The following is a 56,888-nucleotide window of genomic DNA, read 5'->3' as shown; positions in this document are numbered from 1 at the left end:
GGTGCGCATGGTGTCCCGCGGGCACGCCGGCCCCGTTGCCTGCGGCAACAGCAATCCATCGACATGCCAGGGGACCAGGAATAGCCTTAAGTCGTCCCAACACCCGACAAAGATGACGGAGAGGTGCCCGAGATGGGAACTGCAGAGAATGTTGAACTGGTCCGGCGGGGGTACGAGGCCTTCAATGCGGGCGATATGGCGACCCTCAGCGAGTTGTTCGCGGAGGACGCAGTCTGGCACGTTGCCGGCAACGGCGTGCTGTCCGGGACCAAGCTGGGGCGGGACGCTGTCCTGGCGTACTTCGGTGAGCTGGGGTCGCGCTCGCAGGGGTCCTTGAGTGTCACAGTCACAGACATCATCGGGGGCGAGAAACACACGGTGGCGCTGCAGCACAACCATGCCGAGGGCGACGGAAAGATCCTGGACATGGACGGGGCCCTCAGTTTCGAAGTCCGGGACGGACGGATTGTCTCGGGCAGTGAGTTCTTCGAGGACACGGCCCGGAGCGACGCGTATTGGGCCTAGTCTTCGCGCTCACCGCCGACCGGCCGCGGGCGAGAGAGTTCAGTCCGGCCGGTCGGGTGCCGGCTGACCGGGGACGAACGCTGGACCTCTAGGCCATGGCGGTGTGGGCGGCGCTGTGCGAGTCGATGGCCTTCGCGTAACAGTAGGAGTGCTCTACCCCGATGTACGGCCCGAAGCTCGGCACCGGGGCAAAGCCGGAGTTCTGGTAGAACTGCCGGCCGTCAGTCTGCACCGAGCCGGCCTCCGCGGTGATGGAGGTGATGCCGAGGCCGTGCGCGTGCGCTTCCAGGGCCGCGAGGATGGAGCTGGCCACCCCTGAACCGCGGGTGTACGGGAGCACGTAGAGCCGCTTGATCTCGGCGGTGTGCGCGTCGAGGATGCGCAGGCCGCCGCACCCCACGGGCTGGCCGGAGGCCTTGTCATGGGCGACGAGGAACACGGCCGTGTCAGCCTCCGACGGCGGCGGGCCGGGTTCGTGGTCGCTCGTGCCGAAACGGGCGTCGAGTTCGGCCTGCTGGGCCGCGCGGAGATCCGCGCCCACCGGGTTGGCCCAGGTGACCTGCCGGATGTTGAGCCGCGGGTTCGTCTGCATGGCTGCCTCGCTTCGCCGAAGGGTTATGCAGCTCAACGTTAGGCACCGCCGGTTTCGGCCGTGTTTCCAGCGCGTAAGGGTTCGGAGAATTTAGCTACAGCCTGCCGCCGGCGGGGTCCTCCGCCGCAGGGTCCACCAGTGCCAGGCCGCCGACCGGACTGCCGTCCCAGTGGATGAGCCGCCAGCCGGCGTCGGGATCCCCTTCCAGGGCCACAATCCCGGTGTTGGCGAGGGCATGGCGGGCGGCGAAGCCCGCCTCCACATTGCTGGCCCGCCGGCCCGCCCAGACGCGGATCGCGGCGCCGTGGCTGACCACGGCCACCGTCGCAGCGTCCCCGGCTTCAGCGGCAGCGGCGGCGATCCGTGTGATCGAGGCGTCGTAGCGTTCAAAGAAGTCGTGCCCGCTGGGCCCGGCCGGCATCCTACGGTGCAGTTCCCCGGCCGCCCAGCCCAACACAGTTCCGAGGTAGCGCAGATGCGATTCCTTGTCGGTGAGCTTCTCCAGGGACCCCGCTTCGATCTCCCGCAGGCCCTCCAGCACCTCAATCTCCAGGCCGCGGACGGTCGAAAGCGGCGCGGCCGTGATCTGGGTGCGGATCAGCGTGGAGGCGAAGAGAAGGTCGATCTGCTCATTCGCCAGGGACCGCGCCAGCGCGGCGGCCTGCAGGTCGCCGAGCTCGGTCAGCCCGGGCCCCGGGTGGGCGGTGTCCAGCTGGCCCAGGACGTTGCCGGGCGTCTGGCCATGGCGGATGAGCAGGAGCCTCATGCGAGGTGGTCCACCAGCTTGTCGGCGATGCCGGTGTACTTCCCGGGGGTCAGGGCCAGCAGCCGGGCTTCGGCGTCCGCGGACAGGCCCAGGCTCTGGACGAATTCCTGCATCCTGGCCGCGTCGACGCGCTGCCCGCGGGTCAGGTCCTTGAGCCGCTCGTAGGGGTTCTCCATGCCTTCGACGCCGGCGATGGCCTCGGCGCGCATAACCATCTGGATGGCTTCGCCAAGGACTTCCCAGTTGGTGTCGAGGTCCGCAGCCAGCACGTCCCCGGCCACCTTCAGGCGGTCCAGGCCCTTGGCAACATTGGAGATGGCAAGCAGGGAGTGGCCGAAGGCCACACCGATGTTGCGCTGCGAGGAGGAATCGGTGAGGTCCCGCTGCCAGCGCGAGGTGACCAGGGTGGAGCCCAGGACATCCAGCAGCCCGGAGGAGATCTCCAGGTTGGCCTCGGCGTTCTCGAAGCGGATCGGGTTGACCTTGTGCGGCATGGTGGAGGAACCGGTGGCGCCCGCGACCGGGATCTGCACGAAGTAGCCTATCGAGATGTAGCTCCAGATGTCGGTGCAGACGTTGTGCAGGATCCGGTTAAACCGCGCGACGTCGGCGTACAGCTCCGCCTGCCAGTCGTGGCTTTCGATCTGTGTGGTCAGCGGGTTCCAGCTCAGGCCCAGGCCTTCAACGAAGCTCTGGGCGACGTGCTCCCAGTCGGCGCCGGGGACGGAGGCCACGTGGGCGGCGTAGGTGCCGGTGGCGCCGTTGATCTTGCCGAGGTATTCGGTCCGGGCGATGCGGTCCAGCTGGCGGGTCAGGCGGTGCGCGAAGACGGCCAGTTCCTTGCCGAGCGTGGTGGGGGTGGCCGGCTGCCCGTGCGTGCGGGAGAGCATCGGCACGGCCCGGTTGTCCCCGGCCATGGCGCTGATCTGCGCGACGAGCTTCCGGGCGGCGGGCAGCCAGACGTCCTCCACGGCGCCCTTGATGCCGAGGGCGTAGGAGAGGTTGTTGATGTCCTCGGACGTGCAGCCGAAGTGCACCATGGCGGTCAGTCGTTCGATGCCGATCCCGGGCAGGCGGCGGCCGATGTAGTACTCCACGGCCTTGACGTCGTGCACGGTGACGGCTTCGATGTCCGCCAGCTCGGCAACCGAGCCGGCGTCGAATTCGGTGACGACGGCGCGCAGTTTCTCCTGCTGGTCCGCGGTCAGCGGTCCGGCGCCGGGAAGCACGTTGTTGCCGGTCAGGTGGATGAGCCATTCAACCTCGACGGCGACCCGGTCGCGGTTGAGGGCGGCTTCGGAGAGATAGTCGACCAGCGGCGCGACGGCGGACTGGTACCGGCCGTCCAGCGGGCCGAGCGCGATCTGTTGTGAGGATGCGGCAAGGGCCAGGCGTCCGGACGGCGTGCGGGTATCGGCTGTGGCGGCAGTTTCAGGCATGCCCCGATTCTTTCACGAAGTCCAGCCGGGCCTGAAGCGCGCTGATCCATGTGACTGACGGCAGGGTTTCCCGGTGATCCCTTCGGTTCCGCCGGCAGTTGTCCACATGGCCGGGCGGGGAGCTTCAGCCCGGGCTCCGGTGCCCCTAACGTCGGTGCTATGACCAGCGGGAGCGCCCACACCAGCGCGCACACCAGCAACCACACCGGGGCTGGCGGGGCGCCCGCGGGGGGTGTCCTGGCCGCTGATGCCGCCGCATGCGCCTCACGCAGCCACGAGGTCCAGCAGCTCGCTGCCCGGGTGGCGGCCTGCGCAGATCACACCGACGCTGCGCTGGCTGACCTGGTCCGGGTGGAACTGCGAGGCTGGCAGTCCCCGGCGGGCCGGGCCTACCGGACGGCGGTGTCCCTGCAGGCTGCGTCCCTGCGTCGCAGCCGGGCAGCCCTGCAGGAGGCCGCTGCCGCCGTACTCCGGCACGCCCAGAACGTGGCATTTTCCCCGGGACGGCCGGGGCCCTGATGGCGGAGGTTTCGCCTGCCGGCTCCGGGGGAGTGCCCATCCCCGCCGCTCCGGTGGATGGGATGTTGCAGATCCGGGGCGGAGTGGGCGGCCTCAGTTTCTCGTTCGAGGAGCTGCTGGCAGGGGCCTCGGCCCTGGACGGGATCGTCCGGGAACTGGCGGAGGCGGAGGCGGAGGTGGAGGGCGTGCGGCGCGCCCTGTTCCCGTACCAGCACGACTCTTACCCGAGTGGCAGCCATGCAATCATCGCCGTCGGGGAGGCAGCGCGGGACCTCGGCCGCGTCCGGACGGAGCTCGAGCGTCTTTGCCGTGACGTCCGGGCGAGCCACCGGGAGTACGAGTCCGCCGACGCCAGGAACACCCTGCTGCTGCGGATCGGCCGGACCGGTCCGGGGTATGTGCCTCTGTGGGGGCTGGTTGGCCTGCCTCCAATCACCGTGCGCGACACGGTGGAGGACGGCATTTCGCTGGTGCCGTCTACTCTGGCGCTGTTGCTTGGCCTGCCTGCCTGCCTGGCCCCGGCAGGGGGGAACGCCGGCGCGGCCGGTGTCCGCTCCACAATCCGCGGCCTGACGGCCGGGCCGGGTCAGGAGTTCCTACGCCCCCGGCCCGTCCGGATCGCCGGCCGGGACACCCGGACGGAGGAGGTGGACGTCTCACCCGCAGGGCTGTTGCTGCGGGCCGAAGCCGTCGGTCGGAACAGCGGGGACATCGAGGTGCTCATGGTGGGAGAGCCCGGCGGCCGCGCCTGGGTGGTGGTCATCCCCGGGACGCAGCTGGACGGACTGCCGCAGGGCACCAACCCCTTCGACGCCGCCGGTATCGCAGAGGGCCTCGGCTACGACTCGGCCGAGACCGCCGCGGCCATCCGTCAGGCCTTGGCGGAGGCCGGCGCCGAGGCGGGCGACCAGGTGGCCGCCGTCGGCTACAGCCAGGGCGGCATCCACGCCATGAACCTCGGCCGTGACAAGGCGTTTTTGGCCGACTACGAGCTGAAATTCGTGCTCACGGCGGGTTCCCCGGTGGGCGGGATCGAGCCCGGGCCCGGGACCGGCAGCCTGCACCTGGAGCACGAGCAAGACTGGGTGCCCGGGGCGGACGGGATGCCCAACCCGGACCTGTTGGACCGGGTGACGGTCACTTTGACCACTCCGATCCCCGAACACGAATGGCTGGAGCCGGGGATGGGGCCCGGCCACGCCATGGACCGCTATGCAGACGGCGCCCGTGAGGTGGCGGCCAGCCAGGATCCATCACTCCAGGCTTCGACCGCCGCGCTCGCGGCCGTGGTCGGCGCCGGCGGAACCGCCACGGTGACGCGCTTCTCGCTCCGGCGCGACGCCATGCCGTCCCAGCGGGGAACGCCGGTCGCCCCGGGGTTCCGGGCAACGTCCCCTAACGGTCGAGCGCGGGGAGGAAGCTCGCTACAAGGGACACCGCACTGATAATGAGCGCAGCGAACACCGCCGTCCACCAGAAGCTGTCGATGGTGAAGTGCACGGTGGTGTAGCTGCTGATCCAGGACGTCAGGTAGAGCATCCCCGCGTTGATGACAACAGTAAAAAGGCCCAGGGTAAGGATGGTGATCGGCAGCGACAGGAGGCTGATGATCGGCTTGACGAAGGCGTTGACCAAGCCGAAGATCAAGCCGATGAACAGGTAGCCCAGGATGATGCTGATGGTGCCGTTGCCCGCGGTGGAGATATCCAGGCCGGTGAGGATCCAACATGCGATAGCCAGGGCCAGTCCGTTGACGATGACTCGAACGATAAATGAGCGCATGGGCACATGCTGTCACACGCCCGGCGGCCGCGGCAGGGACCATATCCCCCTCTTGTGGCACAGACCCGATTGAGGCATGGACCCGAAGTAGGCTAGTTGGCATGACTTCATCAGAGAACACGGCCGGGGGCATCAGGCCCCGTCCGGTGGTAGACCTCCTTCCCCGCTACGCGGCCGGCAAACCGCCGGTCCCCGTCGAGGGACTGGTCAGCTACAAGCTTTCCTCCAACGAAAACCCGTTGCCCCCGATCCCTGCAGTGCAGCAGGCCATCGCGGCGCAGACCGATTTCAACCGCTATCCGGATCCGCTGAGCAGCAAGCTGCGCGGCGCGCTCTCCCAGTTCCTGGCGGTTCCCGCCGAGGACATCGTCACCGGCGCAGGAAGCCTCGGGGCGCTGAACCAGCTGCTGGCCACCTTCGCCGGGCAAAACGACGACGGCAAGCCCGACGAGGTCATCTACGCCTGGCGCTCCTTCGAGGCGTACCCGATCTGCGTCGGCCTGGCCGGCGCCGAGAGCGTCCGGATCCCGCTGACCGGCGAGGGCCGCCACGATCTCGACGCCATGGCCGCCGCGGTAACGGCGCGCACCCGGTTGATCCTGCTGTGCACGCCCAACAACCCCACCGGACCCATTCTGACCACCGAGGAAACCGAGCGCTTCATTAAACGGGTTCCCTCCGACGTCGTCGTCGTCATCGATGAGGCCTACCAGGAATTCGTCCGCGACGAGCAGGCCGTCGACGGGATCGAAATGTACCGGAAGTACCCCAACGTCGCAGTCCTGCGAACCTTCTCCAAAGCCCATGGCCTGGCCGGGCTGCGGGTCGGCTACAGCATGTCCCAACCGGAGCTCACGCAGCATCTGCGCGTCTCGGCCACCCCCTTCGCGGTGTCCCAGATCGCCGAAATCGCGGCGGTGACCTCGCTGGAGCACTTCGGCGAGGTTGTAGAAAGGGTACAAAGCCTCGTGGACGAACGGGACCGCGTCACCGCCGGCCTGCGGGACCTCGGCTGGTTCGTGCCTGAGGCCCAGGGCAACTTCGTCTGGCTCAATCTGGGTGCAGACAGCGCGGAATTCGCAGCCCTGGCGGGGGAGCGGGCCCTGTCCGTCCGCGCCTTCGCCAACGAGGGCGTGCGGGTCAGCATCGGCGAGACCGAGGCCAACACCCGCTTCCTGGAACTCTGTACGATCTATACAAAACCCCCACGGCGTTCCTAGCGCTTAACATGACGGCCGCCGCCCGCCGGCTGCGGATAAAGTAGGGACGAGTAAGCCAATATATATGCCGGACCGGGAATGTATTCCCGGTCCGGCATATATCCCAGCTATTGCGGCGCATTCGGATGCGGCAAGCAAGGAGACGGTATGGGCGCCACACATCTGCCCTCTACCGAGTTCGATGGAACCGACATTGAGGACCGACTCGAGGCGGAGGCGGAAGCCCGCCTGGGCGGTCCGGCGGAGCCGATGGTGCAGCTCCTCGCACCCGATGGCACCCTCGGCTCCGATCCCGTGTTCTCGGACTACGCCGAGCGGCTTGACCCGGAGAAACTGCGCGGATTCTATGCCGACATGGCGAAAATCCGGCGCTTCGACGTGGAGGCCACCGCGCTGCAGCGGCAGGGCCAGCTGGCCCTCTGGGTACCGCTCACCGGCCAGGAGGCCGCCCAGATCGGCTCCGGCCGGGCCAGCCAGCCGCAGGACTACATTTTTCCCACCTACCGCGAACACGGCGTCGCCCTCACCCGCAACGTGGACCTGGCCGAGCTGCTGCGCCAGTTCCGCGGCGTCTCCAACGGCGGCTGGAACCCCAAGGACACCAACTTCCACCTCTACACCCTGGTCCTCGCGGCGCAGACCCCGCATGCGGTCGGCTACGCGATGGGGATCCAGCGCGACCAGAAGTTCGCGGCGTCGTCCGCACTCGCGGGCGGAACTGGCCAGGCCGCGGAGCCCAAGGCCGCCGTCATGGTCTACTTCGGCGACGGCGCCAGCTCCGAAGGCGACGTTCATGAGTCCATGGTCTTCGCGGCGTCCTACAGGGCCCCCGTGGTGTTCTTCTGCCAGAACAACCACTGGGCGATCTCCGTCCCCAGCTCCGTGCAGACCCGCATCCCGCTCGCCGACCGGGCCAAGGGCTACGGATTCCCGGGCATCCGGGTGGACGGAAACGACGTGATCGCCGTGCATGCCGTCACCGACTGGGCGCTGGAACGTGCCCGCCAGGGCGAGGGCCCGGTGTTGATCGAGGCGTTCACCTACCGCGTGGGTGCCCACACCACGGCCGACGATCCCACGAAATACCGGGAATCCGCCGAGGAAAGCCGGTGGCGGGCGAAGGATCCGCTGGAGCGCCTGGAGAACTACCTCCGCGCCGAGGGAATGGCCGATGACGCCTTCTTCGAGCAGGTCAGGGCCGACGGCGACGAACTCGCCGCCTACGTCCGCAAGACCACTTACGATCTCGAAACTCCGGACATCCGGACTTCCTTCGCCAACACCTACGTGGAGGCCCACCCGCTGGTGGCCGAGGAGCTTGCCTGGTTCGAGGCGTACAGCGCGGGCTTCGCCGACGAGGCAGAACCCGCGGAGACCGCCCGGGCAGAGCGGGCGGCCCACTGATGACCACCATGACCATTGCCAAGGCCATCAATGAAGGCCTCCGCGCGACGCTGAACAACAACCCCCGCGCCCTGCTCATGGGCGAGGACATCGGACCCCTGGGCGGCGTGTACCGCGTCACCGACGGCCTGATCGCGGAGTTCGGCGCCGACCGCGTGGTGGATACCCCGTTGGCGGAGTCCGGCATCATCGGCACCGCGATCGGCCTGTCGCTCCGCGGCTACCTGCCCGTCTGCGAAATCCAGTTCGACGGCTTCGTGTTCCCGGGCTTCAACCAGATCACCACCCAGCTGGCAAAGATGCACTCCCGCAGCAACGGCAACCTGACCGTGCCGGTCGTCATCCGGATCCCCTACGGCGGCGGCATCGGCTCGATCGAACACCATTCGGAGTCCCCGGAGGCGCTGTTCGCCCACACCGCCGGGTTGCGGATCATCACCCCGTCCAACCCCCACGACGCCTACTGGATGATCCAGCAGGCCGTGGACTGCCAAGACCCCGTCATCGTATTCGAACCGAAGCGACGCTACTGGCTCAAGGGGGAGGTCGACACGGAATCGCCCGGAACCTCCGCTGACCCGTTCAAGGCCCACGTGCTGCGCGAGGGGACGGACGCCACTGTCGTGGTTTACGGACCGCTGGTCCCGGTCGCGCTGGCCGCCGCCAATGCCGCCGCCGAGGACGGCCGCAGCGTCGAAGTGATCGACCTGCGGTCCATCTCGCCGATCGACTTCGACACCGTCACGGACTCCGTCAGGAAGACGGGCCGGCTGATCGTGGCCCACGAGGCCCCGACGTTTGGCGGGATCGGCGGCGAAATCGCGGCCCGAATCAGCGAGCGTGCCTTCCACTCACTCGAGGCGCCCGTCATCCGCGTCGGCGGCTTCCACATGCCCTACCCGGTGGCCAAGGTGGAGGAAGACTACCTCCCGGACATCGACCGCATCCTTGAGGCACTGGACCGCGCCCTTTCCTACTGACCGCTTCCTGCCGAGGCGCCTTCTCCGAACAAGGACAATATGACACTCCACAAGTTCAACCTCCCCGACGTGGGCGAAGGGCTGACCGAGGCCGAGATCGTCGCCTGGAAGGTCAAACCCGGCGACACTGTGGCCATCAACGATGTCCTGTGCGAAATCGAGACCGCAAAATCCCTCGTTGAGCTGCCCTCGCCATTCGCCGGCACCGTCACCGAACTGCTCGTCCCCGAGGGCCTGAGCGTCGACGTCGGGACCCCGATCATCAGCGTGAGCGACGCGGCACCCTCCGACGCGGCACCCTCCGGCTCCGCGCCGGCCGCCCCGGCTCCGGCCTCGCAGCCGGCACCCTACGCTCCGATGTACGGAAAGCTGGAAGCGGATGCCTCCGACGCCGGCGAAGCGGCCGGGGGCCCGGCCGGCGGCCCGCTGGTGGGCTCCGGTCCCAAGGCCGACGCCGTCAAACGCCGCCGGCGGGTGGCCGCGCCCGCCGCGCAGACGGCGCCCGCGTCGGGCCCCGTCGCCGGACCGGTCCCGCTCGCCGAGCCTGTGGAGGCGCACGACATCTGGATCAGCCCGGAGGCCGTCACCCACGCCGAGCGCCCGGCGCCAGCGGACAGTCTCGACCAGCGGCCCACCCTCGGCGGAGCCATCAGCGGCCTGGTCAGCAGGGTCCTGGCCAAGCCGCCCGTGCGCAAAATCGCCCGCGACCTGGGCATCGACCTGGCCGACGTCGTCCCCACCGGGGCACGTGGCGAAGTGACCCGCGAGGATCTGGTGAGCTACCAGGCGCAGCGCGACGCCGAGGTCGACCAGGCGGACACCTTTTGGGGCAAGACCGGCCGCCCGCAGGAACAGCGGATCGAACGGATCCCGGTCAAAGGCGTCCGCAAGGCCACGGCTCGGGCCATGGTTGAGTCCGCCTTCGCGGCGCCGCACGTCAGCATCTTCGTCGACGTCGACGCCAGCCGGACCATGGAGTTCGTCAAGCGCCTCAAGGCCTCCCGCGACTTCGAGGGCATCAGGGTCTCGCCCCTGCTGATCCTGGCCAAGGCCGTCATCTGGGCCGCAGCCCGGAACCCCAGCGTCAACGCGAGCTGGGTGGACAACCCGGACGGCAGCGACTCCGCCGAGATCCATGTCAAGCACTTCATGAACCTCGGAATCGCCGCCGCCACGCCCCGTGGCCTGATGGTCCCGAACATCAAGAACGCCCAGGACCTGTCGCTCAAGGAGCTGGCCCTGGCCCTGAACGAGCTCGCCACGACCGCACGGGCCGGCAAGACCCAGCCCGTGCAGATGCAGGGCGGCACGCTGACGGTCACGAACATCGGCGCCCTGGGGATCGATACGGGCACACCGATCATCAACCCCGGCGAGGTGGCGATCGTGGCCTTTGGCACCATCAAGCAGAAGCCCTGGGTCCTCGACGGCGAAGTGATTCCCCGCTGGATCACCACCCTCGGCGGTTCCTTCGACCACCGTGTGGTCGACGGCGACCTCTCGGCACGGTTCATGGCCGACGTCGCGTCAATCCTGGAAGAGCCTGCCCTGCTGCTGGACTGAGCAGCAGGGGACCAGCGCGGACCCCCGCCGCCAGGCTCGGGCGGCGGGCCGGAACGTCGCGAGGCCCGGGGCGTGGCTAGGTCCCTGAGTAGCTTGACAGCAGTTCGGCCATGGCCGGATCGCCCCTGATCGCGGCGGCCACGGCGAGGGCCGCGGTGAACGTCACGCCGGCAAAGCCGGCGGTACATGCGGTCACCGCGGCACATAGCTTCCAGTCGCCGCGGACGACGAGCCGTGACGTTCCGGGCATGCGCCGGCCGGGGGAGATCCTGTTGGGGGCGCTGTCTGTGGAGCCGTCATCCAGGAACGCGATCACCCGGTCCCCCCGGCGGTCGACGCGCATGGTGGTTATGTGGTTGCCGTGCCGGGCCAGGAGAATGTCGTGGCCAACGAGCTGGCGGCGCTGAAGGGTAGGCATTTTCATCCCCTGGAACTAAGAAATTGGACGTCCACGCCAGCGGAGTCACTTCCAATTTTACCGCCGGAACGAGTCTGCGGCGGGCCGTAATCCGCATGATCCCGCCCCCGGGCCCTGTGGCGCGGGTCGGCGCGGTCCCTGTCCAGACAGTCCGGTCGGCACTAGAGTGGCACCAGCCGCCGCCAGCGGGGCGGACGCGGATCAAAGGAGATGTTGCGTGTTTTCGAGCCCGTTCCCCGATGTGGAAATCCCCGATGTCAGCCTGTACGACTACCTTTTTGGCGGCCTGGAGGACGCAGACCTGGACCGGATCGCCGTCGTCGACGGCACGAGCGGCGCCGAGACCAGCTACCGGGCCCTCGTGGGGCAGATCGATGCCGTGGCCGGAGCCGTCGCCGCCCAGGGCCTCGGCCTCCACGGCGTCGCGGCGATCCTGTGCCCCAACGTCCCTGCGTTCGCCGTTGTCTTCCACGGGCTGCTGCGCGCCGGCGCGACGGTCACGACCGTCAACTCCCTGTACACGGCCGACGAGATCGCCCTCCAGCTCGCCGACGCCGGCGCTCAGTGGCTGTTCACCGTCTCCGCACTGCTCCCCGGGGCGCAGGAAGCTGCCACCCGGGCCGGAATCCCGGCTGAACGGCTCGTCGTTCTCGACGGCGCCGCCGGCCATCCCTCGCTGCGGGACCTGCTCACGGCGGGTGCCCCGGCGCCGGACGTCAGCTTCGATCCGGCCACCCACGTGGCGGTGCTCCCGTACTCTTCCGGGACCACCGGCCGGCCCAAGGGGGTCATGCTCAGCCACCGGAACCTCGTGGCGAACGCGGAGCAGTCCCGCGGGCTGCTCAAGGTCACTCCGGAGGACCGCCTGCTGGCCCTCCTGCCGTTCTTCCACATCTACGGGCTGACCGTGCTGCTGAACCTTGCCCTGCGCCAGCGTGCCTGCCTGGTCACGATGCCGAAATTTGAGCTGGCGGAGTTCCTGCGGATCATCCAGGACCAAAAGTGCAGCTACCTGTTCATCGCACCGCCCGTGGCTGTGGCCCTGTCCAAGCACCCGATGGTCGCCGACTATGACCTCACTTCCGTCCACACCACCCTGTCCGGCGCGGCCCCGCTCGACGGCGAACTGGGCGGCAGGCTGGCGGAGCGCCTTGGCTGCCGGGTGCTGCAGGGCTACGGCATGACCGAGATGAGCCCCGTGTCCCACCTGATCCCGGTGGACGCCACGGCGGTTCCCGTCAGTTCGGTTGGCTATACCGTCCCGAATATGGACTGCAGGCTGCTGGATCCTGCCACCGGGGAGGAAATCGAAATTCCGGCCGAGGGGACCAGCGCGCCCGGACACCTGCTGTGCCGCGGACCGAACGTGATGCTCGGCTACCTCAACCGGCCCGAGGAGACGGCGGACACCCTCGACGCCGACGGCTTCCTGCACACCGGGGACATCGCCACCGTCCGCGCCGACGGTGTGGTCACGATCGTGGACCGGCTCAAGGAACTGATCAAGTACAAGGGCTACCAGATCGCCCCGGCGGAGCTTGAGGCGCTGCTCCTGACCCACCCCGGCATCGCCGACGCCGCGGTGATCGGAACCTCCGACGCCGACGGGCAGGAGGTGCCGATGGCGTTTGTCGTGCGCCAGCCCGGGAACACCGGCGAGGGCCTCGACGAGGGCGCGGTGATGGAGTATGTGGCGGCCAGGGTGGCGCCCTTCAAGAAGATCCGCAGGGTCGAGTTCATTGACGCGGTGCCAAAGTCCTCCTCCGGCAAGATCCTGCGACGGATGCTCAAGACGGCAGGCGCAGCTACCGGGTAAGCCCTATCGCCGGCGGGCCCTGGGCCGTTGGAACGGTGGCCAGCGGACGCCAAATCGATGCCGGCCGGAGAATGTGACGCAGCTAATCCCGGGGGCTGCCTCCACGGCGTATAGTTGGTGGTAGGTCAGGACGCGGCCATTGGAACCCCATCGTGGAGCTACCGTGCAAAAGATTCCCCCCGTCCTGGCTTCCTCAGCCCAACGCGCACACGCGATTCGAACGGTGCCGCATGCCCCGGCTCGAACCGTGCCGCATGCCCCGCCTCAGACCGTGCCGCACGCGCCGGCGCGGTCCGGCCCCCTGAAGGTCGCTGAAATCCCCCGGCCCACGGGGCCCGGCAAATTTGAGATCGTCCGTGTCGACGGCGGCGGTTTCCGCATCCGCATGCTTGACGGGAACGGGGCCGTGCTGGCGCTCTCCCGCGACTACCCGGACATCGCCGCTGCGGTGGAGGGTGTTGAGGCCGTGCGGGAATGCGCCGCCGCGGCCCACATCTCGGACGAGACGGGGCGTTCCCCCGCCCCGGAGAGCCTTACCCCGCCGCGTCCGTAACAAGGCCGCCGCGAACGCCGACACGGAATTCCCGGCCCGGCGGCTGCCGATCACCATTGGGGGTGACCGGATGCCGCCGTACGTGCCGGTGAACTCCCGCCCTGCGGTCGCGGTGCGCGCCTACTCGGACGAGTCGGTCTTGGCGATGTAGACGTCGCAGGGGGCGTTGTGGGCCACGGAGTTGGCAACGCTCCCGAGCACGCGGCCCAGGCCTTTCATCCGACGGTTTCCGACCACGATCAGCTGGGCGCCGGAACGGGCCGCCTCGTCGATCAGGGCCTCGGCCGGCTTGCCGCGGGCGGCGGCGTACGTCACCTGAACTGCGGGTGTGCGAAGGCTGTCGGCAACGCCGCGGGCAACCTTTTCGGCGTCCCCGGCGTCGGAGACAATCCACTTGTCACTGCCGCTGCCGAAGACCTCGGTCCTGTCGCTGTCGAACGCGCTGACCACATGAAGCGTGGCCCCAAGCGAGGCGGCCAGGTCACGGGCGGTTTGCGCGGCCTTCAGGGCAGTTTCGCTGCCGTCGACGCCGACAACAATAATTCCGGTCATGATGTGCTCCTTGGTCAACAAAAGTCTTCGGACGTGCACCGATGACTCAGGCTACAGGGCGGCGATGGCTTCCTGCAGGACCGGCGCCAGCCGGCGAACCCCTTCGCGGATGGACTCCGGCGGGACGGCGCTGAAGGCCAGGCGGATCTTGTTGGAGGGCTCGTCGGAATGCGTAAAGGCCGCGCCCGGGATGAAAACCACCCCGGCGTCGATCGCTTTCTTCAACAGCGGATAGGTGTCCACGCCGTCGGGAAGCGTGACCCAGACGAAAAAGCCGCCCTCTGGGCGGGTCCAGCTCAGCCCTGGGGGCATGTATTCGTCGAGGGCGGCCAGCATTGCGTCGCAGCGCTCCTTGTACAGCCCCCGGTACGTCTCGATCTGGCCGCGCCAGTCGTAGTCGCGGAGGTAGGCGGAGACGAGCATCTGGTTGAGGGTCGGCGGGCACAGGGTGACAGCCTCCGACGCCAGGTAATAGCGGCGCTGCAGGTGCGCCGGCACGAGGGCCCAGCCGATCCGCAGCCCGGGTGCAAAGATCTTCGAAAAGGACCCCATGTAGATCACATCGTCCGGGTTGGCGGCCCGCAGCGGAGTGAGCGGTTTGCCGTCGAAGCGGAGCAAGCCGTAGGGATTGTCCTCCAGCACCAGAATATTCGCCTTGCGGCATATATCCACGACCTGTTGCCGGCGCTCGGCGGACAGGGTGACCCCGGAGGGGTTGTTGAAGCTCGGGATGGTGTACAGGAACTTGATGTTTTTGCCCGCGGTCTGCAGGGCGGCAATCCTGGCCTCCAGGAGGTCGGGGATGATGCCGTCGTCGTCCATCGGCACGGTGGCGACCTGGACCTGGTACGCCTCAAAGGTGTTGAGGGCGCCGACATAGGTGGGGTCCTCGACCAGCACCACGTCGCCCGGATTGCAGAAGACCTTGGTCGCCACGTCCTGGGCGGACTGCGATCCCGCCGTAATCACCACGTTCTCGGGCTTGGCGTCCAGGATTCCCTCTGCGGCCATTACTTCGCAGACCTGGGTCCGGAGTTCCTCGGTGCCCTGGCCGCCGCCATACTGCAGTGCGGTCATGCCCTGTTCGGCGATGATCTTCGCGGCGGTCTGGCCCAGCCGCTCCAGCGGCAGCGACTGGAGGTACGGGCTGCCGCCCGCCAGCGAGACGAGGCCGGGGCGCATCGAAATGTCGAAGACGTCGCGGACGGCCGATTGCCTGATATTTGCTGCGCGCTCCGAGAACAGGTCCTCGTGGCGGTGGGCGGACGTAGCCGCACGTTCGATCGCGTCAATTGCCTCGGCCGGGAGTACTTCTGCGGCGGCATCAAGTGTTTCGTGGGTCACATCCCCCAGAATACAACCCCTGTTGCCATAGGGGAAACATTTGTTTCCAAGATCCCGTCGGGGTCGCGGACTCGGAACACCCCCGGCCGCAGGAGGGCGGCCGGGGGTGTCCGGAGTGGAGCGGGGACTACGCTGCGGAGACCGTGCGGGACACTTCCAGCGCCTCGAAGACGGCCTTGATCTGCTCAACAACCTCGGGGTCGTCCTTGGGGTGGACCTCGGCGAAGCGGACCATGGAGCCCGGGACGGCCAGCTTGACGTCCCCGAGCACCCGGGCCCCGGCGATACCGACGGCCTTGCGCGCCTCATCCTGGGCCCACACGCCACCGAACTGGCCGAAGGCGGTGCCGACGACGGCGGTCGGCTTGCCGTTCAGTGCGCCTGCGCCGAAGGGGCGGGACAGCCAGTCGATGGCGTTCTTGAGCGAGGCGGGAACAGTGCCGTTGTGCTCCGGAGTGACCAGGAGCAGGGTGTCGGCGTCGTTCGCGGCGGCACGCAGGGCGGCTGCGGAGGCAGGAACCTGGCCCTCGACGTCGATGTCCTCGTTGTAGAACGGGATGTTGCCGAGGCTGTCGTGGATGAGGACCTCCACCTGCTCCGGGGCGTTGATCTGGATGGCTTCAGCCAGCTTCTGGTTGGTGGAATCGGCGCGCAGGCTGCCGACCAGGGCGAGAACGGTGTTCTTGGACATGTGAACTCCTGGGTGTCGTGCCGCGTGATGCTGCGGCTGGCTGATGATGGAGGCCTTGCCGGCCTTCACAGAGCAAAACGGACTGCGGTCCGTTTCTATTCCCCGGGACTAGAATGTGCCTTGTGAGCCTGATCCCAATCCGCCCGGGCCTGGAGCCTGAACGCCGCGATGCGGCCCGCAACCGCCAGCTGGTCCTCCGCGCTGCCCGCGAGCTCATCGAGGAATGCGGGGCGGACGGCCTGACCATGGGCACCCTGGCGCAGCGGGCCGGCGTGGGCAAGGGGACGGTCTTCCGCCGGTTCGGCAGCAGGGCCGGTCTGATGATGACGCTGCTCAGCGACGCGGAGGCCGGGTTCCAGGGGCGCTTCATGTTCGGCCCGCCGCCGCTGGGCCCCGGCGCCCCGCCGCTGGAGCGGCTCATCGCCTTTGGCGAGGAGCGGATCGCCTGGGTGCTGGAGTTCGGCGAGCTGGCCCGGGCCGCGGACGTGTCCGCCTACAACCGGTTCGACGTACCGGCAGCCGTGCTTTGGCACAGGCATCTGGAGATGCTGCTGCGGGAAGCGGGGCTGACGGCCGACCCCTGGCTGATGGCCACCTCACTGAGTGCCGTCGTGGAACCGGAGCGGATCCTGCACGCCGTCCGCGTGCACCAGATTGACCCGGAGCGTCTCGCCGCGTCCTGGCGCGAGCTGGTCTCGCGCGTCGTGCGCGGGGCCTAGCCCAACCCTGATGCCGCGGGGGCTCAGCAAATCAATTCCCCGGAATTATTCATAACGATCTGATACCTGACACACGGAATGCCGCGTTCAGCGGCATCCGGCGGGAGCGTCCATGTGATAGTTTCCTCTGGAATGTGACCCGCAACATAGTCCACCAGGACTTGCCGACAGGCCTGCGGTCGGCCAGCTACCCGCTGGCCAAGATCCCGGATCGGCAGCGGTGACCCCCTGCCGGATGGGGACTACGGAAGGATCAGCTGTGAATCTTGTCAGGACCCCTGCGCACGCCGAGGCAGAAAATACCGTTCCGGCATCGGCAGCCACCGCACACACGACGGCGATCCAGAACTAGCCGTCCCATGCTCCGATACCTCGCCAAACGTGCGATTACGTACGTGTTCATGATCTTCCTGACCACCACCGCCGGGTATTTCCTGGCCGTGAACACCCTGCAGCCGGCGCTGCTGGAGCAGGAGCGGATCCCGCGGCCCACCCCCGAGCAGGTGGCCAACTCGTTCCGCCTCAAGGGCCTTGACCCGGAGCTCAGCGCGTGGGAGCGCTACGTTGAGTGGCTCACGGCGATCATCACCCGCTGGGACTGGGGACGCAGCCCCAACGGCGCGTTCATCAACGCCGAATTCGGCGACCGGGTCTGGATCTCGACCCGGTTGTTCCTGGCCTCAATCGTCCTGACCCTGATCATCGGCATCGCCCTGGGTGTGTACACGGCAGCGCGGCAGTACAAGGCTTCGGACCGGGTGATCACCTCCTACAGCTACCTCGTTTACATCGTGCCGGCGCCTATCGCCTACTTCCTGGTGCAGCTCGGTGCCATCAACATCAACGAGACGGTCGGTGAACGCATCTTCTTTGTCACCGGCATCTCCACGCCAGGGCTGGAGGGAGGCGGCTGGGTGCAGTTCGTGGACATGCTGGCGCACTACGCGGTGCCGACCTTCGCGATCACGATCGTGGGGTGGGGCACCTACCAGATCGCCCAGCGCCAGTACCTCCTGGACAACGTCAACGCCGATTTTGTCCGGACGGCGCGGGCCAAGGGGCTGACCCGGAACCAGGCCATCAGCCGCCACGCACTGCGGGTGTCCTTCATCCCCGTTGCGCAAAGCATTGCCTTCACCATCCCCGCTATCTTCGCCGGCGGCTTCTTCGCCGAGAAGATCTTCGCCTGGCATGGCGTCGGCTCCTGGAGCATCGACGCGATTGCCCTGCAGGACGTAAACGCCGCGACGGCGACCCTCGCCTACGGCTCCGTGATTTTCGCGATCGGCGCGATCCTCGCGGACTTCGCCACCACGCTGGTCGACCCGAGAGTGCGGGTGCAGTAACCATGACAAACCTCAACACCATCGACCCGGCCGCCGTCGCCGGCGAGGCGAAAATCGAGAACAACGACGTCGTCATCGCGAAGTCCTCGATCATCCTCCGCCGCTTCCTGCGCAACAAGACCGCCGTCGTCGGCCTCGCCATCTTCCTGGCCCTGACCCTGTTCTCCTTTGTCGGCGGCTTCTTCACCAGCTGGGACAAGGAGACGATCGACCCGTTCAACATCGGCATGCCGCCGTCCGCAGAGCACCTGCTGGGCACCTCCCAGGCCGGGATCGACCTATACGCCCTGACCGTGGAGGGCACCCGGATCTCTATCCTGATCGGCCTCGTCGTTGGCCTGGTCTCGGTCCTGATCGCCGCCGTGTACGGCTGCACCATGGCGTACTTCGGCGGAAAGGTGGACAAGGTCATGCTGTTCGTCCTCGAAGCCCTGATCATGATGCCGGCCCTGCTGGTCGTCGCCGTGGCCACGAGCGGCGGCGGCAACGGCCTGCAAAAGTCCCTGCCCAGCTGGCTGCTGCTGATCATCGTGCTGCTGGTCTTCAGCTGGATGGGCACCGCCCGGCTCATCCGCTCGCTCTCGATGTCCCTCATGTCGCGCGACTTCGTCAAGGCTGCCCAGTACATGGGGATCCCGCCGCGGCGCATCGTCTGGCGGCACCTCGTCCCGAACATCGGCTCCCTGCTGGTCCTGGACATCACCCGCGGCATCACGGGCGCGATCCTGGCCGAGGTGGCGTTCTCCTTCATCGGAATCGGCATCAAGGTCCCCGACGTCAGCCTCGGGGTGCTGATCGGCCAGGCCACCTCCCAGGTCTCCACCTTCCCGTGGATGTTCTGGGTCCCGCTGACCGTCATGTTCCTCCTGACCGGGTCGCTGGCCATGATGAACGACGGCCTGCGTGACGCGTTCGATCCCAGCTCCAGCTCCGTAGGCCGCGCCAAGAAGAGCCGCCCCGCGAAGAGCACGTCCGGCAAGGCCCAGAAGTTCGCACAGAAGAAGACCACATGAGCCACGAAATGACCGCCAGCACCGAATCCGCCGACCGCTCCGCCGTCGAGCGCCTGCACGTCGCCGGGCTGCACGCCGCAGGTGATGCCCCGGCGGATGCGGTGCTCTCCGTCCGGGACCTGAACGTCCGCTTCAACACCGAAAACGGGGAGGTCCACGCCGTCCGCGGCATCGACTTTGACCTCCGCGCCGGCAAGACGCTGGGCATCGTCGGCGAGTCGGGTTCCGGGAAGTCCGTCACCTCCATGGCCATCCTGGGCCTGCTGCCCCCGACGGCGGAGGTCTCCGGTTCGGTCCGGCTCCTGGGCAAGGAACTGCTGGGACTCAGTGACAAGGCCATGTGCCGGCACCGCGGCAACGACATCGCCATGGTCTTCCAGGATCCGCTGTCCTCCCTGACCCCGGTCTATACGGTCGGCAACCAGATCATCGAGGCGCTCACGGTCCACAACCCCACCATGAGCAAGCAGGCCAAGGAGGCGCGCGCCGTCGAGCTTCTGGGCATGGTGGGCATCCCCAGCCCGAAGGACCGGATCAAGGCCTTCCCGCATGAGTTCTCCGGCGGTATGCGCCAGCGCGTTATGATCGCCATCGCGATTGCCAACAACCCGCGCGTGCTGATCGCCGATGAGCCCACGACGGCGCTCGATGTCACCATCCAGGCGCAGGTCCTGGAGGTGCTGCACACCGCGCAGGAGGAAACCGGCGCCGCCGTCGTGATGATCACGCACGATCTCGGCGTCGTCGCCGGCATCGCGGACGACATCATGGTGATGTACGCCGGCAAGCCGGTGGAGACCGGCAGCGTCGACGACATCTACTACAACCCCCGGATGCCGTACACCATGGGCCTGCTGGGTGCGGTGCCGCGCATTGACGTGGCCGAGAAGTCCTCGCTGGTGCCGATCGAGGGTATCCCGCCGAACCTCATCCACCCGCCGACGGGCTGTTCCTTCGCGCCGCGCTGCCCGCTGGTCAGCAACGCCTGCCTGCAGGGCGAGCCGGAGCTGTGGCCCGTGGCCGGGACCAGCCCTGACAGCGGCCTGCCGCATATGGCCGCCTGCATCAAGACTGACTCCCTCGGCCTGGAAGTGGACGTCCGCGAGATCTTCAAGGCCCCGGCGGTTCCGGTGTCACGCTTTGACGCGATCCCGCGCGCGGAACGCCGGACGGTGCTGGAGCTCAGGGACGTCAAGAAGCACTTCCCGCTGATGAAGGGTGCCCTGCTCAAACGCCGGATCGGCACGGTGAAGGCGGTCGACGGGCTGAGCTTCGACATCCGCGAGGGCGAGTGCTTCTCGATCGTCGGCGAGTCCGGCTGCGGCAAGACCACCACCCTGCTGGAGATCATGGAGTTCCACAAGGACCAGGACGGCGAGGTGGTCATCGGCGGCCTCAGCAACAAGGAAGCCTCCGACGCCAAGACCAAGAGCGCCATGCGCAAGGAACTCCAGATGGTCTTCCAAGACCCCACCGGCGCCCTCGACCCGCGCTTCACCGTCTTTGAAGTGCTGTCCGAACCGCTGGAGAACGCGGGCATGGCCAAACCCCAGATCCGGAAGCGGATCATGGAGTTGATGGAGCTTGTGGGCCTCCAGCCGGACCACGTCAACCGCTTCCCCAACCAGTTCTCCGGCGGCCAGCGGCAGCGCATCGGCATCGCCCGAGCCCTGGCGGTGAACCCCAAACTCGTGGTCCTGGACGAGCCGGTGTCCGCCCTGGACGTGTCCGTCCAGGCCGGCGTCATCAACCTGCTGGACCAGCTCCGCGCGGAACTGGGGCTGAGTTACCTGATGGTGGCCCACGACCTGTCCGTGGTCCGGCACATCTCCAACCGGGTTGCCGTGATGTACCTCGGCAAAATCGTGGAGATCGGCGACGTCGACAGCGTCTTCGACAATCCGCGCCACCCCTACACCCGGGCCCTGCTCTCCGCGATTCCGGTCCCGGACCCGGTCCTGGAACGCACCCGCGAACGCATCATCCTGCAGGGTGATCTGCCCTCGCCGCTGGAAGCGCCCACGGGCTGCAATTTCGCCACGCGCTGCCCGGTCTTCGCGGCGCTGCCGCCGGCGAAGCAGCAGAAGTGCCTGAGCCAGGAGCCCGGGCTGCTGACAGTCACCCACTCCCTGGCAGCTGTCGGCGCCGGAGCCCCCGTGCGCCCGGCCGCCGCCGGCCGCCGGGCCGCCCCCGAGGCTCCCACAGACCAGCAATTCGCCTGTTTTTATCCCGACGGCGAACTGGACGCGGACATGCTCGTTGTCCACGAAACGACCTGACCTACCAGTCACACGCATCACAACTCGCACCAAAATGAATGAAGGGGAACACATGAAGAATCTGACCAAGATCGGCGGCGTTACCGCCGTCGTTGCCGCGCTTGCGCTGACCGCCTGCGGCGGTGGCGGCGGGGCTGCACAGGGTCCCGAGACCGCTAAGGGCCAGGACGCGGGAAGTGACCTGGCCAAGCTGGTCAGCATCAACGCCAAGGATGCCAAGGACCTGCAGCCGGGCGGCACCGTCACCCTGCCGCTGGGCAACATCGGTCCGGACTTCAACGGGTTCTCCAACAACGGCAACAGTGCGGATAACACCGCCCTGCACCGCCCGATCGACCAGGCCGGCACGTGGGGCTGCTGGAATTTCGACTTCGACGGTACCGCCACGCCGAACAAGGATTTCTGCGAGGACGTCAAGAGCGAGGTCAAGGACGGCAAGCAGACCATCACCATCAAGGTGAACGAGAAGGCCGCGTACAACGACGGCACTCCGATCGACGTCAAGGCCTTCGAAAACACCTGGAACATGCTCAAGGGTGAGAACAAGGACATCGACATCGTCAGCTCCGGCGCATACGAGTTCGTCGAGTCCGTCAAGGCCGGTTCCAGCGACAAGGAAGTTATTGTCACCACCACCCAGCCGGTCTACCCGCTGGACTCCCTCTTCACCGGCCTGCTCCACCCGGCCGTGAACACCCCGGCGCTCTTCAACGAAGGCTTCACCGGCGACATGCACCCGGAATGGATGGCCGGGCCGTTCAAGATCGACAAATACGACAGTGCCGCCAAGACGGTCACGCTCGCCCAGAACGACAAATGGTGGGGCACCAAGCCGGTCCTGGAGAAGGTAGTCTTCCGCCAGCTTGAGAGCAGCGCCGCCATCGCCGCCTTCAAGAACGGTGAAATCGACGGTGTGTCCGCGAACACCATCACCCCGTACAAGCAGCTTGACGGCACCAAGGACTCGGAGATCCGCCGCGGCCAGCGCCTCTTCGCCGGTGGCCTGAACCTCAACGCGCAGAAGGCGCCGATGACCGACGTCGCCATCCGCAAGGCGATCTTCACCGCCGTCGACCGCGAAGCACTGCGCAAGGTCCGCTTCAACGGCCTGAACTGGGAAGAGACCAGCTCCGGATCGATGATGCTGCTGCCGTTCTCCAAGTACTACCAGGACAATTTCCCGGTCAAGGAGACCGGCGCCGAGGCCGCCAAGAAGGTCCTGACGGACGCCGGCTACACGGCCAACGCCGCAGGCGTCATGGAAAAGGACGGTGTGCCCGCCGCCTTCAAGATCAGCAACTTCGGTGACGATCCCACCACCCTGGCCTTCGCGCAGACGCTGCAGAACCAGCTCAAGGCCGGCGGCATGGATGTTGGCATCGACCAGCGCGCTTCCGCCGACTTCGGCAAGGTCCTGGGCAGCCGAGACTTCTTCATGTCCGTCTCCGGCTACACCGTGGGGGCGGACGCGACCGACTCCGTCAAGCAGTTCTACGATTCCAAGACGAACGAGAACGAACTCGGCGACGCCGAACTGGATGCCGAGATCAAGAAGCTCTCCAGCATCGCCGACAACGCTGAGCGGAACAAGGCCGCCATGGAAGTTGAAAAGAAGCACATGGAGAAGTACTTCTCCATGGGTGTTGTGATGAACGGTCCGCAGATCTCCTTCGTGCGCACCGGCCTGGCCAACTACGGCCCGTCCCTGTTCAAGAGCCTGTCCCAGGTTCCGGACTGGACCACCCTCGGCTGGGAAAAGAAGTAACACTCACCGCTGAACGGCTCTTCGAGCAGCGGCGGCCGGCATTCCCTGAATCTTCGGGGGTGCCGGCCGTCGCCGTTTAAACCGGGGACGGGAGGGTCCCCCGGGGGTAGCGTGGGGACCATGACAACAGACTCCACCCGGCCCATCCGCACGGCCGTCGCCGGCTTCGGCCTCTCGGGCAGCGTCTTCCACGCCCCCCTGCTCGCTGCCGACCCCGCGTTTTCCGTCGAGGTCATCTCCACCTCCGACGCCGGCAGGCAGGCTGCCGCCTCCGCCCGGTATCCCGGCACCCGCCTGGTCGATGCCCCGGCGGACATCCTTGACCTCGCCGGCGAACTGGACCTCCTGGTCCTGGGAACCCCGCCGGCCACCCACTACCCGCTCGCGAAAGCCGCGCTGGAAGCCGGACTCGACGTCGTCGTCGACAAGCCGTTCACCGTGCGCAGCGCCGAGGCTGAGGAGCTCATCCGGCTCGCGGCACGGCTGGGCCGGGTGCTCACGGTCTTCCAGAACCGGCGCTGGGACGGCGATTACCTGACCGTCCAAGGCTTGCTGGAGAGCGGCGTGCTCGGCACCGTGACGCGGTTCGAGTCCCGCTTCGAACGCTGGTCCCCGGCGGTCGCGAAGGCCTGGAAGGCGGCCGCGACGGCGGACGATGGAGGCGGGGTGCTGTTCGACCTCGGCACGCACCTGCTGGACCAGGCCGTCGAGCTGTTCGGCCCCGCTACGGTCACCCACGCGGAACTGGCTGCACGGCGGCCCGGCGAGATGACCGACGACGACGTGTTCCTGGCCCTGCGGCACGAATCCGGCGTGACGAGCCATCTGTGGATGAACATGCTCTGCGCCCAGCAGGGACCGCGGTTCCGGCTGCTGGGCAGCGCGGGAGGCTTCACGAAGAACGGCGTGGACCCGCAGGAGCCCTTCATCGTTGCCGGCGGCAGCCCGCTGGACCCGGACTATGGCATCGAAGACCGGGACTGGGCCGGGCTGCTCGGCCGGGACGGCCACCTGGACCGGCTGCCCACCGAGCGTGGTGCCTACCCGGAGTTCTACCGGATCCTGGCGGCGAAGATCCATGACGGCGGGGCGGGCTCGGCGCTGCCGGTCCCGGTCGATCCGGCGGGCCCGGTGGAGGTGCTGCGGCTGATCGAGCAGGCCCGGGCCCTGGGTTGAACCGGGCCAAAACTGCTTAAACGGCAATCGGCTGCTCCGTAAACGCCGTTTTGGGGGTCCCAAAGGGCGGTTACGGAGCAGCCGATGCGGTGCGGGCTATGCCGGGACCGGCAGGCTATGCCGGGATCGGACGGTTACGCCGAGACCAGATCGTGCCAGTCGGCGACGAGGGGCAGGTTGTGCGCCTCGGAGACCGAGCGGTGCGCCACCTTGCCCCCGGCGATGTTGAGGCCGGCGGCGAGGGCGGCGTCGCGTTCAAACGCGGCCTTGACGCCCAGGTTGGCCAGGGCGACGGCGTAGGGCAGGGTGACGTTGGTCAGCGCGTACGTGGAGGTGTTCGGCACGGCGCCCGGCATGTTGGCCACGCAGTAGAAGATCGTGTTGTGGACCTTGTACGTCGGTTCCTGGTGCGTGGTGGGGTGAGTGTCCTCGAAGCAGCCGCCCTGGTCCACCGCGATGTCCACCAGCACGGAGCCGGGCTTCATCCGGGCAACGAGCTCGTTGGTGACCAGTTTCGGAGCCTTGGCGCCCGGGATCAGCACGGAGCCGATCACGAGGTCGGCGTCGACGACCGACTTTTCGATCTCGTACGCGTTGGACGCGACGGTCTTCAGCCGGCCCTGGTACTGGGCATCCAGTTCGCGCAGGCGGTTGATGTTGATGTCCAGGATGGTGACGTCGGCGCCGAGGCCAAGGGCCATGGCGGCGGCGTTCGTGCCGGCAACACCGGCGCCGAGGACAACGACCTTGGCGGGGCGGACACCCGGTACGCCGCCGAGCAGCACACCCTTGCCGCCGGCCGGAGCCATCAGCGAGGTGGCGCCGACCTGGACAGAGAGACGGCCGGCAACCTCGGACATCGGAGCGAGCAGCGGCAGGGTGCGGCCCTCTTGGACCGTCTCGTAGGCGATGGCGGTGACGCCGGAGTTGATGAGCTGCTGGGTCAGTTCCGGCTCGGCGGCCAGGTGCAGGTAGGTGAAGAGGATCAGACCCTTGCGGAAGCGGTGGTATTCGGCCTTGACCGGCTCCTTGACCTTCATGACCATGTCGGCGCGGGCCCAGACGTCATCGGCTTCGATGACGATTTCGGCCCCGGCGATGGCGTATTCCTCGTCGGTGATGCCCGAGCCCAGGCCTGCGCCGCGCTCCACGAGGACCGAGTGGCCGTGCGTGCGGAATTCGTGCACGCCGGCGGCCGTCATGGCGACGCGGAATTCATTGTTCTTGATCTCTTTGGGGACACCGATGATCATGTGTGGGCTCCAATGCTGGTGGCCTGTGGGCCTGGGTATTCGGGGAAGTCGTACTTCCAGACTAAATCCGACTGTGAGGCAAGCGACAGGCGCCGCCTCGCGGCGGCGGCCGCTTCCCGCGGAAATCCGGGGTTTCCTAAATACCGGACTGGACGTTTGTCGACCCGGCAAGCGTCAGGTGTCGCCTGCTGTCCGGTGCGTTGGTGTTCGCCGCGGCGTTGGCTGCGGCGTTTCCACAGGGAGCGGCATCGGCAGTAGTGTGGCAGCATGCACCAGCAGGACGTCGAACAGCTCGTGGAGCAGGTCGCACTGCAACTGGGCCGCGGGCTCTCACTCGAGGACCTCGACGGACAGCTGCTCGCCTACAGCTCCAACCAGTCGCACGCCGACCGGGTCCGGGTGAACTTCCTGCTCAGTAAGCGTGTTCCGGTGGACGTCAGCGCCTGGCAGCTCTCGCACGGGATCGCGACGGCGGTCCGCCCGGTGGTCGTGCCCGCCAACGAGGAGCTTGGGATGCTCGGCCGGGTCTGCGTTCCCTTGCTGGTGCGGGGCTTCCGGGTGGGTTACCTGTGGGTCCAGCTCGACGCCGATGAGCCGAACGCGACAACGGTCCTCGCCCAGCTGCCCGGGGTGGCCCGCGAGCTGGAGCAGCTCTCGGGCCTGCTGCTGGAGTCCAACACGGCCGAATCCGAGTTCCGCCGCCGCCGCGAACAGGAGTTCCTGGCTGCCTGCCGCGGCGAGTCGAACGCCGTCGCGGCCGTGGCCGGCTGGAAGGAAGTCCAGGGGCGCGGACCGTGGCAGCTGGTGACGGTACTGGATGCGGACGGCTGGGCGGACGCCTCCGACCCGATCGCCTCCACGCTGGTCCACCGCTCTGCCGCGCTGCAGGCCACCATCGGCGTGGACGCCACACTGTTCAGCGCCGGCACGGAAACCCACGCGGTCGTCCTGTTCAGGGAATCGACCGGCCGCGCGAACCACGCCCAGGTGCTGGTCCACTACCAGCTGGAGCTGGCCAAGCGGTCCGGCCGGCCGGTCCACCGGATCATCCTGGGAACCTCCGAGGGCTTCGCGCGGCCCCGGGAACTCGCCGACGCGTACCGGCAGTCCCGGCAGGCCGCGCAGGCCGCTGCGGTGGATCCCCAGCTGGGAGAACTCGTGGACTGCCGCGCCACCGGGATCTACCAGCTGCTGGCCTCGGCCGGCGGTGGGGCGGGGGCCTGGGCGGATGCGGGCTCGGTCTATTTCCGCCTCCTGGAGGACCACGACCGAAACCACGAGCTGCTGCCGGTGCTTGAGCTGTTCTATGACAATGACGGGTCGGTCCAGGAAGTGGCGGACAAGCTGCACCTGCACCGGAGCAGCATCTACAACCGGCTGGGCCGGATCCGCCAGCTGCTCGGCGTCGACCCGCTCAAGGGGATGGTGCGGCTGGAACTCCACGGGGCGCTGAAGGCGCGGCGCTGGGCGGCCCGGCCCAGAATCTGAGGGGCAGGGGGCTTAGGTGCCGCGGCCCTCCCGTTTGGGCCGCTCGGCCTCCAGCTGCCGGTCCGGTGCGGAGGCGGCATCGTCAGCCGCAGCAGCGCCGTCGGCCTCCCGCGCTGTTTCCCGGGCTCGTTCTCTCCTCCGGAGAGAGATCCGGCTGTCCATCCACATGGAGACGGCCACGAACGCGACACAGCTGGACATGAAGGCGGCCGTGTTGTTGAGCCCCATGGAGTTTCCGAGGATGCCTGTCAGCACCATGGCGGCAATGCCAGCCACGATGTGCCACCCTCTGAACTTACCCACAATCCAAGCGTAACCCCGGCCTTCTCCGCGTTTCCGCGCACGGCCGGGATCGTTGTTTGATCCTTATCACGCCGTCACGAAGCATCCGCGTCACCGTCATCCCCGTGGCCGGGAGCACCGTCCGCGGTACTGTTCTTCCTCTGCTTTTCCAGCCAGGCCATGACGTCGGCGAGCCGGATCCGCCGGTGTGTGCCCCGGTATTCCACCGGGATTTCACCGCGGTCCGTCATGTTCCGCAGGTAGGTGTGCGAGATCCCGGCCAGCTCGGCCGCCCGGGACGTGGTCAGCATTTCCTCGACGCTGCTGACCGTCACCGCCTCGCCCCGGCTGAAGCGCGCCAGCAGGTCCACGACGGCGTCCCGCGCCCGGGGCGGCAGCCGGTGGACGGTGCCGTCGACGAACACCGTGATGTCGTCGCTGCCGTTGAGGGCGTACCGGAGTTTCTGCGCGTCCTCAGCCGGAAGGGCGGCCGTCACCCGGGGAGCTATCAGTGTCATGGAGTGCATCCTAGCGCCCCCGGATCGGCCCCACACCACCCCTGCCGGTCCGGCGCTACAGCCCGAGCTCCTCAAGGACCGGCAGCTTGGCCCGGACCCAGGCGCGGGCCTCGGTGGCGCTCGGTGCTGAGAGGGCCAGTTTGGCCAGTTCCTGCGCCTCGGCCAGCGTGACGGTCTTCAGCACGGCTGCCACGGCGGCGAGGGACCGGGCCGTCATGGACAGGGTCGAGACGCCGAGCCCGGTGAGGACGACGGCGAGGGCCGGATCCGCGGCGGCCTCGCCGCAGACACCGACCGGCTTGTTGTGGCCTTCCGCGACGGAACCCTCCACGGTCAGGCCGACCAGCCGGAGCACGGCGGGCTGCCACGGGGTGTTCAGCGCAGCAAGCGGGCCGAGCTGGCGGTCGGCGGCCATGGCGTACTGGGTGAGGTCGTTGGTGCCCAGACTCGCGAAGGCCACCTCGCGGAGGATGGCCTCGGCCGTGAGCGCCGCGGACGGGACCTCCACCATGACGCCGGGGGTCTTGATCCCGGCCTCGGCGCACAAAGTGGCGAAGCGGGCGGCCTCTTCCGCGGTGGAAATCATCGGCGCCATCACCCAGACGTCCGCCTCGGACTCCTGCTGGGCCCGGGCGATGGCCTGCAGCTGGCGCTCCAGCACGCCCGGCGTGGTGAAATCGGTGCGGTACCCGCGGACGCCGAGTGCGGGGTTGGGTTCCGTCGCGTCGGTGAGGAAGGGCAGCGGCTTGTCCGCGCCGGCGTCGAGCGTCCGGAGCACCACCTTCTTGCCCGGGAACGCGTCGAATACGCCTTTGTACGCGGCGGCCTGTTCGTCCACGGTGGGCTCGGTGTCCCGCTCCAGGAAGCAGAACTCGGTCCGGAACAGCCCCACCCCCTGCGCGTTCAGCCTCGCGGCGGCCACGGCATCCTTGCCCCCGCCGACGTTGGCGAGCAGCGGCACCAGGTGGCCGTCCGCCGTGGCCCCGGTGCCGTCAAAGTCCGCCAGCAGCGAGGCCGTGGCGGCCCAGTGTTCGGCGGCGGCGCGCTGCGAGTCATCCGGGTCCGCGGTGATCAGGCCGGCGGCGCCGTCCACGTAGACCTCGGTGCCGTCCGGAAGCTGGTCGACGCCGGTTGCGGCGACGACGGCGGGAAGGCCCAGCGAGCGGGCAATAATCGCGGTGTGGGACTGCGGTCCGCCGCCGGCGGTGAGTAGCGCCAGGATCTTCTCCGGGTCCAGGGTGGCGGTGTCCGCCGGGGCGAGATCCTCGGCGATCAGGATGAACGGGGTGGGAGAGGACGGGATGCCCGGGGCCGGGACGCCGCGCAGTTCGGCCACGATCCGGGCCCGGACGTCCAGGACGTCGGTGGCCCGCTCCGCCATGTAGCCGCCCAGGTTGTGCAGCATTTCCGAGACGGAGGCGCCGGCTTCCCAGATGGCACGCTGGCCGGAGGTGCCGCGGCCGATCATTTTGGCGGCGGACTTGAGCAGCATCGTGTCCGTCGCCATCAGGGCCGTGGCTTCCAGGACAGCCTTGCCGTCGCCGCTGACCGTCCCGGCCCGGGCCTTCAGCTCGTCGTGGACGGCCTTCGCCGCCGTCTTCAGTGCAGCGGTCGCCTCCTCGGCCGTGACGCCGGCCGGCAGCTGCTCCCCGGCGGGCGGTTCGCTGACGGGTTTGGGCATCTGGCGGATGGTTCCGATGATGCGGCCTGGGCTGACGCCTACTCCTGGGAAGTTCTGCACTGAAGGTCCTCATTCTCTGCCGTGGGCCGGTAAGCCGGTGGTCAGGTACCGCCGGAGCCGTCCGATCCGGGCCGGACGTCCGGGACCGGTCGGCCGGCCCGGCCTGCTGACAGCTATATCGGCGGGCCGTTCCGGTACCTGAAAAAATTGTATGTGATGCACTTCATATAGCGTTGCTATAGGTGCTAGGGTAGCGGTTATGAGTTTCGATGGCCAGCTTCCGCCAAAGACGCGGCTGCTGCGTGCGGCGGCTGAGCTGCTGGCCAACTCCGCCGGGGGCGTGGTTTCCACCCGCCAGATCACCCAGCGGGCCGGCGTCACCGCGCCGACCCTCTATCACCACTTCGGTGACAAGGAGGGGCTGTTCGACGCGGTCGTCGCGGCGGGTTTTGAGGAGTATGTAGCGGGCGATCGCGACTTCGCGCCGTCAGGACAGCCGCTGGAGGATATCCGGCGGATGTGGGACAACCATGTGCAGTTTGGGCTCAACCAGCCGGAGCTGTACCTGGTCATGTTCGGCAATATCCGCCCCGAGAGCCGCCCGGCCGTCGTCGCCGACGCCGAGGGCCTGATGGAGGAAATGCTGAACAAGGCCGCCGTCGCCGGCCACCTTAACGTCCCCCCGCGGGAAGCGGCCAGGAGCATCCTGGCCGCCAACGTCGGGGTAACACTCATGCTGATCACGGAAAAGGCGCCCGAGCGCAACCTCGAGCTGTCCACCATGACCCGCGACGCCATGATCTTTGCGGTGTCCTCGGAGCAGGCCAAGGACAACGGTCCTGAAGCGTCCGGGAAGTCGTCAGTGGTTGTGGCGGCGATCGCCCTGAACGCGGCCCTGCAGGCATCGCACTCGGACCAGCTCTCCAGCTCGGAACTCAAGCTCTTCCTGGAATGGCTCCACCGGATCTCCACCAGCTCCACCAGCTAGCTTCGCGAAAATATCGGACCATCCTGCGGTGCAGCAGGAATGACGGATAGGAAATCACATGGCAACAGAGACAGTTGCGAAACCCCGCACAAGCGTGCGGGTAGGCGTCCAGAAATTCGGGACGTTCCTGTCCGGAATGATTATGCCCAACATTGGCGCGTTCATCGCCTGGGGCATCATCACGGCGCTCTTCATCCCGGCGGGTTTCCTGCCCAACGAGGAGCTCGCCAAGCTTGTCGGGCCCATGATCACCTACCTGCTCCCGCTCCTGATCGGCTACACCGGCGGCCGGATGGTCTACGGCGTGCGCGGCGGCGTCGTGGGCGCGGTGGCCACCACGGGCGTCATCGTCGGCACGGACATTCCCATGTTCATCGGCGCCATGATGCTGGGCCCGCTCACGGCCTGGCTCATGAAGAGGCTGGATAAGATCTGGGAAGGCCGGGTCAAGCCGGGCTTCGAAATGCTGATCGACAACTTCTCGGCCGGCATCCTGGCCGCCGGCATGGCGGTCGTTGGCATGCTCGTGGTCGGCCCCGTGGTGAAGGCCTTCAGCGACGGGGCCAGCGCCGTCGTCGAATTCCTCGTCATCAACGGCCTGCTGCCCTTCACCAGCATTTTCATCGAGCCCGCGAAGGTCCTGTTCCTGAACAATGCCATTAACCACGGCATCCTCACGCCGCTGGGAACACAACAGGTGCTTGAAGAGGGCAAGTCCATCCTGTTCCTGCTCGAGGCCAACCCCGGTCCGGGCTTCGGAATCCTGCTCGCATACTCGATCTTCGGCACGGGACTGGCCAAGGCGTCCGCGCCTGGCGCGGCCCTGATCCAATTCGTCGGCGGTATCCATGAGATCTACTTCCCGTATGTGCTCATGAAGCCCATCATGATCCTCGCCGCGATCGGCGGCGGCATGACCGGGATCTTCACCCTGGTGGTCACCGGTGCAGGGCTCCGGTCGCCGGCAGCCCCGGGCAGCATCCTCGCCGTCTACGCGGCAACCGCACGCGACAGCTACGTCGGCGTGACCCTCTCCGTCCTGTTCGCCACCACGGTGTCCTTCCTGATCGCCTCGGTGATCCTGAAGGCCAGCAAGACCCCGGTGGGCGCCACCGAGGAAGAGGCCCTCGGCGCCGCCACCGCCCGGATGGAGGAAATGAAGGGCAAGAAGAGCTCGGTGTCCTCCCTGCTCACGGGTTCCGGTGCTGCCGCCGCCGGCGGCGTCGCAGTCCTGGCCGGTCCGGTCAAGAACATCGTCTTTGCGTGCGACGCCGGCATGGGCTCGAGCGCGATGGGCGCCTCGGTGCTGCGGAACAAGATCAGGGCGGCCGGCTTCCCGGACGTCAAGGTCACCAACTCCGCGATCGCCAACCTCACCGACACTTACGACGTCGTCATCACGCACCAGGACCTGACCGAACGGGCCACGCCGGCGACCGCCAGCGCCGTGCACGTCTCGGTCGATAACTTCATGAACAGCCCGAAGTACGACGAGATCGTGGAGCTGGTCAGGTCGAGCAACGCGGAGATTGGAGCCGACGCTCCGGCTGCCACCGCGGCCGGCGCCCCGGCGGCTGCCTCCGCAACGCCCGAAGCTCCCGAGGAAACCGGCCCCGCCGGCATCCTCGTGGCGGAGAGCGTCGTCCTGAACGGCACGGCCACCACCCGCGATGCCGCCATCGACGAGGCCGGCCGGCTCCTGCTGGGCCGCGGCGCCGTCGACGCCGGCTACCTGGACGCCATGCACGAACGGGAGGAATCCGTGTCCACCTACATGGGCAGCTACCTCGCGATTCCGCACGGCACCAATGCCGCCAAGGACCACATCATGAAGTCCGCGGTCTCAGTGATCCGCTACCCGAACGGCATCGACTGGAACGGCAAGGAAGTGAAGTTCGTGGTCGGCGTCGCCGGCATCAACAACGAGCACCTGCACATCCTGTCCTCGATCGCCAAGGTCTTCACCAACAAGGCCCAGGTGGCACGGCTTGAGGCGGCTACCACGGTCGAGGAAGTCCTTGACCTGTTCGGAAAGGTCAATTCATAGTGAAGGCTGTTCATTTCGGAGCCGGAAACATCGGGCGCGGCTTCGTGGGGCTGCTGCTGCACGAGGCGGGGTATGAGGTGGTGTTCGCGGATGTCGCAGAGGACCTGATCACCCAGCTGGCCGCCGCGGACAGCTACCGGGTCCACGAGGTGGGGGAGCAGCCCACCGTCCGCACCGTGGAGAACTTCCGCGCGCTCAATTCCAGCAGCCAGGAAGCGGACGTCATTGCGGAGATCGCGACGGCGGACGTTGTCACCACCGCGGTGGGGCCGCATATCCTCAAGTTCGTGGCCCCGGTGATCGCCAGGGGGATCGCCGCCAGGGCCCCCGGACTCGCTCCGCTGCAGGTGATGGCGTGTGAGAACGCGATCAACGCCACGGACATCCTGAAGTCCGAGGTCTCCGCCCAGTGGGACCCGGCCGCGGGGTCCCTCGATGCGGCCGCCGTGTTCGCGAACACGGCGGTGGACCGGATTGTGCCCAACCAGGATGCCGGGCAGGGCCTGGACGTCACCGTGGAGACCTTCTACGAATGGGTCATCGACCGGACACCGTTCGGCGCTGCGGTGCCGGTCATTCCGGGTGCCACGTTCGTGGACAACCTGGAGCCCTACATCGAGCGGAAACTGTTCACCGTGAACACCGGGCACGCCGCGGCAGCCTATTTCGGCTTCGAGGCCGGTCTCGGGAAGATTTCCGAGGCCATGGCCGATCAGGACGTCGCCGCCGATGTGCGCGCCGTCCTGGACGAAACCAAAGAGCTCCTGGTCGCCAAGCACGGCTTCAACCGTGACGAGCAGGAGGCCTATGTCCAGAAGATCCTGGGCCGCTTTTCCAACCCCCACCTGCCGGACACCGTGAACCGGGTCGGCCGGGCACCGCTGCGCAAGCTCAGTCGGCACGAACGCTTCATCGGTCCGGCGGCGGAACTCGCCGAACGCGGAATCGTGCCGGAGGCCCTGCTCGGCGCGATCGCCGCAGCCCTGCGCTTCAACGACCCGGCCGACGCCGAGGCCGTGGAGCTCAGGCAGATCCTGGCATCCTCCAGCGCCGGCGAGGCCACCGCGAAGATCACCGGTCTCGCCCCGGACCACCCGCTGTTCGCGGCAGTCTCCGCCCTGGTCGACGACGCCACGGACGCCGTCTAGTCCGTTTCAAATATCGCCGAAGCAAAGCCGCCGACGCCGGAACCCACCCGAGTTCCGGCGTCAGCGTCTGTCCCAGCAGCGGCCCCCACCCGCCGAGGTGACAGATAATGCCTATGTTTCCGAGAAACATGGGCATTATCTGTCACCTCGCCGGGCGGTAGGGCAAGCTGGACTGGTGACTTCGAACCCCCGTGACCGGACCTCCTTGCTGACTCTCGACGTGGACGGCGGGACTTTCCGCCTGCGGCATGCCGAACGCGCCGATCTGCCCGGCATTCTCCGGCTGCTGGCCGACGACCAGCTCGGGTCGAGCCGCGAGGATTTGTCCGATCTGGCACCCTACGAGAAGGCGTTTGCCGCGATCGACGCCGATCCGGCGCACCAGCTGCTCGTGGGGGAGCTGGCGACCGCGGACGAGTCGGGTGCCCGCCTGGTGGCAACGTTCCAGCTGAGCTTCCTGCCGGGGCTGTCCCGCAGGGGTTCATGGCGAGCCCAGTTGGAGGCCGTGCGGGTGGGGAGCGAGCTGCGCGGCCAGAGCGTCGGGGCGGCGATGGTGCAGTGGGCCATCGACGAGTCGCGGCTCCGCGGCTGTTCACTCCTGCAGCTCACCACGGACAAGTCCCGCACGGCCGCCCACCGGTTTTATGAGCGGCTCGGCTTCGCGGCGAGCCACGAGGGCATGAAGCTCATTCTGTAGCCCACGTGCCCGCCGAGGAGACAGATAATGCCCATGTTTCGGGGAAACATGGGCATTATCTGTCACCTCGCGAGGCGGAAGAGTTCGTCGGGCTCAGGCTTTGGCGGAATCCTTGGCGGAATCCTTGGCGGAGCCCTTCGGGACGAACAGGGTCTCGGCGTGCTCCAGGGACATTCCGTTGGTCTCGGGGACCTTGAACTTCACAAAGAAGAACGACGCCGCCGCGAACATCGCGTACATGGCATAGGTCAGGGGCAGGGAGGCCGCCGCCATGGCCGGGAAGCTCAGGGTGATGGCGAAGTTGGCGATCCACTGGGCGGCGGCGGCGAGGCCCAGCGCGCGGGCGCGGATCCGGGATGGGAAAATCTCGCCCAGCAGCACCCACACCAGCGGGCCCCAGGAGGCGCCGAAGCTGATCACGAAGACGTTGGCGGCCACCAGAGCGACCGGGCCCCACGCACCGGGCAGCGAAATCCCGTCCCCGGATCCGGTGGCGGAGCCGAAGGCGAGGGCCATGGTGCCCAGCGAGACGGCCATGCCGATGGAACCCGCCAGCATGATGGGCCGGCGGCCGATCCGGTCCACGAGGGCGATCGCCACGAGAGTCACCAGGATGTTAGTGATGGCGGTGGCCACGGAGATCGTCAGGGAGTCCTTCTCCTGGAAACCGACGGCCTTCCACAGGGTGGTGGAGTAGTAGAAGATCACGTTGATGCCGACGAACTGCTGCAGCACCGAGAGGATAATGCCGATCCACACCACGGGCTGCAGGCCGAACGCCTTGCCGCGCAGGGAGCCCTTCTGGCCCGCGACCTTGTCTTCCTCGATGGCCTTTTTGATGTCGCGCAGTTGGCGGTCCGTGTTCTCATTCGGGGCGATGGACTGGAAGATTTTCAGGGCTTCCTCGTCCTTGCCCTGAAAGACGAGGAACCGCGGCGACTCGGGCAGGGTGTACGCGATCCAGCCGTAGACGACGGCGGGGACGGCGGCGGCGAGGAACATCCAGCGCCAGGCCTCGATGCCGAACCAGAGAGCCTCGCCGGCCCCGCCGGCGAAGTTCGCGAACAGGGCGTCCGAGAGCAGGGCCGCGAAGATACCCGTGGTGATGGCGAGCTGCTGGAGCGACGCCAGGCGGCCGCGGACGTGGCGCGGGGAGATCTCGGAGATGTAGGCCGGGGCGATCACGGAGGCCAGACCGATGCCCAGGCCGCCGACGAGGCGCCAGAAGATGAGATCCCACACGCTGAAGGCGAAGCCGGTCCCGACGGCACTGACCAGGAACAGCAGCGCGCCGATCTTCATCGCCGGGATGCGGCCGTAGCGGTCTGCGACCTTCCCGGCCAGAAAAGCGCCCGCGGCGCAGCCAAGGAGGGCAACGGCGACGGCGAAACCGGTCACGGCCTCGCTCAGCGCGAACTCGTCCTTGATGGCGTCGACAGCGCCGTTGACCACGGAGGAGTCGAAGCCGAAGAGGAAGCCGCCCACGGCGCCCGCCACGGCCAGCCAAATGACCCGCTGCGGGATCTTGGCTACGGTCTGGTCTTGGGTGGTTGTCATCTGGCTCCCTCGGCGTTTCGCGTTCCACGGCCTGCGCCGCGGCTACCAAGTCTGACACCGGAGCCAGAGCGGTGCATGTCACAGGGCCAGAAAGTGAGACGAAACATACAGTTTGACGGCACCGCGGGCGGAGGTCTCCGCCGTCCGGCGCCGAGGTGACATTTCGCGCCCATGTTAGGCCCGGCCATGGGCGCGAAATCTCACCTCGGCAGACGCAGACCCAGGCGCTGTGGAGGACAGGTGGAGGCAAGCTGGGGATAACTTAAACGCGCGGCGCCGGATCTGATCATGATGGGGGAATGCGCCGACTTGAACTCCCACCAGCCCTGGCGAATGGCTCGTTCTCCGTTCTGGCTGCGGATGCGGCCGGGATCTCGCGGAAGCGGACCCGGGCCCGGGACCTTATCACCGTGTCCCGCGGCGTCCGCATCCCGGCCGGCAGTAGCGCACAGGGCGCCGCAGCGCTGAGAGCCTACTGCCAACTCGATGACTTCACCGTGCTCTGCCACTTCACCGCGGCGCGGATATGGCGCGTGGGCCTCCCGCTGTGGGCAGACTCCGACTGGCGGATCCACCTTGCCCGGCCACGGGGCGGCAGCATTCCGAAACGGGCCAACGCGGCGGGACACCGCCTCGCACTGCGGCCCGGGGACGTTGTAATGCTCGACGGCGTCCGGGTGACCTCGCCCGAACGCACCTTCCTGGACCTGGCGGCGGTCCTGCCGTTGGACGACCTCGTGGCTGCCGGGGATTCCCTGGTCTCCGGGCACGGTCCGGAGTTCCCCTCGCCCCGGGACCCCCTTTCGAGCATCGACGCGCTGAACCGGATGCTGTTCCAACACCCCGGGGCCAGGAACATCCGGAGAGCGCGGGAAGCTCTCGGGTTGGTGCGCGTCGGTGCGGATTCCCCGCCGGAGACCCATCTGCGCCTCGCCGTAGTCCGCGGCGGCCTGCCCGAACCGGAGCTCAACTGCGTGGTCTGGGGCCCCGGGGGAGCCCCGGAGCTGTGGCCGGACGCGGCCTACCCGGCATTCGGGGTCTCGCTGCAGTACGACGGGGTCCACCACGGCGGGCCCGGCCAGCATCAACGTGACATCCACCGTGCGCGGACCACGGACCGGCTTGGCTGGGTCGAGGTGAGGGTCTCGAAGGACGACTTGACGGGGGAGCGCCCCGCCGCCGTCGCCAGGGTCCGGCGCGCCCTCCTGTCCCGGGGCTGGACTCCGACGTGAGATTTCGCGCCCATGGCGTTGCTTATCATGGGCGCGAAGTGTCATCTCGGCGCGTTACCGCTCGACCAGGATCCCGTCCGGGTCACACCAGATCATCGCGCCGGTCCGGAAGACGACGCCGTCGATCTCCAGGTCGACGGCGAACTCGCCGGCGCCGGTTTTGGCGCTCTTGCGCGGGTTGCTGCCCAGCGCCTTCACCCCGAGCGGCAGCCCGGCGATGGCCGTCCGGTCGCGGATGGCACCATTAATGACGACGCCGGCCCAGCCGTTCGCGACGGCGCTCGCCGCGATCAGGTCCCCCATCAACGCCGTGCGCAGCGAGCCGGCGCCGTCCACTACCAGGACGGCGCCGTCGCCGGGGGTGGCGAGGGTGGACTTGACGAGGGCATTGTCCTCGAAGCAGCGGATGGTCCGGACCGGTCCGCTGAAGTGCGTGTTGCCGCCGAGGGACTGAAACTGCAGGGCCACGGAGTCGAGTTCCTCCCCCCGCTCGTCGTAGAGATCGGCGGTATTAACGGCGGATGCGGCCATCGGGTCTCCTCTTGCTGGTGCGAACGGTGTCACCGAGACTCGACTGCTCCTCGGAATCCACGAGTCTCCGTCCCTAAGCTACCTCTTACTACACGGTGTCCAGGTCTTGCCTCCGGGGGCATAGCAACGCGGACCGTTGTATCCCGGGTACGGGTTGGGCGCGGGGGCCGGGGCTGCCGGAGGTACATAGGCCGGGGGTACGTACGCCGGAGGGACATAGGCAGGCGGAACATACGGTGCCGGAACGGGCGGCAGGTTTCGAAGCCGTTCAGCTTCTGCCGCAGCCGCTGCTGCGGCCGAAGCTTCCGCCGCCTGGCGGGCAGACGCGGCAGCGGCAGCATCCGCAAGTTCCTTCTTCTTCGCGCCAATGGAAATCTTGTGCGCGGCCCCTGCTTCGGCAGCCGAATCCAGCCTATTCACCATTGCGGTCAGTTGAGCCGCGTTGTATGCGGCCCAGTGGACGTGGTTCTTGGCGTTCGCTGCAGCCTTGAGCGCGGCGACCACGGCCAGTGCGGCGACCAGTCCTGCGTGGCTCTCATCGAGGTCTGAGGCAGCCTCGGCTAGCGGTGCGGCCACGATCGTTTCGATGGTCCTGGATGCTTGTTCGACCTGCTGTGCGGGCAGGCAGGGAATTTCCGCCGAGTTGAGTCCGACACCCCTCGTGCGGGCATCCTCGAACGCCGTGACGACCGGCGGATAGAACTTCCTGTTGGGTTCGATCAAGAGAGGAACTCCGAAGCCCGTCCGCGCTACCTCAGCGTTGACCAGTTTCCCGTTTGAGTCGAAGACGCCGGCCAAGGTTCGGCCGTATGTGTCCAGCGGTTCCTCGTCCAATTCCAGCGTGACCTTGGAGCCGGCTGGCAGGAGCTGCTCAAGAGCTGTCGTGGCCTCTGGACCCATGCACTCGACTGGTGCCTTGGGATCCTTTGTCTCCGGAGTGTCCACGTTGAGCAGCCGGACCGTCTTTTGTTCGCCGTTAACGGAGGCTTCGAACGTATCTCCGTCAACGACACGGACGACAACTGCCTCGTTCCGAGCCGAGTTTGTTGCCGGCTCGGCTGCATTCTTTTCAGGGGCGGCGGATCCAGCGTTGCAGCCGGTCAGCGCCATGACGGCGGCAATCGCCAGTCCCGCGGCCTTGGTGCGGGCTGCAGTGCCCGACGTTGTTGACAGCAAAGTGCATTCCCCAGGAATAAGTGGTGTGGGCTTTTCCATGCTGGAGTTGCCCGAATGACATTGACGATACTTTGCCGAGCCGGAATCCAACTTTTCCATTGGCGCCTTATCGTGATCCCCACGATAGTCTGGCTCCACACTGATCTTCAGCGTGGAGCCAGCCGTTTCCGGGGGGAACCGAACTACATGAGCCTGTCCGATCTGTCCGGAGCAGCGCCGGACCCAGCCCGCGGCGGCCTTTCCGCGGGAAGCCCGGCAGCGGTGGCGCTCGCCGACCCCGAACGGGCGGTCCGCCCCGTCTGGGTCACCGGCGTCGTCCTCGTCAACGTGGGCATCAATGCGGCATTCTTCGGCCCGCTCCAGGTGCTCCTTGGCCAGCAGGCCGCGGCGTTCAGCGAGGGCGACAAGGAGGCCATCCTCGCCCTCGTTACCGGAGCCGGTGCAGCGGTCTCCCTTGTGGCCAACCCCTTGTTCGGTGCGTTCAGCGACCGCACCACCTCACGCCTGGGCCGCCGCGTGCCCTGGGTCCTTTTCGGGGCCATTCTCGGCGCGGCGGCCCTGATCGCGCTCGCCGGGGCGCCGAACATTGCCATCATGGCGCTGCTCTGGTGCCTCGTGCAGGCCGGCTGCAACGGAGCCTATGCCGCAGTCACCGCCGCCATCCCGGACCGCGTGCCCGTGGCCCAGCGCGGCACCGTGGGGGGCCTGGCCGCCATGGGCCAGACCATCGGCATTCTTATCGGTGCGGTGATCGCCGCAGCGGTCACCGGGAACTTCGCCGTCGGCTACCTGGTCTGCGCCGTGGCGCTGCTCGCCGGCGTCGTGCTGTACTTCTTCAAGAACGACGACGTCCCGCTCCCCGCCGGGGCACGCCCGCCGTTCAGCCTGGCCGGCTTCGCCAAGGACTTCTGGATTTCCCCGGTGCTCCACCCGGACTTCGCCTGGGCCTGGCTGACCCGGCTCCTGGTGAACATCGGCAACCATATGGTCACCCTGTACCTGCTCTTCTTCCTCAAGGACGCCGTCCATCTTCAGGAGACGCAGGGCATCGCGCCGGAGTTCGGTGTACTGGTCCTGACCGGCCTCTACGCGGTGATGGTGATGGTGACCAGTGTCGTCGGCGGCCGGCTGAGCGACCGGATGGGGAAGCGGAAGCCGCTCGTGATCATCTCCTCGGTCATCATCGCGGCGGCGTCGCTGATCCTGGCGTTCGCGCCGAACTGGACCGGGGCCCTGCTGGGCGCCTCGGTACTGGGAATCGGCTTCGGCTGCTACCTGGCGGTGGATTTCGCCCTCATCACCCAGGTGCTTCCGACGTCGCTGAGCCGCGGGAAGGATCTGGGGGTCCTCAACATCGCCAACTCCCTGCCCCAGGTGCTCGCTCCGCTCATCGCCTTCCCCTTTGTCACGCTGTGGGGAGGCTACGTTTCGTTGTACATTGCGGCGGCCGTGATCGGGCTGCTGGGGGCCGTCTTTGTGGTCAAAATCAAGGGCGTCGACTAGGCCAGGGCCCGCCGCGGGGTGGCTCCCGCCGGCACTGTTTGTGACTGGCGTCGGGCCCGGGAGCGTGGCGTATAGTGGACGGGAATTGCCGCGGCAGCGCTGTGGGGCATCGCTCCCGGCTGCCGAGAAAACCGACCCCGGAACGCTGCTGATGCCTGAATTTCACTCAGAACTTCCACCGATGGCCCCTCCGCCCACCCTGCCCCGGCAGCGGCTCCGCTACACCCGGATCCTCGACATCGGCGCCGGGTTCGCCCGCAAGGGCCTGGACTCGGTGGTCCTGTCCGAAGTCGCGGCCAAGGCCGATGTTCCGCTGGGCACGCTGTACCGGTACTTTCCCTCGGCCACCCAGTTGGTGCTGGCGCTCTACCGCAAACAGTTGGCGGAACTGCACGCAGCCGCACCCGCGGAGAAATCCCCGGGAAGGACTGCGAACCCGCCCGCACGGAGCGCCGGGAACGCGGGGGGCGCAGGGGGTGATGTGCCGGTCCACTAGCTGGTCGGCGTCGTGATGGAAATCTTCCACATGCGCCTCATGCAGCCTGCCGTGGAGCAGTGCCTGAACAGGGCCGTCTACACCAAGGACACGGACACCACGAAGCTGCTCAGCGAGATCGACTCCGCTGCCGAGAAGGCCGTCACGGCCGTCAGCGGCGACGCCGCGATCTCGCGCGGGTCCTGCTGCTGACCGTCACTGGACTGGTTCAGTCGGTCCGCTGCCGGAGGCTGTCCCTCTTCGAAGCCGAGGAAGATCTCAAAAAGGCGTGTTTCCTGCTGACATGCACCCGCCGGGCGGCGTAACTGGTCTAGACCAATCCGATAAATTAGCGGCCGGTAGCGGCGCTATTCCGTCATCCGGGCCACAGATTCGGCCGGATAAACGTTTAACCAAGCGCCGGAGTATGTCGCCGGACACGTCACGGCCCGCAGGATCTGTTTACCATTGCAGAACCGGAGCGGCCCAGCCGCCTGCGGTACCCGGAGCTTCACCGCAGACCCACCAACCCTGGGTCGCTGCTGACGTTCCCCAGACCATCTTGAGCATCCCGGTGCTTGAGCTTCCATGTGCCGTACGCCCACGGTGAGCCCCAGGAGACAACGAAGTGTCCATTGAAACGAATAACGCCGCCGACGCCACGTCCCCCGAGCCCGCAGCAGCGCTCAGTGACGAGGAAATTTTCGCCTCCCACCAGGGCGGCAAGCTTTCCATCGCCAGCACCGTGCCGCTCGCTAGCAAGCGCGACCTGTCCATCGCCTACACACCCGGCGTCGCCCAGGTCAGCCGCGCCATCGCGGCCAACCCGGAACTCGCCAAGACCCTCACCTGGGCCCAGCGACTCGTGGTCGTCGTCAGCGACGGCACGGCGGTCCTCGGCCTTGGCGACATCGGCGCCAGCGCCTCGCTGCCCGTGATGGAGGGCAAATCGGCCCTCTTCAAGGCCTTCGGCGAGCTCGACTCCATCCCGCTGGTGCTCAACACCACCAACGTCGACGAGATCGTCGAGACCCTCGTCCGGCTGCGCCCGAGCTTCGGCGCGGTCAACCTTGAAGACGTCTCCGCGCCGCGTTGCTTCGAGCTCGAGGAGAAGCTCATCGAGGCCCTCGACTGCCCCGTCATGCACGATGACCAGCACGGCACCGCCGTCGTGGTCCTCGCGGCCCTGACCGGCGCCGCCAAGGTGACCGGACGCGGGCTCGAGAAGCTGCGCGTTGTCGTCTCGGGCGCCGGCGCCGCCGGGATCGCCGTCGCGCAGATGCTGCTCGCCGCCGGAATCAGCGACGTGGTGCTGCTGGACTCCCGCGGCGTCATCAACAGCGAGCGGGCGGACATCGCCGCCGATCCCGCCAGCAAGAAGGCCCAGCTGGCCGAGAGCGGCAACCCGCGCGGTATCTCCGGCGGACCCGCCGATGCCATGCTGGACGCCGACGTGTTCATCGGGGTCTCCTCCTCCCAGCTGGCCGAGGAACACCTCAAGCTGATGAGCCAGGACTCGATCGTGTTCGCCCTGTCGAACCCGGATCCCGAAGTCCTGCCCGAGGTAGCGCGCCGGTACGCGGCCGTCGTCGCCACGGGCCGCAGCGACTTCCCGAACCAGATCAACAACGTCCTCGCCTTCCCCGGCATCTTCCGCGGAGCCCTCGACGCCGGCGCGCGCCGGATCACGCCGGCGATGAAGCTGGCTGCGGCCCGCGCCATCGCCGCGCTGGCCGACGCGGACCTTTCCGCCGACTACATCGTCCCCAGTCCGCTGGACCCGAGGGTGGCCCCGGCGGTGTCCGCCGCCGTCGCCGCGGCGGTTGAAGCCGAGTAGCCACCGCAGCACAGACGACGACGGCGGCGCTTCCTTGGGGGATGCGGCGCCGTCGTCGTTTCCTGGTGCCGGCCGGGGCCGCCCGGGCGGGCCGGAACCACAGGCCCTCGCGCCTTAGACTGGGGCGATGAACTCCGAGACTGTTGTGACGATTCTGTGCGGCCTCGCCATCCTGGTGGGCGTGGCCGGTACCGTCATCCCCGTATTGCCCGGCAGCATCCTGATCGCGCTGAGCCTGCTGGCCTGGGCCATCTGGGGCGGCGCCGGAACCACCGGCTGGGTGGTGTTCGCGGTCGGCATGGTCTTCGTCCTGGCCGGAATGGCCGCCAGCGCGGTCCTGACCGGCCGGAAACTCAAACAGCACAGCATTCCCAGCCGCTCGGTGGTGGCCGGGCTGGTCCTCGGCGTCGTGGGGATGTTCATCATTCCGGTGGTGGGCCTGTTCGTCGGTTTCGCCGCCGGGCTGCTGCTCAGCGAGCTGCACCGCACGCGGGCCATCGGCACCGCTGCGGCCTCCAGCTGGGCCGCCTTAAAGGCCACCGGGTTGGGCATGATCGTCGAGTTCGGACTCGCCTGCCTCGCTGGCAGCACCTGGGTGATCGGCCTGTGGATTTCGGCCGCGGCCTAGTCTGCCCACGGCCTCTCCGCGGCTACTAGCATGGATATATGAGCGCCGGACCAGGACAATCCGCACCCCGCCCAGCCCTGTACCGCGACTTGCGCGACCTGGCGCCATTCCGCACGCCGGTCATCCGGACGCCTGTCCGCGGCCTCGCCGAGGGCGTGGGCGGCGCGGTCTCCGGAGTCCTTGCCGGGCGGACCCGTGGCGCCCTGCCGGTGGAGGGCGGCGCGCCCCGGCTCGGGAAGGTGGGCGGCAAAGCCCCGGGCAAGGCGGCGAAGGCCGTGCACGCCGCGATCTTCGGCAGCTCCGACCCAAACCGGCTGATCGCCCTGGCGCACACCTACCCCGGGTGGGCCGGGCTGTGCTACCTGATGGCAGGGCTGCAGAGCTTCGCCCAGGGTGGCCACCTGCGCGCTGCCGAACTGCTCCAGCGCGGGATGCTGACCAAGAGCGACGACGACGCGAACCGTTACGCCTCCACCTACCTGGCCCGTGTCATCACCCGGGTGGCCGTCGCCGAGCGGGTCGACGTTCCGGTCCTGTTCAGCGAGGAGGCGGTGTTCCTGGCGCTGTCCCACTCACTGCGCGAGACCGGCCAGACGGAGACTGCCCTCGCGGCGCTGAACGGACTGCCGCCGTCGTTGCCCATGGCCCTGGCGCGCTGCACACTGGCCGCCTCGCTGGGGCGGCACGAGGAGGTGGTGGCTGACACTGAAGGGCTGCTCAACGGGGATGACCTGTCGGCGGCACTGCTCCTGGTGCGGGCCCGCTCGCTGCGGAAATTCGGCGCCAACGCGGCCGCCCGTGCCGCCCTGCAGGAGGTCCTGCGCCGACGCTCGACCGACTTCACGCTCCGCAGCGATGCCCTGACGGACCGGGCGCTCCTGCTGCTGGACAACGGACGGAAGGCACTGAACCGGCTGGAGCGGCAGCACCGTCAGTCCGCAGACCTGGAGACGGTCCGGGCCATCCGCAAGGACGCGGAACTCCACGAGCTCTGGGACCGCGAATACGGCCGGACCGACGACGACTGAACCAGGGCGAAGTGTCCGGTCCCGGATGGATGGCCCTTGCGGGCCCCCGGAAACAGGGAGTACAACCGAGGAATGAGGGATGCGGCAGCGCGCTGGATGCAGCACTACATCACTGCCTGGACGTCGAACGCGCCGGAGGACATCAGGGCGCTGTTCACGGAGGACGCCGTCTACTCCACCCGCCCGGATGATCCCGAGCCGTGGACGGGACGCGAGGAGATCGTGGAACGCTGGATCGCCAGCCATGACGAGCCGGGGGACTGGACGTTCGAGTGGAAACTTCTCGGCGTCGACGGCGGAAGGGCCTTCGTGGAGGGCCGCACCGACTACCGCCGGGACAGCCGGAGCTACGACAACCTCTGGATCATCCAGCTCGCGGTCGACGGCCGGGCCACAGCGTTCACCGAGTGGTTCATGCCGCGCGCGGCGGCCGGCTGAGGTTCAGCCGCGGGATAGGGCCTGGCCCAGGAGCGGCACCAGCTGCTCGGACATCAGGACGGTGCCCAGGGCCACCATGATGATGCCGCTGGCGAGCGTCACTTTCCGCGCCGCCCCCGGCCGGGAGTGCAGCAGCCTGCGCGCCAGCAAGGCAACGGCGCTGTAGACCACTCCGACCAGGAGAACAAACGTCAAGCCGAGGAGGCCGGACTGGACGGGCACAGGCAGGCCGCACCGGGGCAGTTTCGGACTTGTTTCGCGACTACCCGACAGGGCTGACGTGCACGATGATGACCTGGACGTCTTTCGAACCGTCATAACGCAGGTCGTAGCTTACATTCAAGCCGGTTGCGGTTCCCGGGCCGAGGGCGAAGCTGCTCTCGTCCTCCGGCCGGGCGCTGATCGAGGTTATCCAGCCTTCGGCGGCGCGGCTCTCGATGCCGTACCGTTCCACGCCGTCGCGGATCAGGGCGAAGTACTCGTCCCGTGACTCCGCGGTGAGGAAGTACGTGATCTGGCTGAAGTCCGGCTGGGAGTCCGTGGTCAGAAAGCGGATGCGGTCCGTCTGTCCCCGGATCTCGCCGCTCGGCCCGGCGACGGTGAGCGCCATCTTGCCCGCTCCGCGGGTGCTGATTTCCGGGCCGTGGCTGTCGTCCGTCAGACGTACCGCGGATTTGAGGAGCTCTCCGCCCGTCATATCCAGGCGCGCCTGGCGGCTGCTTTCAATCTGCTGAACACCGGCAGCGTCGAGGGTCGAGTATTCGGAGGATGTCACTGTGCTCCCTGGGGGCGGGGTAGGTTCGGAGGAAGAGCCGGGGGACGGGGGACGGACGACTTGGCAGCCTGTGATCAGCAGGCTTGAGCCCAGGGCTGCTGCGGCCAGCGCGGCCGCCCAGCGCCTCACCCGGAGGTTCGTGATCACTGGTACACCTCGGAACTGAAGCCTGACGCAAAGCGCTCCATTATCTGCGGGACGTTGTTTGTCGGGCGGTGCTGCTCCACACGGTCGTTGAAATCGGAGCCGATGATGTCCCGGGCGCCTTCCGGATCTGCGGCGAGCAGCTTCTGGTACGCCGGGAGCGTGTCCTGGTCGATCAGGGCCCAGCGCTGGTCGGCGTCGGCGATATTTCCATCCGGGAACCCGGTGGTGAAGTCGGTGCGGAACTGGGACGGGTTATCCCAGGACGTCAGGGGTACGTTTTGTGGGCCGGGGCTCTCCACGCTGAATCCGTAGGGGAAGACCTCGGCGAAGCTCTTGGCTTCCGGAATGGACGGTTCTCCCGCGAGGGTCACCAGATAGGTCACGGCTTCCCCGCCGGGATGATCGCGCATAGCGACGTAATCGTCGGCGATAATGTCATTCTGTTCCCTAAAGAGCAATGCGGTGTTTCCTTTTCGGACCTCGTCGGGTTCGCCGGACGCGATCTGCTGCCACGACTTGGCGGTTCCGGCGTCAATGGCACCGGAATCACGCAGTCGGTTGATTTCCGCCAGGCCGCCGCTGAGGTAGGCCTCGTGCTGCCGGGCCTGGTCCAGGAAGATCTCCTTATTCATATCCAGCATGCTGGTTTCGTAGAATCTGATCTCCGCATCGGTCATGCCCGCCAGTTGGCGTAGCTCGTCCAGCATCGGCAGTGGAATGTTCGACGCCGGATTGTCGGTGATCTGCTGGGCGAGGTCCCTCATCACGGCCATGTCCTTGAACCCGCCGGCAAAGGATGGGCCGATCATGTTGGCCATTCCGGCCCACTGCAGGTCAGCGTCGGTGAGGTAGGCCTGTCCGTAGAAATCGTAGACCCGCTTGATGGTTTCCCAGTTGAAGTCGGTGCCCTGGGCGGTGTCCCAGGTTGCGGGGTCGATCCCCATTCCGCGCATCGCCTGGTGGTTCCAATGGTTGCTCAGGAAATCGGCGTATTCAGGGGACCTCACGTCGATCAGCCCAGAATCAGCCGCTGCGTCCATCGCGGTTTTCGCAGCCTCCGGGTTTCTCAGCGCCCAGTCCTGGAATTCGTTGCTCAGCAGGTAGGCCGCGCGTTCCGCCGGTGTCATGCCGCCAAGGATGTCGGTGAGTTGCTGGGCCGTGCCGGTGCCGTTCGCGGCGACGCCTCCCAGCGGGGAACCGGCGCCGCCCTGGCTGCTGCGCTCCTGTTCACCGGCATTGAGCAGCAGCGCCTTGGATGCTGCATCGATTCCGGCAGACGCGGCCTTCAGGGCCCGGAGGTGTGAGGAGGTCCAGTCGCCGCGGAAGCGGTCGCCGTCGTTGCCCTTCCAGGGGCTCATGCTGATGGTGCCGCTGAGCAGTTGTCCAAGCTGGTTTAGCCGCTGGGCGCTGCCGGCCAGGTCCTTGGCCAGCCGGCGCAGCTGGGCGACGTCCGCCCCGTAGAAGTTGCCCGCCACATGTCCCCCGACTCTTTGTTGCACCCGCTTGATTGCCACGGTCAGCCTAACCGCATTCCAGGTGGGCAGCGATGGGGAGGTCTCCCCGCCGCCGGGGCTGCAAGGTCAGGAACCGAGCAGCCCCGTGGTCCGGTAGGGGATGACCTCACGAAGGAACATGCTGGTGGAGGTCCGCACGATCCCGGGACAGAGCCGGATTTCCTCCGAGACGCGGTACAGGTCGTCCGGGCTTTTCGCCACCACCCGGATCAGCAGGTCCGTCTCGCCGGCCGGTGCGTGGCATTCCAGTACCTCGGGGATGTTCCGCAGCGCTGCAATCGCCTCATCCAGGTGGCTCTGGTCAAGTTCGGCACTGACCGACGCCGCCACGCCGCGGCCCAGCGCGGAGGGCAGCACCCGGCTGCTGTTCGGACGGAGCGCGCCCGACGCCGTCATCCGCTCCAGGCGCGACTGCACGGTGCCGCGGGCCAGGCCCAGTTTCTGGGCCAGCACCATAATGGGCAGCCGGGGATCCTGGTCGAGGGCGAGGAGGATTCGCCGGTCGGTCGCGTCGAGTTCCTGCAAAATGACCACTTCCTGTTCGATGTCCCGGCCAGAGTTGATCAGATTGACCAGTTCGAGGGATGTCCGTTGCACCAACTGTAGGACTTCTGTTGAAATAGTGACAACAAAGGGACGAAGGCCACCGCCGGATCCCAACGGCTACAAGTACCCCGGCACACCACCCGGACCTTGGATGAGGCTTCCCGCAAGGAACCCGCCCGCTGATTGACTCTTGTTCACACCATCGTCTTTCCGCACCAATCTCCGTATTCGCAGTGCCATGGCCCGGAGCAATGCCCCGGGTCCGGCACGGCAAGAGCCCCTGAGCCACCGACGTCGGTATTCCCGGAGTCATCGGTAGCTGAGGGGCTCTTGTGTGTGCCCCACAGACAACGCGGGGTCATTCCCGGCCCACGTCCGGCCCCGTTATGGGCCGTTAGTGACTCCGCGTTGCAGTTGGTGCCGGGGCGGCGGCGCATAGGCTGGTGCCATGACTTCAGCCGGCCGTTTCGCGCCCAGCCCCTCCGGCGAACTGCATGTCGGCAACCTCCGCACGGCCATCCTCGCGTGGCTCTTCGCCCGGTCCACCGGCAGGCGGTTTCTCATGCGGGTTGAGGACCTGGACCGGGCCCGGTCCGGCGCCGAGGCGGGGCAACTCCGGGACCTGGCCGCGATCGGCATCACCTGGGACGGCGTTATCGTCCGCCAGACCGACCGCGAGCCCTTCTACGCCGAGGCGATCGCCGGACTGACCGCGGCGGGCCTGACCTATGAGTGCTTCTGCACCCGCCGCGAAATCCAGGAGGCGCCGTCGGCGCCGCACGCTCCGCAGGGGGCCTACCCGGGCACCTGCCGGAACCTGTCGGAGGCCGAACGCGCGGTCAAGCGCGCCGTCCGTCCAGCGGCTGTCCGGCTCCGGTCCGCCGTGGCCGCGGCGACCGTGCAGGACGTCCTGCACGGCAGCTACACCGGAGTGGTGGATGACTTTGTGCTCCGCCGCAACGACGGCGTGACGGCCTACAACCTTGCCGTGGTGGTGGACGACGCCGCCCAGGGCATCGACCAGGTGGTCCGCGGCGACGACCTGCTGCCCTCCACTCCCCGGCAGGCCTACCTCGCCTCGCTGCTGAATATGCTTGTCCCGGAATATGCGCATGTGCCGCTGGTGCTGAACGCCGACGGCGCCCGGCTGGCCAAGCGCGACGGCGCTGTGACACTCGCGGACCTTGCGGCCGAGGGCATTCCGGTGGGCGGGGTGCGGGACGTGCTGCTGGCATCTCTGGGGCTGCCGGCCGGTCCTCTGGGACAGGCGCTCGCGGTGTTTGAGCCTGCCGTGCTGCCGCGGGAGCCATGGATCTGGCCGGGGATGGCCGGGCCGGACGCGTAGGCTGGAAGCATGTCAGAACCAGAATCCAGGGAAGCGCCCACCCGGCAGCCGAGTTTTACCGTCGAGACTGCGAAAATCCTCGCCGAAGTGGCCCACAACCGCCAGAAGGACAAGCTCAAGCGGCCATACCGTGAGCACGTAATCGCCGTCGGAGATGCCCTGGCGGACTTCGACGATGACATCAGGATTGCCGGCTACCTTCACGACATCGCCGAGGACACCCCCATGACCCGGCAGGCGCTGCTGGACATGGGCGTCACCGAGCGGGCCGCGGACATCATTGAACGCGTCACCAAGCGCCTGCATGAGAACCCGGACGACTACCAGGCCGGCATCCGTTACATCGCGGAGGACCACGACGCCACCCTGGTGAAAATTGCGGACAACGCGCACAACTCCCTGCCGGAGCGTGTCAGGGCACTGGCCGAGAAGTGGCCGGACAAGCCGCCGGTCACCCGCTACAACGAGGCCCGCCCGTTGCTCTATGCCGCGGTTCCGGTGGAGGAAACCCGCAAAATCCTGGCCCGGATCAACCCCTCGCTGCTGGAGGAACTCGACGATCTGCTCGACGAGGCGGACGACACCGACTACGAGAACCTCTCCTACGAGGACGCCGCGGAGGACACGACCGCGGCCGAGCCGGCGCCCGGACCCAGCGAGACCCCGGCCGCGGACCCCGAGTCCGAGCCGGCGCCCGGACCCAGCGAGACCCCGGCCGCGGACCCCGAGTCCGTGCCGCGCCGGGCCTGAGCCGGCTCGGTCCCGCCGGGGCCGGCCGCTTCGGAAACCCTGTCCGCCGTCGTCCCTAACAGCAACGCGGGGTCACGTCGCGCCCATCCGGGCGCCCACCATGGGCGCTAGCTGACCCCGCGTTGCTTCAGGGGGTCAGACCCGGCCCAGGGCGTCGATGTCCTCGAGGAACTGCTGGTGGACCTCGTCGCTGACCGTGGTCCGGGTGTCCGCTATCGCGTCGAGGTAGTCCTGCGTCGCGGGACCTTTCCGGACCGCGTCGCGGAGGGCGGCGCTGCCGCTGGAAGCCAGCCCGCCGTCGTCGTACACGGCCTTTTCCAGCGCACGCTGGGACGCGCTCCGGGCCGCGTATTCGATGTCCGCGGGGGAGAATCCTTCAGTCCGGTCCACCAGCAGCTCCACATCCACATCGTCCACAACGGTGGCGGGAATGAAGCGCTGCCACATGGCCTCGCGGGCCTGGCGGTCGGGCAGGCCGATGGGGATGACGTAGTCGAAGCGGCCGTGGCGCAGGAACGCAGTGTCCAGGGCGCGGATGAAGTTGGTGGCGCAGACCAGCAGCCGGCCGGGCTGTTCGCGGAAGGCCGGGATGATCTTGAGGAGTTCGTTGGTGACGCCCTGCAGCGGCGACGGCGGTTCGCCGGACCGCTGGGAGGCGATCTCCTCCACTTCGTCGATGAAGACGACGGCGTGTTCCAGCTCGGCGATCTCCAGGAAGGTCTCGCGCAGCGCACCGGCGAGGCCCTTGGGGTCGGCGGCCAGCCGGGAGGGGAAGACCTCCACGAAGGGCCACTCCAGGCGTGAGGCAATCGCCTTCGCGAAGGTGGTCTTGCCGGTGCCGGGAGGGCCGAACAGGACGACGGCGCGCGGCGGAACCACGCCGTACTCGTCGGCGAGGTCGGCCTCGGCCAGCGGCAGGACCAGACGTCGTTCCAGCAGTTCCTTCTCGTTCCGCATGCCGGCGACGTTTTCCCAGAGGTCGCGGGCCAGGATCCGGCCGCCGAGCTGGCTGAGGGGTTCAAGTTCCTGGCGCTGCACCGGGATCTTGCGTTCGAAATAGCGCAGGTTCTTCTTGAGCACAAAGCCGCGGCCCAGGAACGCCTCCACCCGGGTCTCGGATTCCGGCATGAGGGCGGAGAGCTTGTTCAGCCCGTGCGGGGCCATCCGGTTCTCGACGGCGGCCAGCAGCGACGTGCCGATCCCGCGGCCCCGGGATTCGGGGAGGGTGGCCAGGAAGACAATCCAGCCCTGGTCATGGGCGGCCCGTCCGATGGCGGCGCCGACGATTTGATCGCCCTGCACCGCGACGACGGCGTGGTCCTTTTCGCAGGAGGCCAGCACCTCGGAGAGCGCGTAGACCGGTTCGACGTTGGTGGCCTTGAGGGACTCCCAGAGGTGCAGGATGCCGTCGAGATCGGCGGAATGAAAATCCCTGATTCGCCAGTTGGTCATGAGGTGTCTCCCGGGTGGTTCGTCGCTGAGCCAGTGTGAAGCTGTCCGTCGAGCATATGCGACCCGCCTCGGGGAGAGGTTGCCGGGGACGTTGCGTTACGGCGCCGCCGCGACCGGCCCGGGAACCCCGCGAGGTGGGACTTCGCGCCCATGTTTCGTTCGAACATGGGCGCGAAGTCTGACCTCGACGGCGAACGGGCGGTCTACAGGCCCGCGAGCAGGTCCTTCATTTCCTGGATCTCGTCCGTCTGGGAGGCCGCGATGTCCTTGGCCAGCTGAACTGCTTCGGCCTTTTTGCCGCTCCGAACCTCGGCGTTCGCCATCTCGACGGCTCCCTCGTGGTGCGCAATCATCTGGCTGAGAAACAGCTTCGCTGCGTCCGTGCCCTGGGCGGCGCCGAGCTTTTTAAGGTCCTCGCCGCTCATCATGCCGGTCATGGAGTGGCCGCCCGGCGCCTGGGTGGGTTCGTTCCAGTCCTTGAGCCAGCCGTTCATCTTCTCGATCTCGGGCGCCTGGGCGGCTTTGATCTTCATGGCCAGCGCGGTGATCCTGGCGTCGATGCCCTGCTGCTTCAGGATGATGTTGCTCATCTCCACGGCCTGGGCGTGGTGCGGGATCATTCCCTGGACGAACATTGTGTCCGAGCCGTTGTGGCCCGCGGCCGCAGGTGCTGCACTCGAGCCCATGGTGCTGTGGTCCATGCCCGGCATGCTACCGCTGCCGTCGGAACTGCCGGGGGTGGAGCAGCCGGCCAGTGCCATAACGGCGGCGAGGGCGGCGGCGGAAATAGTGAGGGTCTTCTCCATGGGAGGTCATGTCCTTCGTTGGTCCCGGCGGCAGTGGACGCCGGGGTGGAGCAGCGCTGAGGCTGCCGGAATCGGCGGCCATACGCTTGGTGGTGGTGGTGGTGGTGGTGGTGGTGGTGGTGGTGGTGCGGCGGCGTCGTCACGGCACATGCCCATTCCTACGTGCGGCTGATGGACAGGTCCCGGGGTGTGGGCGTCCCCGGCAGATAGGCGTAGCCGAACAGGCGGGCAGCCCCCTCTGCGGTCCAGGGCTGGGCCTCCAGCAGGATGGTTCCGGGCTGCGGGGCGCCCAAGGAGGCCCCTGCAGGCGACGGCGTGCAGCCGACGTGAACCCCTGGCCCCTTGGCGCATCCGCCCTGGCAGGTGCACGACGGCGGGACTTGGGCTTCGCCGACGGTCGCCGCAGCGGGTGTCACGGCAGCCGCGGTCTCCGCCGGAGCGGTGCCGTCGTCGGCCGGCAATCACGGCGAGCACGCCGACCAGCAGGGCGGCATGTCGGAGGACGGCGACGGAGTTGTCCGCGGCGGCTGCGGACATCGTCATCCTCCTTTCTCAGTGAGGGCTTCTCTCAGTGAGGGCTTCGGGCAGTGTCACGAAGCCCTCAGGCTACCTGTCTTCAACGCCTGCCCCGGGATTGTGTTCCGTCGGCGCAGCCAGGAATTGGCCGGAAGGGACTACTGTGACAGTATCTGCGTATGAATGCAGATATGCAGGTTGAGGTCGACAGCCCCCATGTGGAGCTGGCCGTCGAGGTGTTCTCCATGCTGGCCGACGCCACGCGCGTCCGGCTGATCCTCGCTTTGGGCGGGGGTGAGCTGCCGGTCAACGCCCTCGCGGAGCGCGTCGGGAAGCCGGCCTCAGCCGTCTCGCAGCACCTGGCCAAAATGCGGCTGGGCGGCATGGTCGCAACACGGCAGGAAGGCACCAAGGTCTTCTATCGGCTGCAGAATGACCATTCCCGCCAGCTGGTGATGGATGCTATCCACCAGGCCGAGCACGCGCTCGGCACGGCCCCGCGGCACGGCGCATGAACCGCCCGTCGGATGCCGTGGACGAACACAGCCATGGCGAAGGTCAGGAGCATAGCCGCGAAGACGGGCACGTCCACGTCCACCCGCATGCGGCTGACCACGGCGCGGACGGCCACGGCGCCCATGACCACGGCGCGGACGGCCACGTCCACCCGCATGACCGTGACCACGGCGAGCATCACCACGACCACGGCGGGTCCGGTCACAACCACACGCACGCCACCGGCCTGAAGGGCTGGCTTCAGTCAGTCTTCGTCCCCCACTCGCACGACGCTGCGGACTCCATCGATGAGGCGCTCGAATCCAGCTCCCAGGGCATCCGGGCCGTCAAGATATCCCTGCTCGGCCTTGGCACCACCGCGCTCTTCCAGCTCGTGATCGTACTGGTCAGCGGCTCCGTGGCGCTGCTGGCCGATACCGTACACAACTTCTCTGACGCGCTGACCGCGGTGCCGCTGTGGATCGCGTTCCTGCTGGGCCGCCGGAAGGCCACGCGGACGTACACATACGGGTTCGGCCGCGCTGAGGACCTCGCCGGGCTGTTCATTGTTGCGATGATCGCCCTCTCCGCGGTGGTGGCCGCCGTCGAATCGATCCGCCGTTTCTTCGAACCCCAGGCCGTGCACAATCTCGGCTGGGTGCTCGCCGCCGGGCTGGCGGGCTTCGCCGGCAACGAACTCGTGGCGATCTACCGGATCCGCGTCGGCCGGCGGATCGGTTCCGCAGCCCTGGTGGCTGACGGCGTCCATGCCCGGACGGACGGCTTCACCTCGCTGGCCGTCGTCGCCGGCGTCATCGGCGTCTGGCTCGGCTTCCCGCTGGCCGACCCGATCGTTGGCCTGCTGATTTCCGCCGCCATCGCCGTCCTCCTCTGGGGCACTGTTCGCGACGTCGGGCGGCGGCTGATGGACGGTGTCGACCCTGAGCTGACCCGGCGGGTCGCGGCCGTCGTCGCGGAACACTCCCGTTCCGGCGGCACCGCTCGGCTGCGCTGGTCCGGCCACCGGCTGCACGTGGAGATCACGGTGCCGATCCCGACGGACGCGCACCTGGTAGAGCTCGCCTCGGTGACGGCCAATCTGGAAAGCGGGGTCCGCCGGGCCATGCCGCACGTCGGTCCGGTCACTGTTGTGCCCGACTTCGCCGCAGTCGGGTCGCCGCAAACGGCCTAGATCCCCAGCGTTGCGAGACTTTGCTGCAGCGTCTCCGCCGAATGGTGCAGCGAGGCGAGTTCGCCGTCGTCCATGGGGGTATCCAGCACGGCGCGGACCCCACCATGCCCCACGATGCTGGGCAGCGACAGCGCCACCCCGGTGATCCCGTACTGGCCGTCGAGCACGGTCGACACCGGCAGGACCGCGTTTTCCGCGCGCAGCAGGGCTTCCACGATGCGCGCGCCTGACAGGCCGATCGCGTAGTTCGTGGCGCCCTTCCCCGCGATCACCTTGTAGGCCGCCTGCGTCACTTCACGCGCGGTTTCGGCGAGGTAGTCGGACGTGAAGACGCGTTCGCCCTCGACCGTCCAATTGCGGATCGGGACCGGGCCGATCGTGGCACCGGACCAGATGGGGAACTCGGTGTCGCCGTGCTCGCCCACCATGCTGGCGTGCACGCTGGTCAGGGAGACCCTTGCCTTGCGCGCCAGCAGCCAGCGCAGCCGGGATGTGTCCAGCACGGTGCCGGAGGAGAAGATGCGCGAGGATGGCAGGCCCGAGATCTTCTGCGCCGCGACAGTCAGCACATCGCAGGGGTTGGTCACCAGGACGTAGACGGCGTCCGGGGCGTGCGTGAGCAGCTGCGGCATGAGCTGTTCGAGGATGCGGACGTTGGTGCCGGCCAGGTCCAGCCGCGTCTGGCCCGGTGCTTGTTTGGCCCCGGCGGTGATGACGACGACGTCGGCCCCTTCGGTTGCGGTGATGTCCCCGCCGCCGGTGACGGTTGCCGCGGCGGCGGCGAACTGGGTGCCGTGGGCCAGGTCCAGCACCTCGGCCTCAGCCTTGGTGGCATTGACGTCGAAGAGGGCGACCCTGCTGGCCGAGCCGCGGATCAGGGCGGCGTAGGCGAGGGAAGTGCCGACGCTGCCGGCGCCGACAATTGCGAGTTTTGAGCCGGGACTCTGGGACATGGCGTGCCTCTTCCGGTCAGGCGACTCTTCTAGAGGTGCTGGATGCCTGCCCGCTGCATGGCGTCCCTGTAGACCTCGACGTTTTTGCTCAGGAGTTCTTCCTGCTTGGCGGCCGAGACGGCGAAGGCGCGGCCGCCCAGGGCGGTGGCCTTATAAATCTTGACCCCGCGGTTTTTCAGGGAGGAGTGGTAGGTCTTCTCGAAGAGTGTCAGGAAGGCATGGGCGTCGGCGCCGTGGGCGATGACAGCGGAGACGCGCCTGTTGATCTTGAGGAACTGGCGGAACGGCCGTAGCCCGTCCGTCTTCTCCTGGACGTTCAGCGCGGAGGGGAGCTCCGGATCGCGGACCCAGGGGTAGGCATTCCACGGCATCACGTACCGGGGGTCAAGCTCGACGGCCTCGTAGATGGAGGTGGCGCGGCGGGCGGCCTCGTCATCGTTGAAGTGGGAAACGAAGCCCGATTCGGTGCCCTTGCCCGGGGCGATGTGGAGGCTGACGATCCGGCACTCGTCCTCGTCATGGACGGGATCGATGTAGGGGACGACCGACCCCGGCTTCTTTTCCATCAGTTCGTCGCAAAGCTGCGTTACGGCGGCGATGTTCGGTTCCTGCAGCAGGGTCTTCTTTTCGTCCCAGTCAACAATCGTCACGATTTCTCCCTCAGCGCTCGGCGTCCAGAATCAGGCGTCTGGTTCCACTCTACGCTTTTGGGCGCTGGGGCGTTTTTCCGGGCGCCTGAAGAGGCAGCGGACCCCTAGTCACGCTGAATGGGCAGGCGTACGCTTAAAGCGCCTGCAGGTAACCACTGGATTAAGCCGGGTCGTTCTGGACATGAAAATGTCCGAGCCGTCTCATAGCGAGATCGCGAAGGTACCTGCAGGCCTTGCGTTTCAGGGGAGGCGCGCAAGACGGTCGGCCGCTGCGACCACCAGGCGATCGCCGAAGTCCTCGCCGGCGTCACCAATCCCTCCGGGAACTCCCGCTGACTTACCCGGCCGCCCTGAACCAGACGCCGCGGCCGGAGATTCCGTGCCTCGGCACACGGTGGGGGACACCGACGACCATCAACTACACCAAGGGATCCGACGTCGGCTACCCCCTGGTTCGCGAAGACCGCACAGAAGCCCCTCGTCCCCTTCGGCCACGGGCTCCGCTGCACCCGGTTCAGTTACGCGGATCTGACAGTCCAGGACCCGGACGGGGTGCGGGCCGAGTTCATCGTCACCGACGCCGGGCCGCGCCGAGGGGCCGACGTGCGGCAGCTATCGCGTGGCGTTCGGGGACTCGACCGGCGGCTACACCATGGAGGCTGATGTGGCTCTGGCCGAGTCGCAGTTTGGGCAGAAGCCGTCCTCTTGGCCCGGCAACGGTGTGGCTGCGAGTTGGCGCCGCCTTCGGGTGCGGTGGAGGTCGTTGGCTCTTTGGTGG

Annotated in this window: 52 protein-coding genes and 3 pseudogenes; 31 read left to right on the top strand and 24 right to left on the bottom strand. The window is 67.6% G+C overall.

Annotated elements, in window-relative coordinates:
• The first annotated feature begins 132 nt into the window (after positions 1-132).
• Positions 133-525 carry a nuclear transport factor 2 family protein gene (locus QK291_RS12260; RefSeq protein WP_282382230.1) on the top strand — a complete coding sequence of 131 codons (393 nt, stop codon included), beginning with the start codon at positions 133-135 and terminating at the stop codon, positions 523-525.
• 88 nt (positions 526-613) lie between these two features.
• Here QK291_RS12260 and QK291_RS12255 read toward each other — a convergent pair whose 3' ends face one another.
• The 3 genes from QK291_RS12255 to purB form a co-directional block, all read right to left on the bottom strand.
• Positions 614-1,117, bottom strand: a complete 504-nt coding sequence (locus QK291_RS12255) for a GNAT family N-acetyltransferase (RefSeq protein ID WP_282382227.1) — start codon at positions 1,115-1,117, stop codon at positions 614-616.
• Between the two features lie 94 nt (positions 1,118-1,211).
• Positions 1,212-1,883, bottom strand: a complete 672-nt coding sequence (locus QK291_RS12250; RefSeq protein WP_282382224.1) for a histidine phosphatase family protein — start codon at positions 1,881-1,883, stop codon at positions 1,212-1,214.
• On the bottom strand, positions 1,880-3,322 hold the full coding sequence (gene purB, locus QK291_RS12245; protein WP_282382221.1) for an adenylosuccinate lyase: 1,443 nt from the start codon (positions 3,320-3,322) through the stop codon (positions 1,880-1,882). Before purB ends, QK291_RS12250 begins: the two co-directional genes overlap by 4 nt.
• A 159-nt stretch (positions 3,323-3,481) precedes the next feature.
• Here purB and QK291_RS12240 point away from each other — a divergent pair, with 159 nt between their 5' ends.
• Complete coding sequence (locus tag QK291_RS12240) at positions 3,482-3,841, top strand: hypothetical protein (protein WP_282382219.1); 360 nt, start codon at positions 3,482-3,484, stop codon at positions 3,839-3,841.
• 62 nt (positions 3,842-3,903) lie between these two features.
• Positions 3,904-5,286, top strand: a complete 1,383-nt coding sequence (locus QK291_RS12235) for a hypothetical protein (protein ID WP_282382217.1) — start codon at positions 3,904-3,906, stop codon at positions 5,284-5,286.
• On the opposite strand, the gene QK291_RS12230 is transcribed toward QK291_RS12235, so the two are convergent.
• Positions 5,237-5,623 carry a phage holin family protein gene (locus QK291_RS12230; protein ID WP_282382215.1) on the bottom strand — a complete coding sequence of 129 codons (387 nt, stop codon included), beginning with the start codon at positions 5,621-5,623 and terminating at the stop codon, positions 5,237-5,239. The two genes, QK291_RS12235 and QK291_RS12230, sit on opposite strands and share 50 nt — an antisense overlap.
• 101 nt (positions 5,624-5,724) lie before the next feature.
• Between QK291_RS12230 and QK291_RS12225 the strand changes: the two genes are divergently transcribed.
• From QK291_RS12225 to QK291_RS12210, 4 genes are all read left to right on the top strand, one after another.
• Positions 5,725-6,843, top strand: a complete 1,119-nt coding sequence (locus tag QK291_RS12225) for a histidinol-phosphate transaminase (protein ID WP_282382213.1) — start codon at positions 5,725-5,727, stop codon at positions 6,841-6,843.
• 147 nt (positions 6,844-6,990) lie between these two features.
• Entirely contained in the window at positions 6,991-8,247 is a 1,257-nt protein-coding gene (gene pdhA / locus QK291_RS12220; protein WP_282382211.1) for a pyruvate dehydrogenase (acetyl-transferring) E1 component subunit alpha, read from the top strand.
• The gene (locus tag QK291_RS12215) at positions 8,247-9,227 is read left to right on the top strand and encodes an alpha-ketoacid dehydrogenase subunit beta (protein ID WP_282382209.1); all 981 of its coding nucleotides are present in this window, start codon (positions 8,247-8,249) and stop codon (positions 9,225-9,227) included. The genes pdhA and QK291_RS12215 overlap by 1 nt, the downstream gene beginning before the upstream one ends.
• Before the next feature lie 39 nt (positions 9,228-9,266).
• Positions 9,267-10,790 carry a dihydrolipoamide acetyltransferase family protein gene (locus QK291_RS12210; RefSeq protein WP_282382207.1) on the top strand — a complete coding sequence of 508 codons (1,524 nt, stop codon included), beginning with the start codon at positions 9,267-9,269 and terminating at the stop codon, positions 10,788-10,790.
• Positions 10,791-10,866: 76 nt separating this feature from the next.
• On the opposite strand, the gene QK291_RS12205 is transcribed toward QK291_RS12210, so the two are convergent.
• Positions 10,867-11,208: a hypothetical protein gene (locus QK291_RS12205; protein WP_282382205.1), complete on the bottom strand. Its 342-nt coding sequence runs from the start codon at positions 11,206-11,208 to the stop codon at positions 10,867-10,869.
• Positions 11,209-11,425: 217 nt separating this feature from the next.
• Here QK291_RS12205 and QK291_RS12200 point away from each other — a divergent pair, with 217 nt between their 5' ends.
• Both QK291_RS12200 and QK291_RS12195 read left to right on the top strand, forming a co-directional pair.
• Positions 11,426-13,024 carry an AMP-binding protein gene (locus QK291_RS12200; protein WP_282382201.1) on the top strand — a complete coding sequence of 533 codons (1,599 nt, stop codon included), beginning with the start codon at positions 11,426-11,428 and terminating at the stop codon, positions 13,022-13,024.
• A gap of 271 nt (positions 13,025-13,295) precedes the next feature.
• Complete coding sequence (locus tag QK291_RS12195) at positions 13,296-13,577, top strand: YegP family protein (protein WP_282382197.1); 282 nt, start codon at positions 13,296-13,298, stop codon at positions 13,575-13,577.
• 120 nt (positions 13,578-13,697) lie between these two features.
• On the opposite strand, the gene QK291_RS12190 is transcribed toward QK291_RS12195, so the two are convergent.
• The 3 genes from QK291_RS12190 to QK291_RS12180 all read right to left on the bottom strand — a co-directional run bounded on the left by QK291_RS12190 (position 13,698) and on the right by QK291_RS12180 (position 16,164).
• The gene (locus QK291_RS12190; protein ID WP_282382194.1) at positions 13,698-14,129 is read right to left on the bottom strand and encodes a universal stress protein; all 432 of its coding nucleotides are present in this window, start codon (positions 14,127-14,129) and stop codon (positions 13,698-13,700) included.
• A 51-nt stretch (positions 14,130-14,180) separates the two neighbouring features.
• Entirely contained in the window at positions 14,181-15,473 is a 1,293-nt protein-coding gene (locus tag QK291_RS12185) for a PLP-dependent aminotransferase family protein (RefSeq protein WP_282382191.1), read from the bottom strand.
• A 127-nt stretch (positions 15,474-15,600) separates the two neighbouring features.
• On the bottom strand, positions 15,601-16,164 hold the full coding sequence (locus QK291_RS12180) for an NADPH-dependent FMN reductase (protein WP_282382189.1): 564 nt from the start codon (positions 16,162-16,164) through the stop codon (positions 15,601-15,603).
• Positions 16,165-16,286: 122 nt separating this feature from the next.
• Here QK291_RS12180 and QK291_RS12175 point away from each other — a divergent pair, with 122 nt between their 5' ends.
• The 6 genes from QK291_RS12175 to QK291_RS12150 all read left to right on the top strand — a co-directional run bounded on the left by QK291_RS12175 (position 16,287) and on the right by QK291_RS12150 (position 24,462).
• The gene (locus QK291_RS12175; RefSeq protein WP_282382186.1) at positions 16,287-16,883 is read left to right on the top strand and encodes a TetR/AcrR family transcriptional regulator; all 597 of its coding nucleotides are present in this window, start codon (positions 16,287-16,289) and stop codon (positions 16,881-16,883) included.
• A gap of 359 nt (positions 16,884-17,242) precedes the next feature.
• Positions 17,243-18,229, top strand: coding sequence for an ABC transporter permease (locus QK291_RS12170; protein WP_282382183.1), 987 nt, complete (start codon positions 17,243-17,245; stop codon positions 18,227-18,229).
• Positions 18,230-18,231: 2 nt separating this feature from the next.
• A complete protein-coding gene (locus QK291_RS12165) occupies positions 18,232-19,242 on the top strand; it encodes an ABC transporter permease (RefSeq protein ID WP_282382180.1) in 1,011 nt (336 codons plus the stop codon).
• Entirely contained in the window at positions 19,239-21,521 is a 2,283-nt protein-coding gene (locus QK291_RS12160) for an ABC transporter ATP-binding protein (protein WP_282382177.1), read from the top strand. Before QK291_RS12165 ends, QK291_RS12160 begins: the two co-directional genes overlap by 4 nt.
• Positions 21,522-21,573: 52 nt before the next feature.
• On the top strand, positions 21,574-23,286 hold the full coding sequence (locus QK291_RS12155; RefSeq protein ID WP_282382174.1) for an ABC transporter family substrate-binding protein: 1,713 nt from the start codon (positions 21,574-21,576) through the stop codon (positions 23,284-23,286).
• 120 nt (positions 23,287-23,406) lie between these two features.
• Positions 23,407-24,462, top strand: a complete 1,056-nt coding sequence (locus tag QK291_RS12150) for a Gfo/Idh/MocA family oxidoreductase (RefSeq protein ID WP_282382170.1) — start codon at positions 23,407-23,409, stop codon at positions 24,460-24,462.
• A gap of 134 nt (positions 24,463-24,596) precedes the next feature.
• Here the strand turns inward: QK291_RS12150 and ald are convergent, their stop codons facing one another.
• The gene (ald, locus tag QK291_RS12145; RefSeq protein WP_282382168.1) at positions 24,597-25,715 is read right to left on the bottom strand and encodes an alanine dehydrogenase; all 1,119 of its coding nucleotides are present in this window, start codon (positions 25,713-25,715) and stop codon (positions 24,597-24,599) included.
• 267 nt (positions 25,716-25,982) lie between these two features.
• Between ald and QK291_RS12140 the strand changes: the two genes are divergently transcribed.
• Positions 25,983-27,203, top strand: coding sequence for a PucR family transcriptional regulator (locus tag QK291_RS12140; protein ID WP_282382166.1), 1,221 nt, complete (start codon positions 25,983-25,985; stop codon positions 27,201-27,203).
• Positions 27,204-27,215: 12 nt separating this feature from the next.
• Here QK291_RS12140 and QK291_RS12135 read toward each other — a convergent pair whose 3' ends face one another.
• The 3 genes from QK291_RS12135 to ptsP form a co-directional block, all read right to left on the bottom strand.
• A complete protein-coding gene (locus QK291_RS12135; RefSeq protein ID WP_282382165.1) occupies positions 27,216-27,506 on the bottom strand; it encodes a hypothetical protein in 291 nt (96 codons plus the stop codon).
• Between the two features lie 74 nt (positions 27,507-27,580).
• Entirely contained in the window at positions 27,581-28,003 is a 423-nt protein-coding gene (locus QK291_RS12130; RefSeq protein ID WP_282382164.1) for a helix-turn-helix domain-containing protein, read from the bottom strand.
• Positions 28,004-28,058: 55 nt separating this feature from the next.
• Positions 28,059-29,744 carry a phosphoenolpyruvate--protein phosphotransferase gene (gene ptsP / locus QK291_RS12125; RefSeq protein WP_282382163.1) on the bottom strand — a complete coding sequence of 562 codons (1,686 nt, stop codon included), beginning with the start codon at positions 29,742-29,744 and terminating at the stop codon, positions 28,059-28,061.
• 199 nt (positions 29,745-29,943) lie between these two features.
• On the opposite strand from ptsP, the gene QK291_RS12120 reads away from it, so the two are divergent.
• From QK291_RS12120 to QK291_RS12105, 4 genes are all read left to right on the top strand, one after another.
• Positions 29,944-30,672 carry a TetR/AcrR family transcriptional regulator gene (locus QK291_RS12120; RefSeq protein WP_282382162.1) on the top strand — a complete coding sequence of 243 codons (729 nt, stop codon included), beginning with the start codon at positions 29,944-29,946 and terminating at the stop codon, positions 30,670-30,672.
• Positions 30,673-30,730: 58 nt separating this feature from the next.
• Positions 30,731-32,719, top strand: a complete 1,989-nt coding sequence (locus tag QK291_RS12115; RefSeq protein ID WP_282382160.1) for a PTS mannitol transporter subunit IICBA — start codon at positions 30,731-30,733, stop codon at positions 32,717-32,719.
• Positions 32,719-33,867 carry a mannitol-1-phosphate 5-dehydrogenase gene (locus QK291_RS12110; RefSeq protein WP_282382159.1) on the top strand — a complete coding sequence of 383 codons (1,149 nt, stop codon included), beginning with the start codon at positions 32,719-32,721 and terminating at the stop codon, positions 33,865-33,867. Before QK291_RS12115 ends, QK291_RS12110 begins: the two co-directional genes overlap by 1 nt.
• A gap of 175 nt (positions 33,868-34,042) precedes the next feature.
• Positions 34,043-34,564: a GNAT family N-acetyltransferase gene (locus tag QK291_RS12105; protein ID WP_282382157.1), complete on the top strand. Its 522-nt coding sequence runs from the start codon at positions 34,043-34,045 to the stop codon at positions 34,562-34,564.
• Positions 34,565-34,657: 93 nt separating this feature from the next.
• Here QK291_RS12105 and QK291_RS12100 read toward each other — a convergent pair whose 3' ends face one another.
• Positions 34,658-36,121 (bottom strand): sugar porter family MFS transporter, encoded by a 1,464-nt coding sequence (locus tag QK291_RS12100; protein WP_282382155.1) that lies wholly within the window; start codon positions 36,119-36,121, stop codon positions 34,658-34,660.
• Between the two features lie 299 nt (positions 36,122-36,420).
• On the opposite strand from QK291_RS12100, the gene QK291_RS12095 reads away from it, so the two are divergent.
• Entirely contained in the window at positions 36,421-37,353 is a 933-nt protein-coding gene (locus tag QK291_RS12095) for a hypothetical protein (protein WP_282382152.1), read from the top strand.
• A 54-nt stretch (positions 37,354-37,407) separates the two neighbouring features.
• On the opposite strand, the gene rraA is transcribed toward QK291_RS12095, so the two are convergent.
• Both rraA and QK291_RS12085 read right to left on the bottom strand, forming a co-directional pair.
• On the bottom strand, positions 37,408-37,884 hold the full coding sequence (rraA, locus tag QK291_RS12090; protein ID WP_282382149.1) for a ribonuclease E activity regulator RraA: 477 nt from the start codon (positions 37,882-37,884) through the stop codon (positions 37,408-37,410).
• Between the two features lie 78 nt (positions 37,885-37,962).
• Complete coding sequence (locus QK291_RS12085; RefSeq protein WP_282382148.1) at positions 37,963-39,060, bottom strand: thermonuclease family protein; 1,098 nt, start codon at positions 39,058-39,060, stop codon at positions 37,963-37,965.
• A gap of 186 nt (positions 39,061-39,246) precedes the next feature.
• On the opposite strand from QK291_RS12085, the gene QK291_RS12080 reads away from it, so the two are divergent.
• From QK291_RS12080 to QK291_RS12055, 6 genes and pseudogenes are all read left to right on the top strand, one after another.
• A complete protein-coding gene (locus QK291_RS12080) occupies positions 39,247-40,563 on the top strand; it encodes an MFS transporter (RefSeq protein ID WP_282382145.1) in 1,317 nt (438 codons plus the stop codon).
• Between the two features lie 151 nt (positions 40,564-40,714).
• A pseudogene (locus QK291_RS12075) lies at positions 40,715-41,364 on the top strand (TetR/AcrR family transcriptional regulator).
• A gap of 302 nt (positions 41,365-41,666) precedes the next feature.
• The gene (locus QK291_RS12070) at positions 41,667-42,875 is read left to right on the top strand and encodes a malic enzyme-like NAD(P)-binding protein (RefSeq protein WP_282382143.1); all 1,209 of its coding nucleotides are present in this window, start codon (positions 41,667-41,669) and stop codon (positions 42,873-42,875) included.
• A gap of 127 nt (positions 42,876-43,002) precedes the next feature.
• Positions 43,003-43,503, top strand: coding sequence for a DUF456 domain-containing protein (locus tag QK291_RS12065; protein WP_282382140.1), 501 nt, complete (start codon positions 43,003-43,005; stop codon positions 43,501-43,503).
• 38 nt (positions 43,504-43,541) lie between these two features.
• Entirely contained in the window at positions 43,542-44,531 is a 990-nt protein-coding gene (locus QK291_RS12060; RefSeq protein WP_282382137.1) for a hypothetical protein, read from the top strand.
• A 72-nt stretch (positions 44,532-44,603) separates the two neighbouring features.
• Positions 44,604-44,969: a nuclear transport factor 2 family protein gene (locus tag QK291_RS12055; protein ID WP_282382134.1), complete on the top strand. Its 366-nt coding sequence runs from the start codon at positions 44,604-44,606 to the stop codon at positions 44,967-44,969.
• Between the two features lie 3 nt (positions 44,970-44,972).
• Here the strand turns inward: QK291_RS12055 and QK291_RS12050 are convergent.
• The 4 genes and pseudogenes from QK291_RS12050 to QK291_RS12035 form a co-directional block, all read right to left on the bottom strand.
• Positions 44,973-45,197: pseudogene (locus QK291_RS12050) on the bottom strand (LysE family translocator); the annotation flags it as partial.
• Positions 45,198-45,231: 34 nt separating this feature from the next.
• On the bottom strand, positions 45,232-45,744 hold the full coding sequence (locus QK291_RS12045) for a hypothetical protein (RefSeq protein WP_348994575.1): 513 nt from the start codon (positions 45,742-45,744) through the stop codon (positions 45,232-45,234).
• Between the two features lie 143 nt (positions 45,745-45,887).
• Positions 45,888-47,366, bottom strand: coding sequence for a WXG100 family type VII secretion target (locus tag QK291_RS12040; RefSeq protein WP_282382131.1), 1,479 nt, complete (start codon positions 47,364-47,366; stop codon positions 45,888-45,890).
• A gap of 105 nt (positions 47,367-47,471) precedes the next feature.
• Complete coding sequence (locus tag QK291_RS12035) at positions 47,472-47,930, bottom strand: Lrp/AsnC family transcriptional regulator (RefSeq protein WP_282382346.1); 459 nt, start codon at positions 47,928-47,930, stop codon at positions 47,472-47,474.
• Positions 47,931-48,399: 469 nt separating this feature from the next.
• Between QK291_RS12035 and gluQRS the strand changes: the two genes are divergently transcribed.
• Entirely contained in the window at positions 48,400-49,296 is an 897-nt protein-coding gene (gene gluQRS, locus QK291_RS12030) for a tRNA glutamyl-Q(34) synthetase GluQRS (protein WP_282382128.1), read from the top strand.
• A gap of 9 nt (positions 49,297-49,305) precedes the next feature.
• Positions 49,306-49,905: pseudogene (locus QK291_RS12025) on the top strand (HD domain-containing protein); the annotation flags it as partial.
• Positions 49,906-50,181: 276 nt separating this feature from the next.
• Here QK291_RS12025 and QK291_RS12020 read toward each other — a convergent pair.
• From QK291_RS12020 to QK291_RS12010, 3 genes are all read right to left on the bottom strand, one after another.
• A complete protein-coding gene (locus tag QK291_RS12020; protein WP_282382124.1) occupies positions 50,182-51,498 on the bottom strand; it encodes a GNAT family N-acetyltransferase in 1,317 nt (438 codons plus the stop codon).
• A 203-nt stretch (positions 51,499-51,701) separates the two neighbouring features.
• Entirely contained in the window at positions 51,702-52,304 is a 603-nt protein-coding gene (locus tag QK291_RS12015; protein ID WP_282382123.1) for a DUF305 domain-containing protein, read from the bottom strand.
• A 158-nt stretch (positions 52,305-52,462) separates the two neighbouring features.
• A complete protein-coding gene (locus tag QK291_RS12010; RefSeq protein ID WP_282382121.1) occupies positions 52,463-52,597 on the bottom strand; it encodes a hypothetical protein in 135 nt (44 codons plus the stop codon).
• Positions 52,598-52,999: 402 nt separating this feature from the next.
• On the opposite strand from QK291_RS12010, the gene QK291_RS12005 reads away from it, so the two are divergent.
• Together QK291_RS12005 and QK291_RS12000 are read left to right on the top strand one after the other, a co-directional pair.
• A complete protein-coding gene (locus tag QK291_RS12005) occupies positions 53,000-53,335 on the top strand; it encodes a metalloregulator ArsR/SmtB family transcription factor (RefSeq protein WP_282382120.1) in 336 nt (111 codons plus the stop codon).
• Entirely contained in the window at positions 53,332-54,507 is a 1,176-nt protein-coding gene (locus QK291_RS12000) for a cation diffusion facilitator family transporter (protein WP_348994574.1), read from the top strand. Before QK291_RS12005 ends, QK291_RS12000 begins: the two co-directional genes overlap by 4 nt.
• On the opposite strand, the gene QK291_RS11995 is transcribed toward QK291_RS12000, so the two are convergent.
• Positions 54,504-55,460: an L-lactate dehydrogenase gene (locus QK291_RS11995; protein ID WP_282382119.1), complete on the bottom strand. Its 957-nt coding sequence runs from the start codon at positions 55,458-55,460 to the stop codon at positions 54,504-54,506. The two genes, QK291_RS12000 and QK291_RS11995, sit on opposite strands and share 4 nt — an antisense overlap.
• Positions 55,461-55,489: 29 nt before the next feature.
• Positions 55,490-56,110 (bottom strand): uracil-DNA glycosylase, encoded by a 621-nt coding sequence (locus QK291_RS11990; protein WP_282382116.1) that lies wholly within the window; start codon positions 56,108-56,110, stop codon positions 55,490-55,492.
• Positions 56,111-56,888 lie beyond the last annotated feature (778 nt).

It is taken from the genome of Arthrobacter sp. AL12, from assembly GCF_029960645.1.
In the GTDB taxonomy this organism is placed as follows: domain Bacteria; phylum Actinomycetota; class Actinomycetes; order Actinomycetales; family Micrococcaceae; genus Arthrobacter.
This window is presented reverse-complemented; position numbering and strand designations above follow the sequence as displayed.

Coding starts and splice junctions, on each gene's coding strand:
- QK291_RS12215 (WP_282382209.1), top strand. CDS start 8,247: ATGACCACCATGACCATTGCCAAGGCCATCAATGAAGGCCTCCGCGCG.
- QK291_RS12095 (WP_282382152.1), top strand. CDS start 36,421: ATGCGCCGACTTGAACTCCCACCAGCCCTGGCGAATGGCTCGTTCTCC.
- QK291_RS12120 (WP_282382162.1), top strand. CDS start 29,944: ATGAGTTTCGATGGCCAGCTTCCGCCAAAGACGCGGCTGCTGCGTGCG.
- QK291_RS12180 (WP_282382189.1), bottom strand. CDS start 16,164: ATGTCCAAGAACACCGTTCTCGCCCTGGTCGGCAGCCTGCGCGCCGAT.
- QK291_RS12230 (WP_282382215.1), bottom strand. CDS start 5,623: ATGCGCTCATTTATCGTTCGAGTCATCGTCAACGGACTGGCCCTGGCT.
- gluQRS (WP_282382128.1), top strand. CDS start 48,400: ATGACTTCAGCCGGCCGTTTCGCGCCCAGCCCCTCCGGCGAACTGCAT.
- QK291_RS12115 (WP_282382160.1), top strand. CDS start 30,731: ATGGCAACAGAGACAGTTGCGAAACCCCGCACAAGCGTGCGGGTAGGC.
- QK291_RS12080 (WP_282382145.1), top strand. CDS start 39,247: ATGAGCCTGTCCGATCTGTCCGGAGCAGCGCCGGACCCAGCCCGCGGC.
- QK291_RS12005 (WP_282382120.1), top strand. CDS start 53,000: ATGAATGCAGATATGCAGGTTGAGGTCGACAGCCCCCATGTGGAGCTG.
- QK291_RS12020 (WP_282382124.1), bottom strand. CDS start 51,498: ATGACCAACTGGCGAATCAGGGATTTTCATTCCGCCGATCTCGACGGC.
- QK291_RS12015 (WP_282382123.1), bottom strand. CDS start 52,304: ATGGAGAAGACCCTCACTATTTCCGCCGCCGCCCTCGCCGCCGTTATG.
- QK291_RS12190 (WP_282382194.1), bottom strand. CDS start 14,129: ATGACCGGAATTATTGTTGTCGGCGTCGACGGCAGCGAAACTGCCCTG.
- QK291_RS12235 (WP_282382217.1), top strand. CDS start 3,904: ATGTTGCAGATCCGGGGCGGAGTGGGCGGCCTCAGTTTCTCGTTCGAG.
- QK291_RS12000 (WP_348994574.1), top strand. CDS start 53,332: ATGAACCGCCCGTCGGATGCCGTGGACGAACACAGCCATGGCGAAGGT.
- QK291_RS12260 (WP_282382230.1), top strand. CDS start 133: ATGGGAACTGCAGAGAATGTTGAACTGGTCCGGCGGGGGTACGAGGCC.
- QK291_RS12250 (WP_282382224.1), bottom strand. CDS start 1,883: ATGAGGCTCCTGCTCATCCGCCATGGCCAGACGCCCGGCAACGTCCTG.
- QK291_RS12140 (WP_282382166.1), top strand. CDS start 25,983: ATGCACCAGCAGGACGTCGAACAGCTCGTGGAGCAGGTCGCACTGCAA.
- QK291_RS12130 (WP_282382164.1), bottom strand. CDS start 28,003: ATGACACTGATAGCTCCCCGGGTGACGGCCGCCCTTCCGGCTGAGGAC.
- QK291_RS12165 (WP_282382180.1), top strand. CDS start 18,232: ATGACAAACCTCAACACCATCGACCCGGCCGCCGTCGCCGGCGAGGCG.
- QK291_RS12065 (WP_282382140.1), top strand. CDS start 43,003: ATGAACTCCGAGACTGTTGTGACGATTCTGTGCGGCCTCGCCATCCTG.
- purB (WP_282382221.1), bottom strand. CDS start 3,322: ATGCCTGAAACTGCCGCCACAGCCGATACCCGCACGCCGTCCGGACGC.
- QK291_RS12240 (WP_282382219.1), top strand. CDS start 3,482: ATGACCAGCGGGAGCGCCCACACCAGCGCGCACACCAGCAACCACACC.
- QK291_RS12205 (WP_282382205.1), bottom strand. CDS start 11,208: ATGCCTACCCTTCAGCGCCGCCAGCTCGTTGGCCACGACATTCTCCTG.
- QK291_RS12100 (WP_282382155.1), bottom strand. CDS start 36,121: ATGACAACCACCCAAGACCAGACCGTAGCCAAGATCCCGCAGCGGGTC.
- QK291_RS12210 (WP_282382207.1), top strand. CDS start 9,267: ATGACACTCCACAAGTTCAACCTCCCCGACGTGGGCGAAGGGCTGACC.
- QK291_RS12160 (WP_282382177.1), top strand. CDS start 19,239: ATGAGCCACGAAATGACCGCCAGCACCGAATCCGCCGACCGCTCCGCC.
- QK291_RS12170 (WP_282382183.1), top strand. CDS start 17,243: ATGCTCCGATACCTCGCCAAACGTGCGATTACGTACGTGTTCATGATC.
- QK291_RS12255 (WP_282382227.1), bottom strand. CDS start 1,117: ATGCAGACGAACCCGCGGCTCAACATCCGGCAGGTCACCTGGGCCAAC.
- rraA (WP_282382149.1), bottom strand. CDS start 37,884: ATGGCCGCATCCGCCGTTAATACCGCCGATCTCTACGACGAGCGGGGG.
- QK291_RS12150 (WP_282382170.1), top strand. CDS start 23,407: ATGACAACAGACTCCACCCGGCCCATCCGCACGGCCGTCGCCGGCTTC.
- ald (WP_282382168.1), bottom strand. CDS start 25,715: ATGATCATCGGTGTCCCCAAAGAGATCAAGAACAATGAATTCCGCGTC.
- QK291_RS12055 (WP_282382134.1), top strand. CDS start 44,604: ATGAGGGATGCGGCAGCGCGCTGGATGCAGCACTACATCACTGCCTGG.
- QK291_RS12060 (WP_282382137.1), top strand. CDS start 43,542: ATGAGCGCCGGACCAGGACAATCCGCACCCCGCCCAGCCCTGTACCGC.
- QK291_RS12225 (WP_282382213.1), top strand. CDS start 5,725: ATGACTTCATCAGAGAACACGGCCGGGGGCATCAGGCCCCGTCCGGTG.
- QK291_RS11995 (WP_282382119.1), bottom strand. CDS start 55,460: ATGTCCCAGAGTCCCGGCTCAAAACTCGCAATTGTCGGCGCCGGCAGC.
- QK291_RS12155 (WP_282382174.1), top strand. CDS start 21,574: ATGAAGAATCTGACCAAGATCGGCGGCGTTACCGCCGTCGTTGCCGCG.
- pdhA (WP_282382211.1), top strand. CDS start 6,991: ATGGGCGCCACACATCTGCCCTCTACCGAGTTCGATGGAACCGACATT.